This is a genomic window from Dyella subtropica, from assembly GCF_026283965.1.
In the GTDB taxonomy this organism is placed as follows: domain Bacteria; phylum Pseudomonadota; class Gammaproteobacteria; order Xanthomonadales; family Rhodanobacteraceae; genus Dyella_D; species Dyella_D subtropica.
Map to the genome: position 1 here is coordinate 1 of NZ_JAPDPD010000030.1, position 45,494 is coordinate 45,494.

Below are 45,494 nucleotides of genomic sequence, written 5' to 3' on the forward strand. Positions count from 1 at the left end.
AGCCCAGGCAACTGTTCGGGTTGTGAGGAAAAGTCCCCGCCGACCCAGGCTCACCTACGATCTCGTGATCCGAGGGGCAACGGTCTGGCGGGGGTAAAGCAAACTTACAAGGGGCGGGTGCTCGCGACACCGCCTCTACTTCGTCACCCCGGCGTAGGCCGGGGTCCAGTGTCTTTGCGCTTCGATTGTCGCGACTGCGTGTTCTGGTTCGCCTGCGGCGGGCTTTCGAACCGCTGCCGCGGTCCGAGTTACTTTTCTCTGTTTGGCCAGAGAAAAGTAACCAAAAGAGAGGCCACCCCGGTTACGCGCCCTTCGGGTTCGTGAGGGCTGGCCGGGCTTTTCGACAAGACATCCGTGTCTTGTCGAAAAGGCGCAGGCATCCGTGCCTGCGCCCCCTTCGGGGCCTGATCGTCCAGCCCTCACCGCTGCACAGGGGACCCGGAGATCAAGAGCAACGTCAAAAGCAGGAGCGGCGCGCTTCGCGCGCACTGCTCAGGCGTCGGGTGCATCCACCGGAACCAGCAATCCTCGCTTCAGCGTGCCAAGCGCAACACGTGTCTGGAAGCGCCGCACGTTGGCGTTTTCGGCGACCAGCTTTTGCATGAGTGCGTCGTAGTCTTCGACGTCGCGTGCGGTGATGATGAGTACGTAGTCGCCTTCGCCGGTGACGTACCACGCTTCCTGGATAGCAGGTTCGGTGGCGATCCATTGTTTCAGACTCGCCAGCAGTTCGGGGCGTTCGCGTTCTACTTCGACGTCGACGATCAAGGTCAGTGGGCGGCCGACGCGCTTGGGATCGACGACGGCCACCTCGGCGGTGATGACTCCTTCCTCGCGCAGGCGCGCCATGCGCCGTTGCACGGCCGAGGCGGACAGGCCGATGTCTGCGCCGATCAGTTCGGCGGAGCGGCGCGCGTCGGTTTGGACGATGGCGAGGATCTTGCGATCAAATTTGTCGAGGTCGGTGGGCATGGCCGCGCGTCAATCCCGTGTATCGGGGAGAAAACCCGCTTTCGCGGTGAGAGTCGCGGCCACGCCGCGCGGCCGAACCCTAGCATGGGTCGCCATCCCTACCTCCATTGCAGATGCCACCCATGCTCGACATCGCCAACATCCAGGCGGCTACGCGCCTGATTGATCCTGTGTTTCTCAAATCCCCGCTCGCCAGCGCCGCGGCACTCGATGCCGAGCTGGGATGCATGCTGCTGGCGAAGAATGAAACCGCCAACCCGATCGGTTCCTTCAAAGGGCGTGGTGCGGAGCTGTTCGCCGCGACGGCGCTACGGCCGGGCGAGACCATCGTCTGCGCATCCGCCGGTAATTTCGGACAAGGGCTCGCGCATGCGGCGGCAAGAAGAGGTCACGCCTGCACGGTGTTCGCCGCGACCACTGCGAACCCGGTGAAGATTGATGCGATGCGCCGGCTTGGCGCAGAGGTTCGCCTTGAAGGCATCGATTTCGACGCAGCCAAGCAGGCCGCCCGCCGCTATGCAGCCGAGCATGACCTGCGGTTCGTGGAGGACGGCGCCGAACCCGCTATCGCCGAAGGTGCGGGGACCATGGCGCTCGAACTCCTCGGCGTGGCGGACTTCGATGCGGTCGTCGTGCCGCTGGGCAACGGTGCACTGCTGGAAGGGATCGGCGCGGTGTTTCGCCAGCGTGCTCCCGCCACGGAGATCATCGCGGTGGTGGCGGAGAACGCTCCGGCGATGAAGCTTTCGCTGGAAGCCGGCGAGGCTATCGAGACAAGCACGGCGAGCACCATCGCCGACGGCATCGCGGTGCGCGTGCCTATTTCGTCAAGGCTGGCCGAGCTGCGCCGCTGCTGCGACAGCGTGGTTTCGGTTTCCGAGGCGCAGATCTTCGACGCCATGCGGCTGATCCATCGGCATCTTCATCTGGTGGTGGAACCGGCCGGTGCCGTAGGTGTGGCCGCCATCCTGGCGCATCCCCATCGTTTCGCAGGGCGGCGGATCGCGACCGTTCTGTGTGGCGGAAATATCTCCCAAGAGTTGCGCGAGCAGCTGCACGCGCTCGACTGACATCCATCTCCCTCCTGATTGGCGTTGGATCTCAGATGGCGCGATGTTCTCCTCCCCCTGCTCGCAGGGGGAGGTTGGGAGGGGGTGAGCCCTTGCGAAAGCCCCTCCCGAAACGCTTTCTCAAGTACTCACCCCTCCCCAGCCCTCCCCTGCGAGCAGGGGAGGGAGCCAAAGCTCGCGTGGCTGAGATTCAACGCCAATCAGGTCTCCCTTTGCATATACGAAGGCAAGCAACGTCCATGAAGCTCCTGTACCAGACCCACTCCCCCTACGCCCGCAAAGTGCTCGTCGCCGCTCATGAAATGGGCATCCACGAACAGCTGGAAGTGATTCATCACGAGACCAGCCCGACCCTCCGCAACGACGAGGTGTTCGCGCTGAACCCGCTGGGCAAGGTGCCCGTGCTGATCTGCGACGACGGTTTCGCGCTGTTCGATTCGAACGTGATCTGCGAGTACCTGGATGGCTTGCAACAAGGCCGCAAACTGATTCCGCTCGACAAGAAAGCCCGCTACCGCACCTTGCGCGCGCAGGCGCTGGCGCAAGGCATCGCGGATGCCGGCATCGACGTGCGTTGGGAGGCCGAGCGGCGACCCGAGTCATTGCGCTGGCCGGCACTGCGTGACGGACATTTGCAGAAGATCATCGCCGCCTGCGATGTCATCGAGCAGGAGATCGACACGGAGCGGGCCGTCGACCTCGGCGATATCGCGCTGGCCACCACGCTCAGCTGGATCGAATTTCGAAACGTGTACGCATTCAAGCCAGGGCGCCCTCGCCTGTCGTCCTGGTACGAGCGGTTCTGCGCACGCCCTTCGATGCTCGCTACGACGCTTTGCGGCGAAACCCGGGACGGAACACCATGAGCTCACTCTGGACGAATCTGCTGTTTCTTCATGGCTACATCGCCGACGCGCGCCTGGCGCGCCAACTGGCTGCGGCGCCGGTGCCGCTCATTCCGCATCCGCCCGTGGAGCGCGAGCCTGCCGGGCGCAACAACGTCCAATCATGGCGAGCGCATGGCAAAGCCCTGGCGCTGCGGCTTTGCTTGGGTATCGGCGACGGCGTTGTGCATACGCAGTGATCTAAGTGCCTGTTCAAACCACTGGCAAGCCACGGATGGCCTGCCGCCCATCAAACGCAGCAAGTGCTTGATGGGCCGCGCCGAGTCCGGACATGGCCGGACACAAGCGCGTTGAGCAAGGGCATGACAGCCCTTGCTCAACATCCTGGCAGAGCCTGCCTGCACGCTCCGTGCCGCCATAACATCAGGGCCCTCCAAAGAGAGTAGAGTCCTTATGGACCACGTTCATGTGATCGCTGCTTTCCGCCGTTACCGTTGATTCGAAGCGCAGCGGCATCAGCTTTCATTCGTTCAGTCCTTGCGCCACGGCCCGCCCCCGTGCGGCTCTTTAGGTTTGCGCTCCACATCTCCTGCCCCGTTGGACGGGCTGCTCGTCAGCGTCACGATCCTAGTTCTCTAGCCAGGTAGCAAACGGTTCCGTGCCTCGCCGCCGGGTTTCCCGGCTCAAGCAACGATGCCTGTTTGTCCTTCGATCCATGGGAGCCGTGCCATGTACGACCCATCCGCGCTCACGCCCGTTCAATGGGCGCTATTGCGGGGTATCGATCTCCGTTGTCCAGTGGCGCTGGAAGCCGTTGGTCATTTCGACGACCTCCGCCACTTGCTCGAAACCAAGCTGGTCATGCTCAGCCGAACCAAGGTGCGGCTCACGCCAAGCGGCATCGAAGCGCTCTGGTATCACCGCATGCACTGACCCCTGGATTCGACCTGCACCTTTGCGTCATCAGGCCACTACATAGGAAACGACTGTGAACCAACCGCCCAAGACCATCTCTCTCGCCGACATCCACAACATCTATGGCGGCACCATCAGCAGCAAGCCCAAGCAGGAAGCCGATGGCACGGCGCCGCCGATCTACAAAACGACGAACCGTTTCGCCAGGGACCCTGCCCACACGGGCGCCGCGCCGGAACGGCCGCTTGCGCCGGGTACGCGCTTTCGGCGCTGAGGGAGTGTTCCCGGCCGGCTCATCCTTTCACTGAAAGAACGTCGCTGGATGGCATCGCCATCGCATGGGTGCGTTTGCGGAGCCAACGGAAGGCTTCGTCTGCCAACAAAGGCATCGGCTTTGAAACCACCTGCAGCCGGTGCAACTAGGGATACGCGTCATCCTGAGCCCGGAAGCCGTCGCGCCGAATATCCATCAGCCGGCTTCCATCGAGACGGCCAGCTATGTGGAACGCACTTACGGGCGGCGGGATATCCTCGTCAACAACGCCGGCATCATGCTCGGCGCTTTCGACAAGCAACCGTCGGTGCAGTCGCCCGATCACTGGCGGGCCACCTTCGACACCCATCTGCTTGGCGTCGTCGCGATGATGCGGCTGGCACGCAGCTGCCGGTGAGGGCGTACCGAATGGCACACGCATCCGTTTGGATCACCGGATAACGTCGGCCGTTCCGGTAGGCACGATGGCCGTGCTGGTAGTTGCAGGACAAAGGCATGCCTCTGTCCGTCGTGAAGTGCGCCGCGATGGAAGGGGGCGTATTTCTCGCGCTGCCGGATCGCCAAGGTGACCTTGCGTGTCACTCACAGGTCGATGCTTGTCACAACACCTATACCCCGAGTGAGGCGTGATGCAGTTCACGCTTTGCGATCTTCATGGCACAGATATTGCTGCACACAGTCCGCCCGCAGGTAGGGGAGCCAGCCACTCGCATGGCTGAGATTCGACGCTGACCAGGAGGGGACGTGCCGTTGTCCGATGCTCATTCGCCTTCGACAGGCATGCCCGTCTCGCTCGTTCGCGTGTTGGCCCTCGGTCATTGCGCCGCATTCGCCGATCGCAATCTGCTCGCTGTCGCGGCGCCGCTGCTGAAGGCGGACCTCAGTCTTTCAGACACCCAGTTGGGCCTGCTCGATGGGCCGGCGTTTGCGTTGCTCTATGCGGTCGGCATGTTGGCGAGCTGGCCATTGGCGAGTTCGCGCCATCGCTTTCGCCTGCTGGCGGGGTGTATCGCCACATGGGCGCTCGGCATGGTGGTCTTCGCGCTGGGGCGATCCTTCGGGATGTTGATCGCTGCCAGGGCGCTGATTGGGCTGGGGCAGTCGGCCTTCGTGCCACTCGCGCTGGGTTTGATCGTCGAATGCGCGGCGTGGCAGTGGCGCGGCCGTTCGATGGCGGTGTTCACGGCGGCTTCGGCGGCTGGGCGCAGCTTGGCCCTGCTGATGGGCGGCACAGTGCTGGCGTTTCTGGCCAGGTGGATACCCGTTTCGGGTCTCGCGCACTGGCGTCTGCTGTTTCTGGTGATGGCGGTGCCGAACCTTGCGCTTATCGCCATGCTGCTGCGTCGCGTGGAGCAGCCACCCGTGTCGCTGCCTTCCGCTGCGGTTTTCAGGCAGCTGCTGGCCTCGTTTTGGCGTCGACCCGGGGCGATGTGCACCTATCTTTGCGGTGCCGGGGCGAGCGTACTGGTCGTGCAGACCGTGGGTGCCTGGGCGCCGTCGGTGTTGCACCGTGAGCAGGGATTGGCGCCTGCTGCCGCGGCGCTCGCCTTTGGCGTGGCGCTGTTGGTGGCAGCGCCGCTGGGTCACCTGATCGCCGGCACCCTGATCGATACGCGCGGGAAAAGCGTGACGCCGATGGCGGTGGTGGCGGGTGCGCTGCTGATTGCCGTCCCCTTGCTTTGGGTGGTGCCGCGGACCACATCGGCCGCGGCTGCCTGCGGCTTCCTTGCGCTCACATCCTTGGTCGGCGGCACCGCAGCGGTGGCCGCCCTGGCGGGGTTGCCGATGCTGCTGCCCGCGCCGCTGCGCGATGCCGGGTTGCGGCTTTTCCTCGTCTTTATCACCGTGCTGGGCGTGGGGCTGGGGCCGTTCGTCGCGGGGCTGGTCAGTGACGGCATGGGCGCAGGCGGTCATGGCTTGTCCACCGCGTTGTACGTGGTGTGCGCGGGCGCGGCGGTCTTTGGCGTCGCGTCGGCGCTGCTGGCGCGCGCAGGTTGGCACCGCGCCGTCGTGGAGACGGCTGGGTGAGCGAGATATTCGCGTTCGACAGCGCCGAATACGACCAGGACGACGCCTTCGCGCGGTACTGCGATCTCTACGCCGCGGGAGCGGACGTCGAACGCACAGGGGGTCTCTTCTTCGCCCGCGTCCGCAGCTGGCGATTGGATCGGACGCTATTGTTCGTTAGGGAGTACGGCGGCGTGCGTCACCACCGCCGCGAGCGGGTAGCGCGGGACGGATTCAATCACTTCGTGCTGCATCACGTGGTCAGCGGTGAATTGATCGGCGGACCGGAGGGCGCGGCGGTGCCGATCGCTCCGGGAGAGACCTTGCTGCTCGATACCCGCGAGGCCATGGAATGTGGCGCCCATGCCGTGCGCCTGATTACGCTCGGCGTGGCGCGCGATGCGGTGCGGGCCGCGGCCGGCTATGTGGACGGCCTTCATGGCCGCAAGATCGCGGCACGGGAAGGGGCGCTCATGGGCGCCATGTTGCGTGCGCTGGTTGAACAGGCGCCCCATTTGCCGCCTGGTGCCCATGCCGCTATCACGCGCACGCTGGTTGATCTGCTGTCGGTGGCGATCAACCCCGCCGGCACCGGCGCGCGGTCCGACTTTTACCGGCTGGAGTACGTGCGCCGCGAAGTGGTCCAGCGCCTGATCGAAGCGCACCTCGCGGTGCGCGACTTTTCGGTGCAGGACATCATCAGCGAAACGGGTATCTCGCGTGCGAGCCTGTATCGCATGTTCGAGTCCCAGGGTGGCGTGGCCAAGTTCATCCAAAAGCGTCGACTTCAACTGCTGCGCGACTGGCTGGACGATCGGGCGTTCGACGGCCAGTCGCTGGCGGAACTGGCGCCCTTGTCGGGCTTCGCTGGCGAGAGCCACGCCGGCCGGCTCTTCAAGCAAGCCTTCGGCGTATCGCCGGGTGCCTATCGCGCGGCAAGCATTCGGGGCGCGCAAACCCCGTCGATCAATCTCATGGTACGGCGCTGGGTCAACAGCCTGAACGAGCTCAGTTGAGGATTCTGACAGCGCGACTCCGGCACCAGCGTACCGAGAATGCGACACACAGACATGTCGTTCCTTGCAACCCTTGCTTAGTATTCAAATCTGAGATCTACATCACAAATTGATACTTTGCTGGTGTGGGCGCGGTGGTTACACGGAAGCGCGTTCGCGAACGGACGTGCGAAGCCTGAGGGGGCCAGGGAGTGAACGAGTTGCTATTCGCAGGGGGCGTGGTCTTGCGCCGGATGGGTCGTGTCCGTACCGACCCGATGTGGCATGGGCTCGCGGTAGCGCAGCCACCGAGTGACCGACTTTTTCTCCGCTTTACGCATTAGCTCTTAGGGCGCGAGCTCTTAGGGTGCCAGCTCTTAGGGTGAATTTCCTCGCGCGCTAGCTAAAGCATCCGAAGGGAGCCATTCAAAACCGCATCGACGGGTGCGGGGTGTGCGCGCGTGCGCGAAACGAAATCGCATCGATAGCGCGATGACTGCCGTGTCATCCGCGCTGCGGTAGAGGCGCGACGCGCCGGAATCACGCTCGAAAAGGCCTCAATTCAAAAAGTAAGCACAAAAAACTTTTACAGAGATTTGAAGCAAAGAACGCCTTAGATCCGCGACATCCACCACAGGGGACAACCATGAATCACACCTACCGGCTCGTCTGGAACCGCACGCTGCGCGTGATGCAAGTCGCTTCGGAGTTGGCATCGAATCACGGCAGTGGCACCGACGGCGCCGCAAGCACGACGACCGGTCGCAACCGCTTGCAGCCGTTGGCACTGAGCTGCGCGATCGCGTTGATGCTGGGCGCGTTTCCGGCGAATGCGGCCGTGACCACGGACAGCGCGGGCGGCAATGGCGGTGCCAGTAGCAGCGCACCGGGTGGTGCCGGCGGTACCGGGTACGGTGTGGCAGGAAGCAACGGCGCTAACGGTAGCGGCGGTGGTGGCGGCGCTGCTGGCGCAGCCGGCGGCAGTGGCGGCGGTACGTCGCCGGCCGCTGGCGGAGCGGCAGGTCAGGTGGCAGGCAGCAACGGCGGTAACGGTGCTGATGCGAGCGACCCCGATGGCGGCGGTGGCGGTGGCGGTGGCGGCGCGGATGGCTATGTGGGCTCGGCCGATGGGATATTGCCCGGGGGCACCGGCTGGGTGGGCGGCCAGGGTGGCAACGGTGGTCGCGCCGGTAGCAATAGCACGGGTGGTGGTGGTGGCGGTGGTGCCGGCGGCGATGGCGCGCGCCTGACTGGAGCATCCGGCAGCACGGCGACCCTTTCCGACCGATTTGCCGGCGGCAACGGTGGCTACGGCAACCCCTATGTAGGCGGCATCGGCAAAGACGGTGATGGTGGCGACGGGATCAACGTCAGCAACAGCGGCAACCAGCTGACCGTCGATAGCAGAGCGCAGCTTTACGGCGGCAACTCCAATAGCGGCAACGGTGGCAACGGCCTGCGGGTCGGTGGCGATAGCAATACGGTCGTCATCAACGGCGGCAACCTCACCGGCGGGATGGGTGGTGGCTACGGCAGCAGCGCGCCGCTCAATGGCGCCGGCATGCAGATCGGCGGCAACACCAACACGGTTACGAACGGCGGCAGTGTCACTGGTGGCAGCGGCGGCAGCAGCATCGGCGGCGTGGGCATCAGCGTCAGCGGCAGCAGCAACGCCATTACCAACACAGGTAGCGGCACCGTGACCGGCGGCGCAGGTAGCGATGGCGGCACGGGCGGTCAGGGCGGTGATGGACTGGTGTTCGCCGGTAGCAAAAACACGCTTTCCAACAGCGGTCACATCATCGGCGGCCTCAGCAACGCCAGCATTAATTCGGTAAGCACCATCGGCGGCAACGGCGTTGTGGTCGCTGGCGCTAATAACGTCATCAACAATGCCGGTGGCGGTCTGATTGCCGGTGGCGAGAGCGATGGTTCCACCTACAACTCTGGTGATACCTCAACGGGTGGCAATGGCATCACCATCAGCGCCAGCGGCAACACCGTCAATAACAGCGGCAACATCACTGGCGGCAACAGCGGCAGCTATGGCGGAGGCTACAACTCGGTCCAGGGAAGCGGCGGCATCGGCATCGCCGTGATCGGCTCCACCGCCGGCAACATCATCAATAGCAACGGCACGATTGCCGGTGGTAACGGCACGGCGCCGGGCATGGGCGGCGGTGTGGCGATCACCGCCAACGGCGGTGCCACCGTCAACAACGCAGGCACGATCAGCGGCGGCATGTCGGGTGATGCAACCCCCGTGCAGGCCAACGCCATCGCGTTCAGTGGCGGCGGCAATAAGCTGGTGCTGGAGGCGGGCTCGCTGATCAACGGCGCAGTGATCGGCACGGTCGGTGGCGGCGATACGCTGGCCTTGGGCGGCGATGCCAATGCCGCCGGCGGCAACAGTTTCGACTTGAGTCAGATTAGCCAGCAGTACAAGAACTTCACCCAGTTCGAAAAAACCGGCAGCAGTCAGTGGACGTTGACTAACACCGGCCGCCAGAACTGGCTCGTCAACCAAGGCACGCTGCAACTGGGTGATGGCGTCAACACGGCCCAGCTCATGGGCAGCGACGGCGGCCCTGGCATGCAGGCAACCAAGAACTCTCCGGCCATCGCCGCTGGCACCGGCGGCAACGCGGTCACCGTGGCGACTGGTACCTTCATCAACAGCACAGGCAGTTCGGTCTATGGCGGCCTGGGTGGAGGTTATGGTTATGGCTCCTCCGCTCCCGGTGCGAACGTCGCAGGGAGCGATGGTGCCGCGGGCGGTGCTGGTGTGCTGGTTTCTGGTGTCGCTCAGCCGGCCGCCGTGCAAAACAATGGCCTGATTCAAGGTGGCAACGGCGGCGATGGCAACCGCGGTGCGGACTCCACTCAGGCCGGTACCCGCGGAGGCAACGGCGGGCAAGGCGGCGATGGCGGCAATGCCGTCACCCTCGGCACCCTAGGCAGCCTCGTCAATGGCGGTACGTTGGTCGGCGGCACCGGTGGCCAGGGTGGTTGGGGCGGCAATGCCTTTGGCACGGGCTATGGCAGCGCCGGCCCTACAAGTGAAGCAGCGGGCAATGCGGGCCGGGGCGGCAACGGTGGTATCGGCCTGGCGATCAACGGCAGCCATGGTGCGCTCAGCGCTACGGGCACGATCCAAGGTGGTGCGGGCGGCCTCGGCAGCGTGGGCGGCAGTGCTGGTTTTGCCGCCGGAGCACAAGGCGGTAATGGCGGCAATGGCGGTACCGGTGGCGCCGGTCTGGCGATCAGCAGTAGCGGCAACGTGCTGACCAATATGGCCACCATTACGGGCGGTGCCGGCGGCAGCAACCTCGTTCCCTTCTTCGTCCCTACCCCCTACCCAGGCGGTATTAGCTTTCCAGGCGGTACCGCCGGTAACGGCGGCGATGGCGGCAACGGCATGACCGTGAGCGGTGGCAATACCGTCACCAACCAGGCGGCTGTCAGCGGCGGTAACGGTGGCATCGGCGCCTTAGCTCTCAGCGGAACACTCAGCGCTACGTCCGGTCATGGCGGCCTAGGCGGCGCAGCGATCGCCCTAGGTGATCAAGACACGCTGACCGTGGCGGCGAGGGCTCCGGTGACCGGTGGTATCGGTGGCGCGGGCGGCAACGGCGGAGGGGTGCGTTTTTTTGGTCCGACCACCGCGGTGACATTCGCCGGTACCGGCGGCGCGGGCGGTAACGGTGCTTCTATCGGCAACCACGACAACGTCATTCTTGCGTTTGGCACAACGATCACCGGCGGTGCCGGCGGTATCGGTGGCGGCGGTGGCTTCACCTTTCCTTCCAAGTATCCCGCCTACGCCAAGGTCGCATGGTTTAGGGGCGGCGCTGGCGCTACGGGCGGTGTCGGCGGTAGCGGAGTCGATGCCTTGAGCGGCAATGTGATCGACAACAGCGGCACGATCACTGGTGGACGTGGTGGCAACGGCGGCCAGGGTGACACCGGCCTCGTGGGCAACTACAGCGGAATGGCCGGCACCTCCCCGAATGGTGGCGCGGGCGGGAATGGCGGCAACGGCGCCGTCGGCGGTCGCGGCATCACGCTCACGGGTGACGGCAACACGGTCAACAACAGTGGCGTTATCACCGGCGGCATCGGCGGGAATGGCGGCAACGGCGGCACGGGTGGCACAGGCAGCAACCCGTCAGGCAATGGCGGCGTAGGCGGCAACGGCGGTAACGGTAGCGACGGCGGTGTCGGTATCGCCGCCATGGGCCGCGGCAACACCATCATCAACATCGGCGGCAGCATCACCGGTGGTCAGGGAGGCATGGTTGGCGTCGGCGGCCAAGGCGGTGTGTCTGGCTCGATCGCTATGCCGGGTCCGGGCTGCCTTCCTGGTCCAGGCTGCATTCCTGGCCCGGTCGTTGCCCCTGTGGGCAGTCCCGGTACCCCCGGCGCGGCAGGTGCAGCCGGCACCATTGTGGGCCTCGGCGGTGTAGGTATCACCAGCACGGGCGGCACCACTGTCATCAATGAGGGCGTGATCAGTGGTGGCCTGTCGGGCGACGGCAAGACCCAGGCCCACGCCATCGACTTCACCGGCGGCGGCAATACGCTGGAGCTGCATAACGGCTATGCCTTCAACGGCGCCATCACCGCCACGCGCAGCGCCGGCCAGGCGGCCGACACGCTCGCGTTGGGCGGCAGCGTCAATAGCAGCTTTGACGTGGGCTTGTTAGCCACTGGCGCGACCTTCGGTCAGTTCAACAACTACCAAAAGAACGGCAGCAGCACCTGGACACTGACCGGTGCCGGTACGGCCAGCGAAAGCTGGACCATCACCCAGGGTGTGGTGCACGGCGATGCCACCAGTCTCGTGGGTAACATCGCTTTTGCCCCAGCCAACGGTGCCAGCGCCGGCGTGATCTTCGATCAGGGCAGTCACAACGCCAACAGTAAGACGACCGCAACCTATGCCGGCGCGATCTCCGGCGCGGGATCGCTGAGCAAGATCGACGACGGCACCTTGATCCTGAGCGGGGCCAACACCTACACCGGCGGCACCATCATCAGCACCGGCACGCTGCAGGTCGGCAATGGCGGCACCACTGGCGCAATCACCGGCGCCGTCACCGACAACGGCATCCTTGCCTTCAACCACAGCGACAACGTGAGCTTCGGGGGCGCGATCACCGGCGCTGGTTCACTTACACAGAGTGGCAGCGGCACGCTCACGCTCACCGGCGCCAATACCTACACCGGCGGCACCACGATCAGTGCCGGTACCTTGCAGGGCAACAGCACCAGCCTGCAGGGCAATATCGCCAACAACGCTGCACTGGTGTTCAACCAGACCGGCACGGGCACCTTTGCCGGTGTGGTTTCCGGCACTGGCTCGTTGGTCCAGGGTGGCAGCGGCACGCTCGTACTCACCGGCGCCAACACCTACAGCGGCGGCACGACGATCAGCGCTGGCACGTTGCAGCTCGGCAATGGTGGCACCGGCGGTGCGATCACCGGCAACGTCACCGATAACAGCGTGCTCGCCTTCAACCACAGCGACAACGTGAACTTCGGTGGCACGATCACCGGCACTGGTTCGTTGACCCAAAGTGGCAGCGGTGTGCTCACGCTCACCGGTGCCAACACCTACAGCGGCGGCACCGTCATCAGCGCCGGCACGCTGCAGGTCGGCAACGGCGGCACCAGCGGTGCGATCACCGGCAATGTCACCGATAGCGGCGTGCTCGCCTTCAACCACAGCGACAACGTGAACTTCGGCGGCGCGATCACCGGCACCGGTTCGCTGACCCAGAGCGGCAGCGGTGTGCTCACGCTCACCGGCGCCAATACCTACACCGGCGGCACCGTGATCAATGCCGGCACGTTGCAGGTCGGCAATGGCGGCAGCCTGCAAGGCAACGTCACCAACAACGCCGCGCTGGTATTCAACCAGGCCGCGGATGGTGTCTTCGCGGGCAACATCGCGGGCACCGGCACGCTGACCAAGGCCGGGGCGGGCATGCTGGTCCTCAACGGCACCAGCTCGTTCGGGGGCGCCACCACGGTGCAGTCCGGCACGCTGGAGGTGGGCGACATCAACACGCCGACGGCAGTGCTGGGCGGCAACGTCCAGGTCGCGGCCGGCGGCACCTTGCGTGGCCATGGCAGCATCAAGGGCGATGTGGTCAGCGACGGTACGATCTGGCCGGGTGGCTCCGTCGGCACGCTGACCATCAATGGCAACTTCACCCAGAAGGCGGATGGCACGCTGACCATCGACGCTACCCCGAGCGGTCAGGTCGACCTGTTGGCGGTGAGCGGCAAGGCGACCATTCTCGGTGGCAGCACCGTGGTGCTGGCGCAGCCGGGCAACTGGATCCCGCGAACCGACTACACCATCCTCACCGCTGGTGGCGGCGTGAGCGGGACATTCGCGTCGGCCAGTTCCAGTCTCGCCTTCCTCACGCCGACGCTGAGCTACACCGCCAATGCGGTGAGCCTGTCGCTGCAACGCAACGATATTCTGTTCGCCAGCGTGGCGCAGACGTCCAACCAGAAGGCAGCGGCCGGGGCCGCCGAAAGTCTGGGCTGGGGCACGCCGGTGTATGCGGCCCTGGTGAAGCTCGATGCACCCGCTGCACGCGGGGCCTACGACCAGCTCTCGGGCGAGATCCACGCCAGCACGCGTACCGCGTTGGTCGACAACGACCGCTATGTGCGCGAAGCGATCCACAATCACTTGCTGGGCATGAGCAACGGCGCCAACGGACTGAGTGCCAGCACCGACAGCGGTGTCGCCGCGTGGAGCGCGGTGTGGGGGCACTGGGGCGACCATGACGGCGATGGCAACACCTCTCGCTTGACGGCCAATGGCAGCGGCCTGCTGATCGGTGCCGATCTGCCGGTCGGTGCGTCGTCACGGGTGGGCGCAGTCGTCGGGTCGGGCCAGGGTTCGGCGCGCATCGATACGCTGGGCTCCGACTCCCACGTGCTGAACAAGCATCTGGGCGTGTACGGCAGCACCCAGGTCGATGCGTTCCAGTTGCAGGCCGGAGCGGCCTTCGGCTGGCAGACAGTCAGCACCAATCGGAGCGTGGCGTTTGGCAACGTCGTTGGGCTGGCCGATAGCCGTTACCACGCCAACACCACGCAGGTGTATGCGGACGGCAGCTACGCGATGACATGGGGTCAGGCTACGTTGGCGCCGTTCGTCAACCTGGCGTATGAGCGCCTGCACACTAACGCGATCCGGGAAAACGGAGTGGCTGCGCTGGACGTGAACGCGCAGAGCGCCGCGCAGACAGTCGGCACGCTGGGCCTGCGCGGCAACTTCGCACTCGATGCGACCGGCGGCCTGCGCGGGCATGCCAGCGTGGGCTGGCAGCATGCCTGGGGCGATACCGCCTCGCGCAGCACGATGCGCTTCGCCAGCGGCGGTGGCGCGTTCGACATTGCCGGCGTACCGGTGTCGCGCAACGCGATGGCGGTGACTGGCGGCATCAGCTTCCCGCTGGCGCCGAACGTCGCCTTCGATGCAAGCTACAGCGGGCAGTTCGCCAACCATGCCGCGGATCAGGCGGCGCGAATGAGCCTGACCTGGGTGTTCTGAGCGAGCCTGCAGTGGCGGGGACCATAGGCCCCCGCCACTGCATTCAACGGACACTGCCAGCCAGTGGAAAATCATCGCGCCAGAGACCATGCCGAAAATCAGCATCATCAGCTCCGCCTACAACGCGGAAAAATATATCAAGGAGATGATTGACAGCGTGTTGAGTCAATCACTTTCCGATCTGGAATTCATCATAGCCAATGACGGATCGACCGACCGGACCGCGGACATCATCCGCAGCTATTCCGATTCAAGAATCAGATTCATCGATCACGTCGAGAATGCCGGGCAGGTGCGCAGATTGCATGAGTTGACCCTGCTTGCCACGGGCGAATATATCGGCATGGTGGATGCCGACGACATGATCTTTCATCACGCCCTGGAGTACACCAGCTACGTACTGGACAACCATCCATCATACGGATTGGTCTATACCGATCATTATGAAATGGACGGCACGTCAAGGGTGATCAAGGTTGGAGAAAGGTCGAAAATACCCTACTCAAGAGACAACCTCTTGAAAGACTTCATGTCGTTCCACTTCAAGTTATTCAGAAGAGAGCTGTACGGCCGGATCGAGCCGAACTTGAGCATCGAAGTGGCGCAGGATTACGACTTCTGCCTGAGGCTTTCGGAGGTGACGGATTTCATCCATCTGCCGCTGCCTTTGTATTACTACCGCAAGCATGCGGCATCCATCTCCATGAGTAGATACCAGAAGCAGGCCGAAACTTCGCTCGACATCATCAGGGACGCCATCGCGCGACGAAATTTGTCCCATGCACTGTCAGTGGAGTTGTTTTACAACGAATCCGGCACAGCAAGATATTTCTACAAAGGACTTGATCAGTAGCAGGGCTGGGTGCCACAGCTTTCGCGCCGGATTCACCCTGTTTGCCGTTGAATCGCTTGCCATGGCGAGAGCTTCGGGTTCACGTGCAGCCCGCGCTTCGGCGCCAGGGCATTGGGTCATGAGGGGGCGGATCGACCATGCGTGACTTCGCTGGCAAGCCCAAGACAAATCGGCCGATCGCTCCGGTCAGGCCCATGCTCTCCGACCGTGCAAGCGGTGGCGAGCATCCGACGCCGCACTGGCAGCCCGCCATAGCGAATCACGCGGCGCAGCCGGTGCAAGCTGCGAATGCCGAACATGTCGAAAGTGGCGTGCCCACCATCGGCGCTGCCGGTTTTGGACGTGATGTCACTCAGATTCCGATTGATCCCCCGATCCAGCCTGAGATGGCAGAGGCCACCTCCGAGCCATCCGGCCCGATGGTGAAGCTGCCCAAAAGCAGCTTCACTCATCCCGTTGCCGCTGAACTCAACCAGCCAGGCGTACGCTTTCGCCTGCCCGAGTTCGATCGAGTGAAGGCCGCCTACACCGACAAGGATCTGAAAATCCCCGAGGCCGTCATCAAGGCCCGAGTCACTCAATTGCTCGAGCGCATGGAGAAGGAAAGGCGACTGAAGAGCAAGGACCCGGTGCCTACCATCGTCGCCAAGATCTTCCCGGCTCCAGGCAAGATCGACGAAAAGGAATTCGACAACGCGATCGACGTTGCGGATCGCTCGAAGATCTACAAGTCCGTCACCGACGCCGACACCAAAGTGCTGGCGGTAGACAAACCCAAACTCCAGTGGGCGATGAAGGAAGCAGCGGCCGACATCAAGACCGTGGAGGGTGATGCTGCTGGCTTGACCCAGGTCTTTGGGACCAAGAGCGCCACGGCAAAAGCCAACTACGTGGGAGCCAGGGCTGCGCTCGAGGATTTGTCGAAGAGCGCGGCAAAAGTGGATGCCGAAGTCACCACCGACTACAACCTGGACGACCCTGAAGTGGGCCTTGGGGGCTGGGCCATCAACAGCACAAAGCAAATGCATTTGCTGCTGAAGATTGCCAAGGTGGACGACCTCCATGAAACCAAGTCGACACTCATTCATGAGGCCAGCCACTTCGCCAATGCCTCGGTGGACGACCATGTGTACTACGCCGATCCCGGATTCTTCGAACTGGACGAAGACAAGAAGGTCGCCAACGCCGCCCACTACGAAGAGTTGCCGCAGCGTTTGTACAAGACCAGCAAATTCGACGGGAAAACCTTTACCCCGGGCAAGGCGGCAGGAGGCGGCGCGCTTACCCGCGAGGACAAGGTCAAGGCCGCCACCGACCTCTTCTTGCGAAAAGCGTGGGACGCCGGCGTCGACGTCCACACTTTGATTCGGGGTGTTCGGCGCGCCTACCTGGCCGGAAACCACAAGCCCTTCGACGACAATAAGGCGTTGATACTCGAAATTTCCAAGCTGATGGACCTGACGGTACATACGCAGGCGGCGGGAAAAGCCATTGTCACCACACTCGACGTCACGCTGTCGGAGAGCGTTTCCCGCAGCGTGAGCCGTATCTGGGGCCTGGCTGCAAAGGTGCCTTTTCCATCCCCGGTCGGCGCATTGAGCGACACCGACTTGCGCGACAAGATCATCGCGGACGCGGTCGTGAAAGAAGGCGCTCTTCTGAAAGACCCGGTCAGGGACAAGGCGCTGCTCGACTGGCTTATGGCGCACTACAAGGCTATTCCGGGTCCCTAAAGCGTGTTCAAGGTCTCCGCGTAGCTCGTTGTAGGCCCTGCGGGCCTGATCGTCCAACCCTCACCGCTGCACAGGGGCCCAAAGAGCCGAAGAGCCGAAGAGCAAGAGCCCAAGGCAAGAGTGGCGGACTGCGTCCGCAGGACGCATGCGCACTGTGAAGGTTTTGTGCTGGCTCTCACGAACTTCACCAAACACGGTTATGAGGTTTCGCTCTCGTAGCATCGGGCGGGCGGATCATGCTAAAAGGTATTTGTCATACAATTAGAATCCCAGCCCTCGAGAGTGTCGCCTCGTGTCCAAGGTCCAGCCCGCCCGCCGTATCCATGCGCAGGTCGTCCACGAACGTGGGCGGCTGATCGGTGCCGGCCCGTTTGCTCCCGGTGACATCCGGTGCCTTGAAGGGTGGTTCGCCGACTCGGGCAGTCATAGCGGCTCCCGCCAAGCGACGTGGGCCATGGCGGCATGAGTGGGCTGATCGGGCTGGATTGGGGCACGTCGAGCTTGCGCGCGATGCTGATGGACGGGGGCGGCAATGTGCTCGAAGTCCGCAGCCGGCCTTGGGGCGTCAGGCAGCTCCCGGACGGGGGCTTCGCTGGTGCCTTGCAAACGATCACCGCAAGTTGGCCGGATGTGCCTCGCATCGCCTCGGGGATGGTCGGCAGCCGCAACGGTTGGCGCGAAGTGCCATATGTCGATCTGCCTGCAGGCCAGGGAGATCTGGCGCAGGCGCTCGATCGAGGTGCCGATGGCAATAGCCTGGCGATCGTTTCCGGCTTGCGCAATCCGCGCGGCCCGGACGTCATGCGGGGCGAGGAAACCCAGATCATCGGCCTGATCGCCGAGCATCGCGACGCACATAACGCCACGGTGGTTCTGCCGGGCACTCACAGCAAGTGGGTGACGGTTCGCGACGGTCTGATCGTTGACTTCCGCACGATGATGACGGGCGAGCTGTACGGTTTGTTGCGCCAGCATTCGATTCTGTGCGCTGGCGTGGCGAACGATGCTGGCCCATTCGACTCGCAAGCCTTCATTGATGGCGTTCGCAGTGCACGCGACAGCGGCGCGGCCGGTGCGTTCAGCCGTCTGTTCGCCGCGCGCGCACTGATGCTGGATGGCGCGCTGTCCGCGAACGCGGTGCCGGACTATCTGTCGGGACTGCTGATCGGCGAGGAGTTTCGCGCGATGCGCGCCGACGCTGGCACGGCCGGCCATGCCCCGCTGTGGCTGATCGGTGATGCGGCGCTTTGCGCCCGCTATCGCCTGGCCGCTGGCGAATTCGAGGCCAGCCTCGCGCCGCCCGTCGACGATTCTGCGGCGGCCGGCCTGTGGTGTCTGGCGAAGGCAGGCGGGTTGGTCGCGCGATCAAATTCCATGACTTCTACAAGGGCTAACCCATGATCGCGTCTTGGTTGGAACCGCTGCCGCTGGTGGCGATTCTTCGGGGGCTGACGCCCGATGAAGCGGTGCGGGTGGGCGAGGCGATCATCGATGCCGGTTTTCGCGTGCTCGAAGTGCCGATGAATTCACCGCAGGCGCTGAAGAGCATCACGCACCTGGCCAAGAGGTTTGGCGACCGTTGCCTGATCGGCGCAGGCACGGTGCTGTCGCCGTCGGTGGTCCGTGAAGTCGCTGACGCAGGTGGCCGATTGATTGTGATGCCGCATGCGGACACCGCGGTGATCGCTGAGGCCAAGCGCGCTGGCCTGCTATGTGTGCCGGGTGTGGCGACGCCGACGGAGGCTTTCGCGGCACTACATGCCGGCGCGGATGCGCTGAAGGTATTTCCGGCGGAAGCGATTCCGCCTGCCGTCGTCAAAGCGTGGCGGGCGGTGCTGCCGCCAGACCTCGCGCTGTTGCCGGTTGGCGGGATCACCCCGGACAACATGGGCGCTTATGTGGCTGCTGGCGCACGCGGTTTCGGCATCGGCTCCGCTCTCTACGCACCTCGCCGCAGTGCGGCTGAAACGGCTATGCGCGCTCGCGCCTTTGCAGCCAGTTGGCAAGAACTCGCACGTTCGAGAGCCTGTTTATGACCTCCCCGTTGCCCGCGTTGCCGTTGAGTGGCCGCCAGGTGGTAGTGCGTGGCGCAGTGCCTGGCTGGCTGCCAGGTCAAGCCGCGCGCTGCCGCATGGCGGCCACGCAAAGGCAACCCTTCGGGCCGGGTCTGTTTGCCCACAGGCCGGCGTCATCACTCGGTTGTGTACGGACGTACACGCCCTCGTTCTTCCTTGCCCTGCGCGCAAACAGATCCCGTCGCGGGCTACGGGGAGGTCATAAACAGGCTCTAGGGATGACTGTATGAAGATCACCGGTATCAAGACCTTTCTCGTACCGCCGCGATGGTTGTTCGTTCGCATCGAGACCAATGAGGGCATTGTCGGCTGGGGCGAGCCCGTTGTTGAAGGGCGTGCGCAAACGGTGGCCGCGGCGGTCGATGAACTATCCGACTATCTGATCGGCAAAGATCCGCGACATATCGAGGATCTGTGGAACGTGATGTACCGCGGCGGCTTCTATCGCGGCGGCCCGATATTGATGAGCGCGATCGCCGGCATCGACCAGGCGCTGTGGGACATCAAAGGCAAGCACCATGGTGTGCCTGCGCATGCGCTGCTCGGCGGCCCGGTGCGTGAGCGCATCCGCGTGTACTCGTGGATCGGCGGCGATCGCCCGGCGGATACCGCGAAGGCCGCGCGCGACGCAGTAGCGCGCGGGTTCACCGCGGTCAAGATGAATGGTACGGAGGAGATGCACTTCGTCGACTCCTACGACAAAGTCGAGCGCGTGATCGAAAACGTGCAGGCGGTGCGTGATGCGGTGGGCCCGCATATCGGTCTGGGCGTCGATTTCCACGGCCGCGTGCACAAGCCGATGGCCAAGGTGCTGATGCGTGAGCTGGCTCCGTACAAATTGATGTTCATCGAGGAGCCGGTGCTGTCCGAGCACCTGGAAGCGATTCCCGAATTGGCCGCGATTTCGCCAGCGCCGATCGCGCTCGGTGAGCGCATGTATTCGCGCTACGACTTCAAACGCGTGTTGCAGATGGGCGGTGTCGACATCATCCAGCCCGACCCTTCGCACTCCGGCGGCATCACCGAAACGCGCAAGATCGCGGCCATGGCGGAAGCCTTTGACGTGGCGCTGGCCTTGCATTGCCCGTTGGGGCCGATTGCACTGGCGGCGAATCTGCAGCTCGATGCCATCTGCCACAACGCCTTCATCCAGGAGCAGAGCCTGGGCATTCATTACAACGCCGCCAACGACTTGCTCGACTACGTCGTGGATCGCAGCGTATTCGCCTATGAACAGGGCTACGTGACCATTCCCGGTGGGCCGGGTCTGGGCATCGAGGTCAACGAGGCCTACGTGATGGAGCGGGCGGCCATCGGCCATCGCTGGCGCAATCCACTCTGGCGCCATGCCGACGGCAGCGTGGCGGAGTGGTGAGCCGATGACGCGCTTCGCCAGCTATCCAAGCCTCGTGGGCCGCAGTGTGCTCATTACCGGCGGCGCCAGCGGCATCGGCGCCTCGTTTGTGGAACAGTTTGCGCGACAGGGTGCCCGAGTTGCCTTTGTGGATCGGGACGACGCGGCGGCCCATGCCTTGGTCGCGCAGCTGGCCGACGCCGCGCAGCCGCCGGTTTACCGCCACTGCGACATCACCGACCTCAACGCGCTGCAGGCCGCGATCGCCGCTCTGCGCGAAGCGGTAGGGCCGTTCTCGGTCTTGATCAACAGCGCGGCGAACGACGTGCGCCACGCGCTCGGCGAGGTCGACGCCGATGTTTTCGAGCGCAATGTGGCGGTAAACCTGCGTCATCAAATTTTCGCCACCAAGGCGGTCATTCCCGATATGCAGTCGCTCGGTGGCGGCTCGATCATCTGCATGGGCTCCACCGGTTGGATGCAGAAGAACGCCGGCTACCCGCTGTACGCGATGGCCAAGGCCGGCATCCGCGGTTTCGTCAACGGGATGGCGCGTGAACTGGGTGCCCAGCGTATTCGCATCAACTGCCTGGTGCCCGGCTGGGTGATCACCGAGAAGCAGCGCACGTTGTGGCTCGACGCCGAGGGTGAGGCTTCGATCAAACGGATGCAGTGCCTGCCCGGTCATCTCGAAGCCGAGGATCTAGCGCGCGCCGCGTTGTTTCTGGCCGCCGACGACAGCCGCATGTGTACGGGGCAGGATTTCATCGTCGACGGCGGTTGGGTATGACGGCGGCCGTCCGCGTGGCTCACGCCGGCCCGCATACGCTCGGCGAGGGCGTGCTGTGGGATGAGCGCGAGCAGGCGGTGTATTGGACCGATATCGCGGGCTGCATGCTTTGGCGCCTGCGTCCCTCGGATGGCCGCATCACTCATTGGCGGATGCCCGAGCGGCTGGCCTCGTTCGCGCTTTGCGAGGCGGATGGATGGCTGCTGCTGGCGTTGGCCTCGCAGCTGGCGTTCTTCCACTTGGAACGTCAGGAGCTGATCCCGCTTCATCCTATCGAACCCGGTCTACCCACGCGTGCGAACGATGGCGCCTGCGACCGCCAGGGCCGCTTTGTGTTCGGCACGCTGCATGAGCCTGCCGATGGCGTAAGGCGGCCGATTGGCGGACTGTATCGGCTGCATGGCGATCTCTCGCTCGAACAGCTTCCACTGCCTGGGCTGGCCATCAGTAACAGCATCGCCTTCAGCCCGGCAGGCGACCGCATGTACTTCTGCGATTCGCCGACCCGCGAGATTCTCTGCTGCGACTATGGCGACTTGCTCGGTGCGCCGCGCGTCTTCGTCGATCTCAAGCACATCGAAGGCGAGCCGGATGGTTCGGCAGTCGATGCGGAAGGTGCGCTATGGAATGCGCAATGGGGCATGCATCGCGTGGTGCGCTATCTCCCCGATGGGCGTGAGGACTGCGTACTTGATCTGCCGGCACGCCAACCGACGCGGCCGGCCTTCGGCGGTCCCGATCTGAAAACGCTTTACGTCACCAGCGCACGTGACGGTTTGACCGCTGCGCAACTCGCTGCCGATCCCCATGCCGGGGCGCTGTTCGCTTTCCCTGGCGGCATGGTCGGGCTGCGCGAACCGCGGTTTGCCGGCACGCCGATCCGCGACGGGTAATCGACCACGGAAGGCCATGCGTTGCCTACCCGTCACCAGTGACCGCAGGAATTCATCCATGAATACCGTTGCTCCGACCGTCTCCGCCTCGCCCGCCGTCCCGGTGGCTGCCTCACGCACCACCGCCGTCTTCACCTGTGTTCTTGCCGCGCTCGCCGGGCTGATGTTCGGTCTGGACATCGGCGTGATCTCCGGTGCCAGCCAGTTCATCCAGAAAGAATTCCAGATTTCCGATCACATGATCGAGTGGATCGTGAGCAGCATGATGCTCGGCGCGGCCATCGGCGCCCTGGGCGCAAGCTGGATGTCGGCCGCGCTGGGCCGCAAGCGTTCGCTGATTCTGGGCGCCGTGCTGTTCGTGGCCGGCTCATTGCTCTGCGGTGGTGCCTGGTCGCCCGAGGCGTTGATTGCCGCCCGCCTGATCCTTGGTCTCGCCATCGGCATCGCGACCTTCACGGCACCGCTGTATCTGGCCGAGGTGGCGCCGGAACATATTCGCGGCGCGATGATTTCGCTTTATCAATTGATGATCACCATCGGCATCCTGGTGGCGTTCCTGTCCGACACAGCCTTCAGCTACAGCGGCAACTGGCGCTGGATGCTGGGCATCATCGCGATTCCCGGTGCGTTGTTCCTGCTTGGTGTGTTTTTCCTGCCGGATAGCCCGCGCTGGTTGATGATGCGTGGCCGTGTGCGCGAGGCGCATGGCGTGCTGATGCGCCTGCGCGGCGATGAGAGCGTGGCGCATCGCGAAATGACCGACATCTCCGAACAGTTGAAGACGCCGCAGCGCGGCTGGCATCTGTTTCTGGAGAACACCAACTTCCGCCGTTCAGTGGGCCTCGGCGTGCTGCTGCAATTGATGCAGCAGTTCACCGGCATGAACGTGGTGATGTACTACGCGCCGCGCATTTTTGAAGGCATGGGTTACGACACGCAGTCGCAGCTGTGGTTTACCGCCGCGGTGGGCCTCACCAATGTCCTGGCGACCTTCATTGCCATCGGCCTGGTGGATCGCCTCGGCCGCAAGCCGATTCTTTACATTGGCTTCGTGGTGATGGCGCTGGGTCTGGGCGTCGTTGGCGCGATGATGCACGGGGGCATCACCACGCATGTCGAACAGATCTTCACCGTCGGCATGCTGCTGGTTTTCATCGTGGGCTTTGCGATGTCCGCCGGCCCGCTGGTGTGGACGCTGTGCTCGGAAGTGCAGCCGCTGAAGGGGCGCGACTTCGGCATCGGCTGTTCGACCTTCACCAACTGGATCGCCAACATGATTGTTGGCGCCACCTTCCTCAGCCTGCTGCACGGCATCGGCAACGCCGCCACGTTCGGGCTCTACGCCGGACTCAACCTGGTCTTCATCGTACTGACGTTCTGGCTGGTGCCGGAAACCAAGGGCGTCACGTTGGAGCAGATCGAGGGCAAGCTGATGGCGGGCAAGCGGCTGCGCGAGATCGGTCGCTAAGCCTGTTCAACGCCTTCGGCGATCCGCATGGCTCCCTCTCCCCGCCGGGGAGAGGGTTGGGGTGAGGGGCGGGTGCTCGCGATAGCCTCTCATTGTCGTCACCCCAGCGACGGATAGGGCCGGCAAATCCAATTAAGCCTTACCCGTCTTTGGGTTAGCGGTTCCGGTATTTGCCATGTAGCACTCTCGTTGCACCAAATGCCACTCGCAAGGCGGGTCAGCCTTGCGTAGCCGTTGCCCGCTGGGCAAGCTCGGGAGGTCTGCTTTCGACCCATTAAGTACCCCGAGATGGAGCTGAGCTCGTGAATAAAGCCACTTGCAAGCCTGATGGATTTGCGTAGCTTCATCCGTTGCATCGACGAGGCCGCCTACGGTGGCGTGTGAAATCAATGAAGACCCTGTTGCTGACAATCGTGTTGACCTTGAGCATGGCGGCTGCAACCGCAGAGGGCTCATCCGCTGCAAAGATCGATGCAGCACTTCCGCGCGCAGGGTCTGCCGATATACCTGGTTGTGCGGTAGGCGTTCAATCTGGCGACAGCGCTCCCATACGACGCGCCTTCGGTATGGCTGATCTGGAGCATGAGGTACCGATCAGTGTCGATACCGTGTTCGAGGCAGGATCGGTAAGTAAACAGTTCACAGCTGCCGCGACACTGATTCTTGTGAACGAAAAGCGGCTTTCGCTTGACGACGATGTTCGAAAATTCGTTCCCGAAATACCGGATTACGGACATCGGATCACTATCGCCGAACTACTAGGGCACACCAGTGGACTCCGCGACTGGGGCGACATCGAGGCGATGGCCGGTTGGCCGAGAACCGAACGTGTTTACGACATGACAGATGTGCTGCATGTCGTGGGGCGTCAACGCGCGCTGAATTTCATACCTGGCACGGCGTGGTCATACACCAACACGGGCTATAACTTGCTCGCACTCATCGTCCAGCGAGTGAGTGGCTCCACGTTCGCCGATTTCACGCGGGAGCACTTGTTTGTTCCGCTAGGCATGACGCATACGCAATGGCGTGACGACTTCCGCCGCGTTGTGCGCGATCGGGCGGTCGCTTATCACCGCGTGTCCGATGGTATTTATGAACAGATGATGCCGTTTGAAAACACCTACGGGCATGGCGGCCTGCTCACCACCGTCGGCGACTTGTTGACTTGGAACAGGGCGCTGGGCGATGGGCGCCTGGCCGCATTCGTCGCCCAAGCATTGCAGACGCGCACGCTGCTGGCTGACGGGCGCCCCACCATTTACGCGCGAGGTCTATTTGCGCACAGCTATCATGGAGTGCGCGAAATGTCCCATGACGGCTCCACGGCGGGTTATCGCGCTTGGCTGGGCCGTTATCCCGATCAGCATTTGTCTATCGCCATCCTGTGCAACGCCGATAACGCGCTTACTTCCGACCTGGCGCACTCGGTGGCTGATCGTTATCTGCCTGAAACAAAGTCAGAGCACACACCGTATACAGTGACGCCGCCCACAACTCTCGCCGGAATGTATGAGAGCGAGCGCGATGGCTCCCCGCTGCGCCTGACATTGCGCGATAAGCGTTTACAGACGGACACCGGCCTAATCGTGATGGCAGCAGCGGACGGAACATTTGCGTTCAAGCGAGGAGATGGCTCGATCGCTAAAACCGGTGCGGAGCTTTCTGATGGCCGTATTAGCCTTCACTCCGAAGGGGACGCCACCGTTTACGCGCGAGCTGCGGTGTATGCACCGACACCAGCCGACCTCGTACGCATCTCAGGCCGTTATCACAACGATGAGGTGCCAGTGACGTATCAGGTAACGGCTGTAGCAGGTGGCTTGAACGTAATTGCTGAAGGTCGTCCGAGCCAGAGTCGTTTATTCGTTCCCGCTTATTCAGACGCCTTTATATCGGACGACATGATGTTGCGCCCAGTGCGTGGCCCCGACGGAAGCGTTACAGGCATTCGCATTTCGGATGACCGGGTCTGGAACCTGCTGTTCGATCGACTGACTAATTAGTGCCGAACCGTTACGCGTGAAAGAGCTTTGGCGGTCTCTAGACTCAAGTGCAACACCTCTGCGTGAAATGTGCACAAGAGACAAGCGAGCAGGGGGGGGCGGACAACTTGCATAGCTGAGATTCGACGCTGATGGCTTGCGACCGTGCACCGGCTGTAGGTGTTGTCCGGCGATTTCACATCGTACAGCCGCCGCCGTTATGACTTATCCTCGCGGCTGGCTTAAGTAGTAACTATCCACCCCCTTCAGTACCGATGCCTGCGGGCCCCTCATGCAACGAAGGAGACAAGGTATGGCTAGTTCGGTTCGAGAGAGTGAAGCGCCGTTCGAAATGCCGGTGCTTCGTACGGATGACCTGATCGTCGACGCCGGTGCGGGCCAGTTGTCCTGGTCGCATGCAGCCTTTGCGCTAACGATGATTAGCCTAGGCATTCTGGGCTTCATCTATGGCGATTTTGCGCTGGACTGGCAGCGCATTCCCATAGAGCATCTGCCGGCACGTTCGTTCTTCGCCTACGCTTTTGCGGCCATCGAACTGGTGACGGGTGTTGGCCTGCTCATCCGGTCGACGGCCAAGCTTGTCTCCGCTGCGCTGCTGATTTTCCTCCTGCTGTGGGCGGTGTTACTGAAGCTCCCGGCTGTGCTGTCCGTACCGCAGATGGAGGCTACCTGGCTGGGCCTTGGCGAGATCACGGTGATCCTGGCGGGCGGTTGGGTGTTGTTTGCCTTGCATGCGCGCGATGGGAAGTCCCAGACATTCGCCACGGGTGCGAAGGGGGTGCGCAACGCGAGACTGCTGTTCGCGCTTTCACTGCCCATGATCGGGCTTTCCCATTTCTTCTATAGCCCGCAGACCGTCGAACTTATGCCGGCGTGGCTGCCTTATCACCTTGGGTGGGCTTATCTGACGGGTGCGGGAAGCATTGCCGCATGCATCGGCGTGCTGTTCGGCTTCCTTCCGCGTCTTGCGGCCACGCTGGAGGCGGCCATGCTGGGCATCATCACGCTGGTCATCTGGGGGCCCGGGCTTTTCACCCACTCAACGGATCGCATGCAGTGGACGGCCTTCGTGATTTCGGCGGCCATTGCCTGCGGCGCTTGGGTGGTCGCCGATTCCTATCGCGGGGCGCCTTGGCTAGCCGGTAGGGCAGATGGGCATCGGTTATAACGGTGCAGCATCGATGTTGAAGCGAAGGCACCTCGCAAGAGGTGCCTTCGCTGTCCGAGGCAATGGGCGTATAGACGCCCATCTCTGATCAATGCGGAGATGGGCGTATCCCATATGGCGCCAACCAGGTTGGGACACAGGCTCGCGCACTACGCACCGAACTAGTGCGTCGTGCAGCCCGTTTGGCAATTGCAGGTCGTGGTGTTCTTGCCGTCGGTGCAAAATACGCCGCCACCAGGGTTATCGGTCGATGCCGCCGCTCGTTTGCATGTTGACTTGGGCCCGTGCGCCGAGCAGGCAAAGGCCGGGGGAGATGTCGTTGCCGGCGGCACCGTACATGTCGCGGAGCAATCGGTAATGCTTTCGCTGGGGTCGGGCGCGCCACCTCTCACAATGGCGAACCCTTTGTTGCATGCGGCCCCGGCCACGCCGGGACCATCGCAGGATTGGACATTCTGAGACCACGTATCCGCCTGAGAGTCGATCACCGTATAGGTGCCGGCAGGCAACTGCTGCCCGCCTACGGACGCGATCCAATTTTCAAAGCCCGGCGAGGCAGGCTGGGTGGTGACCTGCAAAGGTCCCAGCACCATGCTGCCGCTCGCATCCCTGAGGCCAATCGTCTTGCCGGCAGTGGCCGCGCCTGCGCGATGATAAGTCTGGATGACATCAATCGTTGCCGGAGCGCTCAGCTTGAATCGTGGCGGGCAATTGACGAAGGGTGAGGGGCAGTAGTTCACCTGCATCGTGTTCGTGTTATTGAACAAATCGGCGGCTTTACTTGCGTTAGGCATCCCAGCAAATGCGAGAAGCGCGCTGGTTAATGCCACGGCCCAACTTCTACAGTGCTGCATGACAACACCCTCCGAAGTTCCCAAGGTGGGCGGCAATGTATGGCCTATCCTGGCAAGTCGCAAATATTCACATTGTTTCTACGCTGGCTACACGATTCCGGAGTTTCGTTGTCCCAAGGCCGTGCGCGTGTATCGCTCAGGTCAACGCCGTCTTCACCTCGAAGCGTTCGTTTTGATGGAAATATTTATTCTCGGCTGAGAAATTTTCGAGTTATGGAATAAATAAACCGGCGCGCCGCTTTTAAACTTGACCGCTGAAACCTGGCGGCGTATAGATCACCGGCCCTATGCTTCCTTGAATTTAGCCGGGCTTCCTACGCTACGCGGGTTCGGTTCGCGTTCCTAATTCGTTGTACATCGTTGCTTTCCTCACCTTTCTACGAGGGGGATCACATGTACGTACGCACCGCACACCTCATACGGCTCGCCTTCATAGCCACGCTTTGCCTGGTCGCGACCAGTCTTAGCGCCTCGCCTACTTGTCCGCTCAGTTACGGCAATACGGATAATGCCAAGAGCCACAAATTTTATTTGTATTTCCCAACAGCCGACGACAACACCTATCCGAATAACTTCACGGGTGAAAGCCCGGCGAAGCATTTCGATGTAGCGCAACTGGATAACACGATCGGCACCACGGCCCAGCTACGCGACCGCATTCATGATGTGGTGGTCGATGATTTTTGCGAGTTCAACGTCCAGGTTTTGCAGACCACGACCAATCCCGACACCTTGCCAATGGCGCCCGCGCTGCGTCATACCGAGGCTGTCGGTTCCGACAACAGTGATCCCGGCGGCGCTTGGGGTAAGTCGCCCACGACGAATTTCGATGTAGAGCATGGCCGGGTCTGGGCTGGTGCCTACACCGTCTGCGAGGGAGGCAACGGCGTGGGCGGTTGCTCGATGACCGGCGCGCTGACTGGCGCCAATGCCACGCTCGATCATTGGGCGCAGGCGATTGGCGGTACCGCCGCGCACGAGGGCGGCCACACCTATGGCCTGAACCATAGCGATGAGGATCCGCCGACCGGCTGCGACGGCGTAAACCCCGGCCCCGCCCCAGGCGAAGATGGAGCCACGCGTCATTTGATGCCTGCCGGCTGCAATCTCGACGGCCTCGCTCGCACCACCTATCGACGTCACATCAGCGATCGGGGCTATGGGATTTTGGCCACCAATGTCGGTCTGTCGGTGCAGACCATGCACAACTGGGATTTGGTCAATCCCAATATGCAGGCCGGCCGCAGTCTGACGATCGATTTTTTGAGTTCCTTGCCGGCGATCAACCTCACCTGGTCCTGGACCGGCCCCAGCAGCCCATGGATCACTCCAACGGTAACGCCCACGGGCATGGGGATGTATCACGGCAGCAATTACCACAAATACCGGATTACCTGGTCCACACCCAATCCAGCCTGGGGCGGTCCTGCGGGCATCGTCAACGGCGGCGCTCAGTTCCATGTGGGGGCGACCTTTACCGGTGTGGATTTCAACGCACCCGATCCGATCATCATCCAAAACGTGACGCTCTTGGACGCAGGCAGCGCGCCACTGGCCTTGCATCCACGCCTGCCTATCTATGATGCCGGATCGCTCGACGCCGCCGATGGGAGTTTCGCACTGCATTTTCAAGCACCGGCCGGCGGTCATCCCTTACAGCTGCAGCAGGCGGTGATCTATCAACTCCCACGCGTGGCCTCGATCGAGGCTCTCAATGGCGAGCAGGAGCCTTACACCTTCAACAAGTTGCCGATCCGCCCTTGGACCACGACCAAGTGCGCGCCTCAGATGCTGGAGCGGACGATCCGTTGCGTGATCGCCCACACCAGCGACCGTCCGCATGTGCTTGCGGTCTATAAGGTGGGCGAACCCAATGTCTATGACTGCAGCAAAGGCATCCCGAGGCAGCGGTTTACGACCGACTCCAAGAGCGTGCCGGATGTGGACGGCCCCATCTGCGCAGGCACGGTTCGCGATCCCTTCCCCTCGACAATGGTGTATGTGATCGCCACCTTCGTCGATCCCGCGGCGAAGCATTGGGATGTCACCAAGAAAGCCTATGTAACCGGACCCGTTCAAACCAAGGTGTACTACCAATTCGCCGGTATTCGCCACCTGGACCGCCAACGCAAACCGGGCGACAAAGATGGTGACAAAGACGGCGACAAGGACCGTAAGCCGGAAGGCAAAGAGACTGAGAGTGTCACGACGGCCGCATTGACGAACGGACCTTGATGATCCAATCCGTATCGCCGATCTTCCTATCCCTCCGGTCGTGATTAGCGTCGAATCTCAGCCGACGTTATTTTCTCCTCCCCCTGCTTGCGACGCGAAGCTAGTCCCGTGGGACAGGGGGAGGTCGGGAGGGGGTGAACACTTGCGACAACCTATCCCAAGCTCAGCCGGTACTCCGTCACCTGGCGATAGGGTGTTCCCGGTCTCAGGATGACGCTTGGAAAGTTGGGTTGATTGGGGGCGTTGGGAAAGCCCTGCGGCTCCAGGCACAGTCCGGCGCGTGATTTGAAGCGTCGCGTACTCAGGCTTTGCGCATCGTAGAACTGCAGCGCGGGCTCCGTCGTCCAGATCTCGAGGCCAAGGCCGTTTGTGGAACTCATCAGACTGGCGGCGTGCGCAAGGGATGCGCGATCTCGGGTCTGTGGATCGAGTACATAGTTGATGTCGAAGGTTTCCGCGCCTACGACGCGCGGGCTTCGAAAGTCGTAAGGTGTTCCATCGACAGATCGGATATCCCCTGTCGGAATGCAGTTCGCGTCGACCGGTGTGTAGGACTCGGCATTGATGGCCAACAGATGCTGGTCAATCGTCGGGCTGCCGTCGAGATTGAAGTAACTATGCGTCGCCAGGTTCAGCGGCGTGGGCGCGTCGGTTTCCGCGTGGATCTCGATGCGAAGCGTGGACGGCGGCAGCAGGCGATAGGTGCAGACGACGGATACGGTTCCGGGGAAACCAAGGTCGCCGTCCGGGGAAACCAAGGCGAGCGTGACCTGGTGTTCGTCATATTCCAGCAATTGCCAGGGCCGTTGGCCGAAGCCGCCCCCACCGCCGTGCAGGGTGCATCGGCCTCGATCGTTTCTAGGCAGGGTGTAGACCTTGCCGTCCAGTTCGAATGACCCGTCACCGATGCGGTTGGCGACCCTTCCGGCGATCGCGCCCATGTGCGCGCCGTGGGCGAGATACTCGTCGAAATCTTCACATCCCAGGATCACGTCCTGACGCCGACCCTCTTGCAAGGGCACGCTCAGGCGGCTGAGCGTCGCGCCCCAGGTGATGACGGTGGCGCTTAGTCCCCCGGGCTTGCCGAGAACGATCTCCCGAACGGCACGCCCTTCACAGTTTCCGATGATTCGCACGTGTTCGACCTCCCCAGCACTTCCCGGCCTCGCGGCTACTTGCTATCTATAATGTTATTGTCATACAAATACTATCGGATGCAGGGTGACCATGACGGCATCTGACTAGCATCGAATCTCAGCGACGCGAGCTTTGGGCTCCCTCCCTTGCTTGCAGGGGAGGGCTGGGGAGGGGTGAACACTTGAGAAAGCCTCTCCCGAAGCGCTTTCTCAAGTGTTCACCCCTCCCGGCCTCCCCCTGCGAGCAAGGGGAGGGGGACATCGCGCTAGCTGACATTCGACGCTAATCAGGCGGCGACATGGGGCCATCCTGGCCGGGCAAGCACTCACCAGACGATCTCGATAAAGGAATGCAATGAAACGGTTCGCCTTGGCTTTGTTGGCGTTCGGCCTGTGCTTCGTGGCCTCGTTTGCAAGCGCGGAAGCAGCACCCCCGCAACCACCTCGACAGGCCAACGGGCTGGCCCTGACGCCACCCATGGGCTGGAACTCGTGGAACAAGTTCGGCTGCGACATCAACGAGGGCGTGATCCGTGCGGCGGCTGATGCGATGGTCAGCTCGGGGATGAAAGATGCCGGCTATCGGTATGTGGTCATCGACGACTGCTGGCACGGCGAGCGCGACGCCAACGGCGACATCCAGGCGGATGCCAAGCGCTTTCCCTCGGGCATCAAGGCGCTGGCGGACTACATCCACGCCAAGGGCCTGAAGTTCGGCATCTATTCCGACGCAGGAAAGAAGACCTGCGCGGGCCGCCCAGGCAGCCGCGGCTTTGAATACCAGGACGCCCGCCAATACGCCGCCTGGGGCGTGGACTATCTGAAATACGACTGGTGTTCGACCTACACCCAGGACGGCAAATCGTCCTACGAGACCATGAGCGATGCCTTGCGCGCTTCCGGCCGGGACATCGTGTTCAGTCTCTGCGACTGGGGCCGCAACAAGCCTTGGCTGTGGGGCGAGACCATCGGCAACCTGTGGCGCACCACGGGCGACATCTACGACGGCTGGGAGAGTCGCGATGGCCACTACAACGGCATGACCAACATCCTGGACATGCAGGTGGGCCTGGAGGGCTACGCCGGCCCCGGCCATTGGAACGACCCGGACATGCTCGAAGTCGGCAACGGCGACATGACCTTCGAGGAATACAAATCGCACTTCAGCCTGTGGGCCGTGCTGGCCGCGCCGCTGATCGCCGGCAACGACTTGGCGAACATGAGTGCAGAGACCAAGTCGATCCTCACCAACAAGGACATTATCGCGGTCGACCAGGATGCCCTGGGCGTTCAGGGCCGACGCGTTGCGAGGGACGGCGACTATGAAGTTTGGGCCAAGCCTCTGAAAGGTGGCGGTCGCGCGATCGTGCTGTTCAATCGCAGCAAAGAAGCTCACCGGATCAGCGTGAGCTGGGAGGCGCTGGGTTACCCGGCAACGCTGGAGCGTAGCGTGCGCGACCTGTGGACTCACAAGAACCTGCCCAAGGCAAAGGGAAGCTTCGCCGCCGACGTGCCCTCGCACGGCGTGGTGATGATCCGCGTTGATGCCTGATCTCTCTTGAAGGCCGTCTTCGCCTACCGCGAGGCGGCCTCTTCGTATTTCACTTATTGGAAGGACTTCCCGTGAAGCGGATCTTTAGTTTTCTGATCAGCCTTCTGGTCCTCGGCGCCATGCATGCCGTTCCGGCTCAGGCCGAAACCTCTCCGCCGCAGCCGCCCCGACAATCCAATGGCCTCGCCTTGACGCCGCCGATGGGCTGGAACACCTGGAACAAGTTCGGCTGCGAGATCAACGAGACGGTGATTCGCCAAGCCGCCGACGCCATGGTCAGTTCCGGCATGAAAGACGCCGGCTACGAGTACATCGTCATCGACGATTGCTGGCAGAGCGGGCGTGACGCCAAAGGGCAAATCGTCGCCGATGCCAAACGCTTTCCTTCCGGCATGGCCGCGCTTGGCGAGTACATCCACTCCCGGGGCCTGAAGTTCGGCATCTACTCCGATGCGGGCAAGCTGACCTGCGGCAAGCACCCGGGCAGTTTGGGGCACGAGTTTCAGGACGCGCGTACTTACGCCTCCTGGGGTGTCGACTATCTGAAATACGACTGGTGCTCCACCTACACCCAGGACGCCAAATCGACCTACGAGACCATGAGCGACGCCTTGCGCGCATCAGGCCGGCCCATCGTCTTCAGCATTTGCGAATGGGGTTTGAACAAGCCGTGGCTGTGGGGCAAGACGATCGGCAACCTGTGGCGTACCACCGACGACATCTACGACCACTGGCAAGGCAAGCACGGCTACGAGCACGGCGTGATGGATATTCTTGATCTGCAGGTCGGCCTGGAAAGCTATTCCGGCCCCGGTCACTGGAATGATCCGGACATGCTGGAAGTCGGCAACGGCAAGATGACGCTGGAGGAATACAAATCGCACTTCAGCCTGTGGGCCGCGTTGGCAGCACCCTTGATGGCCGGCAACGACCTCGCCGCCATGACGCCGGAGATCAAAGCCATCTTGACCAACAAGGAAGTGATCGCCGTCGATCAAGACCCGCTAGGCATCCAGGCTCGTCGCGTCGCCAAACATGGCGACTTCGAAGTCTGGGCTCGGCCGCTGCAAGGTGGAGGCCGCGCCGTCGTTCTTTTGAATCGCAGCAGCGCCAGCCACACGGTTACCGTGACATGGGACGACTTGCACCTTCCTTCATCATTGAGCCTGAAGGTACGCGACCTGTGGGCTCACAAAGACTTGCCCAACGCCAAGGGCAGCTTCTCGGCGGAGGTGCCGTCGCATGGTGTAGCGATGGTGCGGCTGGAGTGATTCGTCGCGCTGGCTGAGCCATAGCCGGAGGTTGCGCGTACCGATGCCCCTGTCCGTCGACACCATTCGGCGATGATTGGGAGGCCGATGGGTATCAGGGGCATCGCTGCAGTGCTAACGGAATCTCTGCCTTGGGTTGGAAGCGAGCATGGCCACGTCCTCTGGCGAGGCCGATAGGTAATGAAGGCGGCCAGAGCCAACGCCACAGCGAAGGTCACACAGACGCCAACAGGTATGGACTGAAAGAAAGACGCAACGACAACTACGGCTGCCGGGGCCAAGACGTCCCGTACCCTCAGATTTCTTTCGTGAACAATCGCCGGCGCGTCCAATAATTCCTTCCTTAAGCTGTCACCGAAAGCATATCCGCAGTTGAAAGTGGACGTTAGGACAGCATTAGCCATCCCTGGTCGGCCTTCGACGTGCTCCGAAGGCTGCGTAGCCTGCGATGAAAGGAACTGCCGACGCAATCAAGGTATAGAAGGTGAGGTGATGCCATAGCGCTGCCCCTGAAATCACATACAGAACGGCCAGGACTGTCGAAAGCAGGAAGCCGAGCAGCGGACGGCGACCGAGGAAAATGATTGCGGCAATTCCTATGAAACCGCATGCCACCCAAGCAACATGCACACTGGCTTCCCCTCCTCGCATTTGCTCGATGACCGGAGTCGCCGGAAATATGTGAAATGCCAAATCGAGGCCGATGGCAAATGGCCCCGCGGACATAAAGGCCACGAGCCACTGAGCCGCGCGTCTAGCCGTAGTTATCGACTCACTCATTTCTCCCTCCAGAATCACATCCCTTCTAAGCGTAATGTCTGCTCCGGGTCGGACGCGGACACGTTCCGGCCACAAAGCATCCCCTTTGTGTTGAAGAAGCGCGTCAATTCACGGCCTTCTCATGGTCTCTCGTCACGTCCAGATCGACGACACAAACCGAAGTGATCCCTAGGCCAGTCCCGCATCATCTCGCGCACCCCAACTCTTCTCACGAGAGTCGCAGCGTGTTCACCAGCGCAGACAGTGCAGAAGGCTGATGCTGACGACTGGGATAGTACATAAAGAAGCCGGGAATCGGCGGCGTCCAATCCTCCAGGACACGGATAAGCAGCCCCTCAGCGATGTCCCCTGCAACCTGCTCTTCATAGACGAAACCGAGGCCCGCTCCAGCGAGTGCCGCCTGAATCACCAAGTGCGTGTCGTCGATGATGAGCGGGCCGTTCACGCTGATCGTGACTGACTTTCGTCCGCGCTCGAACTCCCATCGATAGGGACCACTCGGAAGGCGCAGTGTTATGCATCGATGTTCACTGAGATCCGTCGGCTTCTGTGGAATGCTTCGTGACGAAAAATAGCCAGGCGATCCCACTACTGCCAGTCGCAACTCCGGCGTGACGCGCACTGCGATCATGTCCTTCTGAATGTACTCGCCGAGCTGAATGCCGGCATCGAACTCGCCCGCAACGAGATCCACGGGGCCAGTAACGGTGACAACGTCGAGAACGATGTCAGGATAGGCCTCAGCGAATGCCTTGAGCCGTGGCAATAACACCATTACCGCGGCCGAGCGTGACATCACAATGCGAAGGCGGCCCGCAGGGCGGCGGCGGACGCTTCGCGCTCTGTCCAGGGCCTGAGCTATCTGCTCAAGCGCCGGAGACAAATCTTTCAAGAGATCGGCCCCTGCAGCGGTTGGCGCGACGCTCTTCGTTGTCCGAGCGAGAAGATGCAGCTCGAGCCGCTCTTCGAGCCCGCGGATCGTGTGGCTCAGCGCCGACTGCGAGACGCCTAGCTTTGCCGCTGCTCGAGTAAAGCTTCGTTCTCGGGCAACCATCGCAAAAGTAGCAAGTTCGTTCAGTTCGTTCCTCATAATTTATGAATATCGCTCATGACACCTTCCGTCGCAACAGGACTAGCCTCATAAGCGGCCCCGCCCTACGCTTGCTCGGCAACGTAACGCCAAGACTTTCGGCCGAGGCACACGCTTGGCACGGAAAACTGCCGGGTCGCATGAAGCGGCTCAGCGCAACCAACTTTCGAGGGCCGCTATGGATTCCGATGTTTCCGCTTTGCGATCGATCGCTCAGACCTATTTCGACGCCGCCTATGAAATGGATGCCGAGAAATTTGCATCCGTATTTCATCCATCGAGTTTCGTGACAAAGATCGGCGAAGACGGCGACGTGAGTGTGACGCCGATTGCGGCGTGGCTAGCCGCCGTACGCAACATGAGAGCTCCGAAACAGCAGGGCTTCGAGCGCGATGACCAGATCCTTTCCATAGATGTTGAGAAGGAACTCGCGGTCGTGAAGGTGAAATTCCAAGTCCCGCCGCGGGTCTTCACGGACATGCTGTCATGCTTGAAGGTTCATGGAACGTGGAAGATCGTCCAGAAGGTGATGACTTCGAACACGTAACAATGGCCCAAGTGAGTGATATATCTACGACCGATCCGCTCTAGAAGACAGCCGTTGCCGTGATTTCGCACCATCGTAAAGATCCCGGCTCCGCTTCTGGCGAATCGTCAGGCCTTCACTGGCACTACGGCAGCTTGAACTTGCGAGTGGCGCGTAGCGGCCAGATTGATGTGAAGCGGGTGCCGCCCACCACGCGGAAGGCGGCTGACATGCTGTTCAGAACGCCCAATTCTTCCAGAACGTCTTTTGCGCGCCGAAAGGAATGTCGCGGGTCGGACGTGAGCATGAACAGATTGATCTCTTTTGGACTGACATCGTAGCCCTCCAGTTCGACTGCATCGCCCAATGCCTCCTTCAACTTACCCTCCATCGCCGCAAGAAAGGCTTCGTCGGCCAGAGACTTGCGCCAGAACTTGATGATGAGCTGATAGTCCATCGGGCGATTGTAGGCCCAACTGCCCCTTTAAGCGGCCCCAGCGGGTGCAGCCCGTATCAGTACTTCACAGGCTCAGCCGGCGCACCTAAGCACGTGGCGGCGCGGCAAGCGGCGGAGTGCCTTGGTGAAACAGAGTCTTCAGCTGTGAACGTAGTTCTGACGTGTCGACGTGCTTGTGCACGGTGACCGCATGCTGGACGGCCGCCTCAAGAAGCTCGCTTTCGGAATCTGCAGAAAGCGCGACTGAACAGTTCATTTCGCTCGGAAATTCGCGACAATCGATATACATGCGCGTCATGACGTTCTCCCGGTCGGGAAGTGGTCTCGTGGGCTACCGAAATAGTCGTGGACGAAAAGTTACCCCGCCCGCACCATGCTGCCGCGAGGGGGAAACCCCGGTTACATGTTCGTTATGAGTGCGTGACGGATTAAGTGCGCCGCCAGGAACCGCCCCAACCCATCTACCAGCAAATCGCCCGACCACCTTGCCGGCATGCGCGGGTAGCATGGGCGCTCCTTCGGAACCCATCGCAATGAGACTGACCCTTCAAACCGACTACTCCTTGCGCTTGCTGATGTACCTGGCCGTGCAAGGCGACCGCCGTTCGTCCATCCACGAAATCGCTACTCAATTTGAGATTTCAAAAAATCATCTGATGAAAGTAACGCAGCGATTGGCGGCGCTCGGCTATGTCGATGCGCTGCGTGGACGCAGTGGTGGGCTGAAGCTGGCTGGTGATCCGGCGCAAGTTTGCATAGGTGATGTCGTCCGCGCGATGGAGCCGGATTTTGCGATCGTGGAATGCTTCGGTTCCGAAAACACGTGCACCATCACGCCAGTCTGCGCGCTACGCCATGTGCTGGACGAAGCGCGCGAAAGCTTTCTCGGCGTATTGGATAGCTACACACTGAAGCAGTTGGTGGCGCGACCGGGGAAATTGCGGATCGCGCTCAACATCGTGACCTGATCGCCGCGCGTCAGCCGAGCGATGCGCCAAAGAACTCGGCGTGGATGCGCGAATCTGGTATGCCCGCCTGCTTCAGCGAGGCCATCTGCGCGCTCATGAAGCCGCGTGGACCGCAGATGTAATAGTCCGCATCAGCCAGGTGATCCTGTACGGCAATCTGCCCGGCATCGATACGACCTTGTTTGTCGTAGTGCCGGCCCGCGACGTCGGCCGCGCCGATCTCCTCGTAGTAGATCTCCACCTTCAACTTCTCATGCCGTTCGGCCATCGTCCTGATCCAATCGTTCATGGCGTGTACGTCGCGATTGCGCGTGGCATGAGCAAAATGGATCAGGCGCTTCGGCTGTTCCCTGGCGATATGTCCCAACATGCCTAGCATCGGCGTGATGCCCACACCACCACTCAGCAATACCAGTGGCGTGTCTTTCTCCTGATCCACCATGAAGTGGCCCTGCGGGAAAGAAAGCTCGATGACATCGCCTTCGCCGACACCGACATGGAGCGCGGTGGATACCTTTCCTGCCGGCGCATGCCCACTGGCATCTTGGCGTTTTACGGTGAGGCGCAGATGATCGTGATGCGGCGCATCCGATAGGCTGTATTGGCGCACCTGCGTCATGCCGGTCGCGTCCATCGTGCGCACCGACACGAACTGCCCCGGCTGAAAGGGCGGCAGCAATCCGTCATCCGTTGGCTTTAGATAGAACGAGGCAATTTCGCTGCTTTCGCGCACCGTGCGAATCACCCGGAACGGACGCCAGCCGGACCAGCCGCCTTTCGTCGTAGCGGCGTTTGTATACAGGGCCTGTTCGGCTTCAATGAGCGCGTCGGCCAGTTGCCCGTACGCTGCGGCCCACGCTTCCAGCACCTGCGTTGTCGCGGCGCTCCCCATCACTTCGCCGATGGCCGCAAGCAGATGGCGACCGACGATGGGATAGTGCTCCGCGCGAATGCCCATGCTTACGTGCTTGGCCGTTATCACCTTGATCACCGGCGCCAGCACTGACGTATCGTCGATGTTTTCCGCGTAGCCAAGCACGGCCAGCGCAAGCGCCTGCTGCTGTTCGCCGGTAGCCTGATGGCTCATGTTGAACAAGTGCTTGAGTTCGGGATTCGCCTGGAACATGCGCGAATAGAAGTTCTTCGTCAGTGTCAGTCCGTGCGCCTTCAGAGCTGGCACGCAGCTTTTGACGATGTCGCGTTGGGCTTGGGTAAGCATGGGGATATGCGCCTGTCGCTTTAAAGATGTATCAAGAATACATCTTATAAAATGCGTCCTGTCGCACTGCGACGCCCTGCCGCATACGAGCCGGCTTGCGTGTCTAGGCGCTGAGTGCGGCGCTACCGCCAGCCGTCCAGCGCGAGAAAGATATCGATCTCATCACGATTGAGGGTGGCATCTGAAGTTGATACCGAAAGGGTTAAGGATCACCGACCTCGGTGTCTCGGTGATTTCCCGACGCCGCTCGCAGCAGGTTTACATCGCGGCCATTACTCGGTTTGGAGAGCGGCTTGTGTCTCCCCTGTCCTCTTCTGCAACAGCAGCAGATAGCTGGCCGCCGACCAGCTGAAGTTGCGCGACTGATAGCCCTGGCCGGTCAACGGGTCGTAGTTTTCATAGAAGGGGGCCTGCTGCGTCAGGCCCTTGGCGTTGAGCACCAGGCGGCGGGCCATGGTGTCAGCCTGCTGTGCGTAGCCGTAACGCCTCAGCGCCTCCACGCCGAAATAGGCCTGGTCGAGCCAGACGGGGCCGCGCCAATAGCCCTTGATCGGCGAGAACCGCGGATCGTCCGCGGCAAGCGTCGGGAATGGCATGACCGTGGCGAACTTGTGGGGGTCCAACATCACTCGAACCACGGCGCGGGCCTGATCGGCGCTTGCCACGCCGGCCCAAAGGGGTGTCCAGCCCTCCGAACCATAAATGCGCACGTGATCATCGCGGCCCAGTTTGGCGTCGAAGAAGTAACCCAGCGTCTCGTCGAACATCCGCGCTTGAATAGGAGCCTTCATTGCCGCGGCTTCTTTCAGCCACTGCTGGTGATCCTGGGTTTTGCCGAGGACGGCTGCGACTTGCGCCAGGTCGAGCTTTTCCTTGTAGAGATAGGTGTTGAGATCGACAGACTCCTGGTCGATGGACCAGGCAGCTTCGCCATTGGCGAGCATCGCGGCGTCGTCGAAGCGAACAGCGTTGTCCATGCCGCTTTCCCACGCGGCGGCGATCTTGGTTCCGTCCGTCGAACCAAATTCGGCCAGGCCGTTGTGATCGTGGTCGCGTGCCTTGAACCACCAGCGGTGATAGCGCACCAGCTTGTCGTACATCTCGACCAGGAAGGCCTTGTCGCCGGAGGCACGGTACAGCTCCAGCGCCGCCCATACGGCGAGCGGCGGTTTGCTGTCCCGCTCGTTGTTGTTCGCCTTATCCAGGTAGATACAGTCGGGAACCATGCCGTCGGCGGCCTGGTAGTCGAACATGGCGCGCATCTGGTCGCGTGCCAGTGCTGGTGCAAAGTGAGCCAGCGCTGCCGTGTGCTTCCAGGAATCCCAGGCCCAGAAGCCGTTGAAATCGGGGTTTGAATACGAGGGGATGACACCGTCGTGATGGATGTCGCCACGCGCCGCGCGCCAATTGCCAAGCAGCGTCATCACGGCCTTCACTGAAACTCGCTGCGCCGTGTCATTGGGCAAACCCGGAAGCTGGCTCGATGCGACGGACTTCACGTAACCAGCCCACCGTTCCTGATGCTTGGACCACGCGGTAGCGTAGTCGACAGGTGCCGGTGTTTCGGTACGGGCGTCATAGAGCAGCGTTTGTTCGACGAAGACGGTCGCGGTCTGCTCTGGTTTCAGATGCAGTGGCTGGTCCAGGTCGATGCGATAGTCGACTCCCGACAGGGTGGCTCGGTAGCCGGGTGCGCCGTCGGCGTGAAGTCGTGTGGTCAGCTTCGAATTCGAGTGAGCGAAGGTTTGCGTCACCGCATCCCCGTCCTTGCCGAGCCCGCTCTCCTGCGCCGGCATCACGCGGCCTTCGACAGAAAGATTGACATCCTTCGCCTCCGCCGCCGTCAGCTCGATCCGCACGAGCGCGTGCCAGGAGTCGGCAAAGAACAGGGTCTGGCGCACCGTCAGGCCCTGTCCGGCAAAACGGCGAACCAGGTAACCGGGGGCTGCGTGGTCTTCGGAGGGGATCAGGGCGATAGGCTGGCGATTCGTGGTGTCTTTGAGCGCCAATTGTGCGAAGCGCGCGCCAACCCATTGGCCGTCGCCCAGGCTGTGTACGAACGGGCCGGAGAAGCCCGTGGATGTGTCGTTGGCACGCGGCAGGCTGTAGCCGTGCCACGAGCCGGCATCGAAAAAGATATTGAAGCTTCGATCCGTTGGCGTCTGTGGCGTGCCATGCAGGTCGAGCAAGTCGAGGTAACGCGCATCATCGCCGGCCACACGAGCCGCTGACTCAGCGCAGACGTTCCCGCCAGCACAGGCAAGTGCGAGGGCTGCGGCAGCGGCGATCAGGGGTCTGATGGATGGGCGCATAACTGATATTCCCTTAACTCGTTGTCAAGCTCGTCATCCCGGGTTCCGCCGGGATGACGAGCAAAGAGGCCTTTTCGAGGTGCCCAGAATAGTCCTCAGAACTTGTACTTAGCCTGGAAGTTCACCTCACGCCCTTCGATCGAGCGAGCAAGGATCACGCCGCCACCGCTGGCAAAGCCGAACAAGCGGGCGTTGCCTTCCGTGATACCGATCTGGTTGGTCATATTGGTGCCGCGAAGCGTCAGCTGCCAGTTCTGGCCGATGTTGGCGATGGCACCGAAGCTCAGGGCGTAATAGCTGCCCAGCGGCTGCTGTTGAAGCTGGTCGCCGTAGCGATCGCCCATATGCTCATAGGTGACCCAGAACTTCATGCTGCCCCAGCTGGTTGGCATGGTATAGGAGGGCGTCAGGCGGTACTGGAGTTTCGGCTGACGATCCAGACGCTTGCCGTTGATGCTGCTGCATAGATTGCTGCCGTCCTGTCCGACGTAGGGCACGCAACTGTCGTAACCCGAGTAGTGGCCGTCCATGTAGTTGCCGCTCAGCGCGACCGAAAAATGCTCGAACGGTGTGACCGTCACCTGCGCGTTGAGGCCCTTGGTCACGGAGCCGTAGACGAGGTTGACCTGTCCGCTGCTGAGCATGATCGAGTACGGCACGCCGTGGAACAATCGGCGATAGGCACTGATGTCGGCGAAGATCCAGGGCGCCTGGTATTTGAAGCCGACTTCCATGTTGTGGATCTTCTCCGTCGGTGGCTTCTGCAGGTTCACCATATCGTCGAAGCTCGGCAGGAAAACGCCATCGTTGACGCGCCCATAGACGCTCATGTTCTTGCTCAGTGCGTAGTTCGCGCCCACGGTCCACGATGGCGCGCTGCGCGAACCCGAAATGTGCTGGTAGCTGTTGGTCAGGTATTCGGCGTTGTTGTTGTAGACGGTGTACGGGTTGTTATCGAGATCGCCGGAGGTGGTGTTCTGGAACGAACCACCGATGTCGTCATGCTGGATGCGCATGCCGCCGTCGAGCCGCCACTTGCCGATGTTCCACTCGTCGGCAAGGAAGAACGCCGTGGTGGTGGCGTGCCAGCGTTCGTTGAATGCCATCCACGACTGCGGCTGGGAATTCCAGAACGTGCCGCGCGAGTCGGTCAGGGCGTAGGTGTTGGTGCCATCGCTCAGGTTGACCACGATCGGATTCGGGTTGTTCTTCGCCTGCAGCAACTGATTGGAGCCGTTGGCTTCCGAATGATGTTCGGAGAACACGGCCGTGTAGTTGCCGAAGGTCAGCGTGTTGCCCTCGAACAGTTCCTTGCTCAGATGAAATTCGTTGCTGACCGACTGGATGCGCTTGTGGATGTACTCGGGGTTCTGAACGGTGACGTTCTCGTTCATGTTCGCCGGCTTGCCGTTGGTGTACGTAGCCGTCGCGGTCAGGTTGGAAGGAAGGCCGAACGACGCGCTGGTGTCCGAGATGAAGCCGGAGAGCGAGGTCGGATTCGCACCGGTGCTGAAGAACGCACTGGTATCCATGTTGCCGGCGACAAAAATGAATTTGTCCGAAAGCGCCCAGCCGTTGTCGAACGCCAGATCCAGATTGCCGCCCAGCATGTGCACATCGCCGCCCTGGCCATTGGCCATGTCGACGTTTATACCGCCCGGCGAGCAGCCCGCGGTGAAGCACGGCGTGGTCTCGAAGAACTGGTGCCGGTCGGCATTGCTGCCGAAGGTGCCGGTCAACGGGCTAAAGCCGGGGTAGGCCGAGAACTTGCCGGGAGCAGGGTTGAGGATGGGCGTGTCGGTGACGAACTGGTTCTTGTCCTTCAGGTCGCGCGCGTAGAACATGATCGAGCCGTGCTGGAGATCATGGCTCAACGTAGCGGTGAGCTGGCCGCCCTTGTCGGCGGCAAACTGCGGGTCGCGCACACCGTCGGACCTGCGCCAGAAGCCGCCGATGCTGCCGTACCAGCCACTGTCCTTGCCGATGGGGAAGCCGTAGAAGCCATCGAGGCGCACCATGCCTTCCGAGCCATAAGTGAGGCCGACGTCGCCCGAGGGTGTGCCGGTGCCCTCGCGGAGAATGAAGTTCGCAATGAGTCCCGGCTGGCCGTTGCCATACAGCACCGAGGGGCCGCCCTGCAGGGCTTCGACGCGATCGATGGTGTCATCGAGGCGGAACATGGCGTCGGTGAAGTAATCCCACTTCGGGAACAGCGGCGAGCCGTTCATCTGCAAGGTGACGAACGGTGCACCGCTGTCCGACGGAAAGCCGGCGACCTCGATGTTTGCGCCGGTCTGGCCGCCGGACGATTCCGGATAGACGCCAGGCGATACCTTGAGAAGATCCGACACGCTGATGGGGTTGAGCTCTTTGATCTGGTCGCGCGTCGCGGTGGTAATCGAGTAACTCGCGTCGATTCGCTTGATGCCGCCGGAGGTCGAATTGCCGGAGACCACGACCTGGTCGAGCGTCTGAGCGGATTTCGTCTCCGCTGCCTTGGGTTTGCTCTGGTCAGCGGACGGTGTGGCTTGGGTCGATGCATCCTGGGCATGGACGGCACCGGCCGCCAACATGGCGCCGATCGCCAGCGCCAGGACCTGGCGGTTGAACTGCTTGCAAGTGCTCATTTTGAAATCCCCTCCCCGAGATAGTGGGTGATGTTTTTTTATGTGGGCCCGATGTCGCGGCGCCTGCACGTTGGCGAATCCCGTCTGATGTCTGACGTTGCTTCGCCACGTGCCCCACCGTCCAGATCACAGCTACGCATCGGCGGGACTTCATCCTAGCCTAAAAAATCTATTTGTCCTACAATAGGAACATAAGAATACAAGGCATAAGGCCGAGCACCCGGTCAGGAGGCGCTTGAAGCTCCCCGCAAAACGGCGAGCGCCACCGACGGCGCGAGGACGAGCCTCTGCAATGCCATCGCTAGCGCGGTATGCATGGCTGGACGTTCGGTGGTTGCCTCAAGACGGCATGTGAACGTGATCCGCGGATCAAAGGCGTTGGTGCAAAGCCAGCGACTCGCTGCACTTGTTTTTCATCGGCTGCCTGCGCTCAGGGCGAGCGTCGCGAGCGGGTGCTTCACGGATGTGAGGGCGTCGCGCAAACTTCACATCGTACGTTTGTATGATAAATTCTTAAGATCGCTGCACCGCAGCATGCGGCGACATCCGAGACCTGCGGCGAGCCGAATACACACGATGTGTGTCGTCATGCAGCGAGCACTCACACTGCGGAGAGAACCCTTGGTCAAGAAAGCGACGGATGCACGCAGTTTGCACGGCCACGTGGTCCGTGAGTTGGGCCGGCGGATTGTGGTTGGCGATCTGCGTCCCGGCGATGTGCTGCCGCGCGAGGAGACTCTGGCCGAAAGCATGGACGTTAGCCGCACCGCACTGCGCGAAGCGTTGAAGGTGCTGTCCGCCAAAGGCCTGATTGAAGCCCGCCCGAAAACCGGCACGCGGGTCCGCCCCAAGGACTCCTGGAATCAGCTGGATGCTGATGTCCTTTCATGGCGCTGCGCTTCGATGCCGACGGACGACTTCGTCGAAAAGCTCGTGGAGATGCGCGAAATCATCGAGCCGGCCGCCGCCGCTGCAGCCGCGCGCCGACGTACCGCGGCCGAGCTAGCCAAGATCGATCTCGCTTACCGCCAGATGGAGGCGGCCAAAAATTCCGATGAGTGGGCGGTGGCGGATCTCAGCTTTCACGATGCCGTGCTGCAGGCGACCGGCAACGAATTGGTGATCTCGCTTTTTTCCGTGATCGAAAGCGCGCTCGGCATGTATTTCGTGCTGTCGGCGCAAACAGCCGGCGACTTCAGTTATTCACTGCCGCACCATTTGAAGGTGCTCGAAGCGATCCGCCGCAATCAACCGGAGGTCGCTCGCAAGGCGATGCAAGGCATGATTGCCGATTCGAGGGCCAACCTTCGCAAGAGGGGAAAGGCGGCCGCTAAAAAGGCCCCCAAGCCGCGCCATAAGTAAGCCGGCGCTCTGCGTAGGAGCCCACCCTGTGGGCGAAAGGCGCCGATAGGCGCCCTCTTGTCGGCCGAAACCAGGGGCGCCTATCGGCGCCTTTCGCCCACAGGGTGG

General features: G+C 62.1%; 35 protein-coding genes. 25 read left to right on the forward strand and 10 right to left on the reverse strand.

Annotated features, from left to right (window positions below):
- Positions 1-492: 492 nt before the first annotated feature.
- Positions 493-972 carry an Lrp/AsnC family transcriptional regulator gene (locus OUZ45_RS19730; protein ID WP_266172039.1) on the reverse strand — a complete coding sequence of 160 codons (480 nt, stop codon included), beginning with the start codon at positions 970-972 and terminating at the stop codon, positions 493-495.
- A gap of 122 nt (positions 973-1,094) precedes the next feature.
- Here OUZ45_RS19730 and OUZ45_RS19735 point away from each other — a divergent pair, with 122 nt between their 5' ends.
- From OUZ45_RS19735 to OUZ45_RS19825, 19 genes are all read left to right on the forward strand, one after another.
- A complete protein-coding gene (locus OUZ45_RS19735) occupies positions 1,095-2,042 on the forward strand; it encodes a threonine ammonia-lyase (RefSeq protein WP_266172040.1) in 948 nt (315 codons plus the stop codon).
- 239 nt (positions 2,043-2,281) lie between these two features.
- Positions 2,282-2,908 carry a glutathione S-transferase family protein gene (locus tag OUZ45_RS19740; RefSeq protein WP_266172041.1) on the forward strand — a complete coding sequence of 209 codons (627 nt, stop codon included), beginning with the start codon at positions 2,282-2,284 and terminating at the stop codon, positions 2,906-2,908.
- Positions 2,905-3,126 carry a hypothetical protein gene (locus tag OUZ45_RS19745; RefSeq protein ID WP_266172042.1) on the forward strand — a complete coding sequence of 74 codons (222 nt, stop codon included), beginning with the start codon at positions 2,905-2,907 and terminating at the stop codon, positions 3,124-3,126. Before OUZ45_RS19740 ends, OUZ45_RS19745 begins: the two co-directional genes overlap by 4 nt.
- 490 nt (positions 3,127-3,616) lie before the next feature.
- The gene (locus OUZ45_RS19750; RefSeq protein ID WP_266172043.1) at positions 3,617-3,820 is read left to right on the forward strand and encodes a hypothetical protein; all 204 of its coding nucleotides are present in this window, start codon (positions 3,617-3,619) and stop codon (positions 3,818-3,820) included.
- A gap of 55 nt (positions 3,821-3,875) precedes the next feature.
- Positions 3,876-4,076, forward strand: coding sequence for a hypothetical protein (locus tag OUZ45_RS19755; RefSeq protein ID WP_266172044.1), 201 nt, complete (start codon positions 3,876-3,878; stop codon positions 4,074-4,076).
- Between the two features lie 139 nt (positions 4,077-4,215).
- Positions 4,216-4,473 carry an SDR family NAD(P)-dependent oxidoreductase gene (locus OUZ45_RS19760; RefSeq protein ID WP_266172045.1) on the forward strand — a complete coding sequence of 86 codons (258 nt, stop codon included), beginning with the start codon at positions 4,216-4,218 and terminating at the stop codon, positions 4,471-4,473.
- 347 nt (positions 4,474-4,820) lie between these two features.
- A complete protein-coding gene (locus tag OUZ45_RS19765) occupies positions 4,821-6,104 on the forward strand; it encodes an MFS transporter (protein ID WP_266172046.1) in 1,284 nt (427 codons plus the stop codon).
- Complete coding sequence (locus OUZ45_RS19770) at positions 6,101-7,099, forward strand: helix-turn-helix domain-containing protein (RefSeq protein WP_266172047.1); 999 nt, start codon at positions 6,101-6,103, stop codon at positions 7,097-7,099. The genes OUZ45_RS19765 and OUZ45_RS19770 overlap by 4 nt, the downstream gene beginning before the upstream one ends.
- A 625-nt stretch (positions 7,100-7,724) precedes the next feature.
- Complete coding sequence (locus OUZ45_RS19775; protein WP_266172048.1) at positions 7,725-14,657, forward strand: autotransporter-associated beta strand repeat-containing protein; 6,933 nt, start codon at positions 7,725-7,727, stop codon at positions 14,655-14,657.
- An 88-nt stretch (positions 14,658-14,745) separates the two neighbouring features.
- Positions 14,746-15,510, forward strand: a complete 765-nt coding sequence (locus tag OUZ45_RS19780; protein ID WP_266172049.1) for a glycosyltransferase family 2 protein — start codon at positions 14,746-14,748, stop codon at positions 15,508-15,510.
- A 137-nt stretch (positions 15,511-15,647) separates the two neighbouring features.
- A complete protein-coding gene (locus OUZ45_RS19785; protein WP_266172050.1) occupies positions 15,648-17,243 on the forward strand; it encodes a hypothetical protein in 1,596 nt (531 codons plus the stop codon).
- A 462-nt stretch (positions 17,244-17,705) separates the two neighbouring features.
- Positions 17,706-18,644 carry a 2-dehydro-3-deoxygalactonokinase gene (locus OUZ45_RS19790; protein ID WP_266172051.1) on the forward strand — a complete coding sequence of 313 codons (939 nt, stop codon included), beginning with the start codon at positions 17,706-17,708 and terminating at the stop codon, positions 18,642-18,644.
- Complete coding sequence (locus OUZ45_RS19795; protein WP_266172052.1) at positions 18,641-19,279, forward strand: 2-dehydro-3-deoxy-6-phosphogalactonate aldolase; 639 nt, start codon at positions 18,641-18,643, stop codon at positions 19,277-19,279. The genes OUZ45_RS19790 and OUZ45_RS19795 overlap by 4 nt, the downstream gene beginning before the upstream one ends.
- A 265-nt stretch (positions 19,280-19,544) precedes the next feature.
- Complete coding sequence (dgoD, locus tag OUZ45_RS19800; protein ID WP_266172053.1) at positions 19,545-20,693, forward strand: galactonate dehydratase; 1,149 nt, start codon at positions 19,545-19,547, stop codon at positions 20,691-20,693.
- A gap of 4 nt (positions 20,694-20,697) precedes the next feature.
- The gene (locus OUZ45_RS19805) at positions 20,698-21,462 is read left to right on the forward strand and encodes an SDR family NAD(P)-dependent oxidoreductase (protein ID WP_266172054.1); all 765 of its coding nucleotides are present in this window, start codon (positions 20,698-20,700) and stop codon (positions 21,460-21,462) included.
- Positions 21,459-22,355 (forward strand): SMP-30/gluconolactonase/LRE family protein, encoded by an 897-nt coding sequence (locus OUZ45_RS19810; RefSeq protein WP_266172055.1) that lies wholly within the window; start codon positions 21,459-21,461, stop codon positions 22,353-22,355. Before OUZ45_RS19805 ends, OUZ45_RS19810 begins: the two co-directional genes overlap by 4 nt.
- Before the next feature lie 58 nt (positions 22,356-22,413).
- On the forward strand, positions 22,414-23,823 hold the full coding sequence (locus OUZ45_RS19815) for a sugar porter family MFS transporter (RefSeq protein WP_266172056.1): 1,410 nt from the start codon (positions 22,414-22,416) through the stop codon (positions 23,821-23,823).
- Positions 23,824-24,212: 389 nt separating this feature from the next.
- Positions 24,213-25,829: a serine hydrolase domain-containing protein gene (locus tag OUZ45_RS19820; RefSeq protein WP_266172073.1), complete on the forward strand. Its 1,617-nt coding sequence runs from the start codon at positions 24,213-24,215 to the stop codon at positions 25,827-25,829.
- Between the two features lie 292 nt (positions 25,830-26,121).
- Positions 26,122-26,997, forward strand: coding sequence for a DoxX family protein (locus OUZ45_RS19825; RefSeq protein ID WP_266172057.1), 876 nt, complete (start codon positions 26,122-26,124; stop codon positions 26,995-26,997).
- Positions 26,998-27,158: 161 nt separating this feature from the next.
- Here OUZ45_RS19825 and OUZ45_RS19830 read toward each other — a convergent pair whose 3' ends face one another.
- On the reverse strand, positions 27,159-27,827 hold the full coding sequence (locus OUZ45_RS19830; RefSeq protein WP_266172058.1) for a hypothetical protein: 669 nt from the start codon (positions 27,825-27,827) through the stop codon (positions 27,159-27,161).
- Positions 27,828-28,244: 417 nt separating this feature from the next.
- Here OUZ45_RS19830 and OUZ45_RS19835 point away from each other — a divergent pair, with 417 nt between their 5' ends.
- The gene (locus OUZ45_RS19835; protein WP_266172059.1) at positions 28,245-30,086 is read left to right on the forward strand and encodes a hypothetical protein; all 1,842 of its coding nucleotides are present in this window, start codon (positions 28,245-28,247) and stop codon (positions 30,084-30,086) included.
- Positions 30,087-30,238: 152 nt separating this feature from the next.
- Here OUZ45_RS19835 and OUZ45_RS19840 read toward each other — a convergent pair whose 3' ends face one another.
- A complete protein-coding gene (locus OUZ45_RS19840; protein WP_266172060.1) occupies positions 30,239-31,222 on the reverse strand; it encodes an aldose epimerase family protein in 984 nt (327 codons plus the stop codon).
- Positions 31,223-31,577: 355 nt separating this feature from the next.
- On the opposite strand from OUZ45_RS19840, the gene OUZ45_RS19845 reads away from it, so the two are divergent.
- On the forward strand, positions 31,578-32,774 hold the full coding sequence (locus OUZ45_RS19845; RefSeq protein WP_266172061.1) for a glycoside hydrolase family 27 protein: 1,197 nt from the start codon (positions 31,578-31,580) through the stop codon (positions 32,772-32,774).
- A 71-nt stretch (positions 32,775-32,845) separates the two neighbouring features.
- Complete coding sequence (locus OUZ45_RS19850) at positions 32,846-34,045, forward strand: glycoside hydrolase family 27 protein (RefSeq protein ID WP_266172062.1); 1,200 nt, start codon at positions 32,846-32,848, stop codon at positions 34,043-34,045.
- A gap of 396 nt (positions 34,046-34,441) precedes the next feature.
- Here the strand turns inward: OUZ45_RS19850 and OUZ45_RS19855 are convergent, their stop codons facing one another.
- A complete protein-coding gene (locus tag OUZ45_RS19855) occupies positions 34,442-34,825 on the reverse strand; it encodes a hypothetical protein (protein ID WP_266172063.1) in 384 nt (127 codons plus the stop codon).
- A gap of 208 nt (positions 34,826-35,033) precedes the next feature.
- Entirely contained in the window at positions 35,034-35,915 is an 882-nt protein-coding gene (locus OUZ45_RS19860) for a LysR substrate-binding domain-containing protein (protein WP_266172064.1), read from the reverse strand.
- A 178-nt stretch (positions 35,916-36,093) separates the two neighbouring features.
- Between OUZ45_RS19860 and OUZ45_RS19865 the strand changes: the two genes are divergently transcribed.
- On the forward strand, positions 36,094-36,462 hold the full coding sequence (locus tag OUZ45_RS19865; protein WP_266172065.1) for a nuclear transport factor 2 family protein: 369 nt from the start codon (positions 36,094-36,096) through the stop codon (positions 36,460-36,462).
- Positions 36,463-36,586: 124 nt separating this feature from the next.
- Here the strand turns inward: OUZ45_RS19865 and OUZ45_RS19870 are convergent, their stop codons facing one another.
- Positions 36,587-36,898: a hypothetical protein gene (locus OUZ45_RS19870; protein WP_266172066.1), complete on the reverse strand. Its 312-nt coding sequence runs from the start codon at positions 36,896-36,898 to the stop codon at positions 36,587-36,589.
- Between the two features lie 85 nt (positions 36,899-36,983).
- Complete coding sequence (locus tag OUZ45_RS19875) at positions 36,984-37,196, reverse strand: DUF1059 domain-containing protein (RefSeq protein WP_266172067.1); 213 nt, start codon at positions 37,194-37,196, stop codon at positions 36,984-36,986.
- 235 nt (positions 37,197-37,431) lie between these two features.
- Between OUZ45_RS19875 and OUZ45_RS19880 the strand changes: the two genes are divergently transcribed.
- Positions 37,432-37,866: an RrF2 family transcriptional regulator gene (locus tag OUZ45_RS19880; RefSeq protein ID WP_266172068.1), complete on the forward strand. Its 435-nt coding sequence runs from the start codon at positions 37,432-37,434 to the stop codon at positions 37,864-37,866.
- 10 nt (positions 37,867-37,876) lie between these two features.
- On the opposite strand, the gene hmpA is transcribed toward OUZ45_RS19880, so the two are convergent.
- From hmpA to OUZ45_RS19895, 3 genes are all read right to left on the reverse strand, one after another.
- Positions 37,877-39,085 carry an NO-inducible flavohemoprotein gene (gene hmpA, locus OUZ45_RS19885; RefSeq protein WP_266172069.1) on the reverse strand — a complete coding sequence of 403 codons (1,209 nt, stop codon included), beginning with the start codon at positions 39,083-39,085 and terminating at the stop codon, positions 37,877-37,879.
- Between the two features lie 272 nt (positions 39,086-39,357).
- Entirely contained in the window at positions 39,358-41,397 is a 2,040-nt protein-coding gene (locus OUZ45_RS19890) for an MGH1-like glycoside hydrolase domain-containing protein (RefSeq protein ID WP_266172070.1), read from the reverse strand.
- Positions 41,398-41,492: 95 nt separating this feature from the next.
- The gene (locus OUZ45_RS19895) at positions 41,493-44,024 is read right to left on the reverse strand and encodes a TonB-dependent receptor (RefSeq protein WP_266172071.1); all 2,532 of its coding nucleotides are present in this window, start codon (positions 44,022-44,024) and stop codon (positions 41,493-41,495) included.
- A gap of 621 nt (positions 44,025-44,645) precedes the next feature.
- On the opposite strand from OUZ45_RS19895, the gene OUZ45_RS19900 reads away from it, so the two are divergent.
- Complete coding sequence (locus OUZ45_RS19900) at positions 44,646-45,386, forward strand: FadR/GntR family transcriptional regulator (protein ID WP_266172072.1); 741 nt, start codon at positions 44,646-44,648, stop codon at positions 45,384-45,386.
- The last annotated feature ends 108 nt before the right edge of the window (positions 45,387-45,494 follow it).

Bases quoted from the DNA above. Each gene is read 5' to 3' on its own strand.
- OUZ45_RS19855 (WP_266172063.1), bottom strand. From the start codon at position 34,825: ATGAGTGAGTCGATAACTACGGCTAGACGCGCGGCTCAGTGGCTCGTG.
- OUZ45_RS19805 (WP_266172054.1), top strand. From the start codon at position 20,698: ATGACGCGCTTCGCCAGCTATCCAAGCCTCGTGGGCCGCAGTGTGCTC.
- OUZ45_RS19845 (WP_266172061.1), top strand. From the start codon at position 31,578: ATGAAACGGTTCGCCTTGGCTTTGTTGGCGTTCGGCCTGTGCTTCGTG.
- OUZ45_RS19730 (WP_266172039.1), bottom strand. From the start codon at position 972: ATGCCCACCGACCTCGACAAATTTGATCGCAAGATCCTCGCCATCGTC.
- OUZ45_RS19860 (WP_266172064.1), bottom strand. From the start codon at position 35,915: ATGAGGAACGAACTGAACGAACTTGCTACTTTTGCGATGGTTGCCCGA.
- OUZ45_RS19835 (WP_266172059.1), top strand. From the start codon at position 28,245: ATGTACGTACGCACCGCACACCTCATACGGCTCGCCTTCATAGCCACG.
- OUZ45_RS19810 (WP_266172055.1), top strand. From the start codon at position 21,459: ATGACGGCGGCCGTCCGCGTGGCTCACGCCGGCCCGCATACGCTCGGC.
- OUZ45_RS19870 (WP_266172066.1), bottom strand. From the start codon at position 36,898: ATGGACTATCAGCTCATCATCAAGTTCTGGCGCAAGTCTCTGGCCGAC.
- hmpA (WP_266172069.1), bottom strand. From the start codon at position 39,085: ATGCTTACCCAAGCCCAACGCGACATCGTCAAAAGCTGCGTGCCAGCT.
- OUZ45_RS19780 (WP_266172049.1), top strand. From the start codon at position 14,746: ATGCCGAAAATCAGCATCATCAGCTCCGCCTACAACGCGGAAAAATAT.
- OUZ45_RS19865 (WP_266172065.1), top strand. From the start codon at position 36,094: ATGGATTCCGATGTTTCCGCTTTGCGATCGATCGCTCAGACCTATTTC.
- OUZ45_RS19775 (WP_266172048.1), top strand. From the start codon at position 7,725: ATGAATCACACCTACCGGCTCGTCTGGAACCGCACGCTGCGCGTGATG.
- OUZ45_RS19875 (WP_266172067.1), bottom strand. From the start codon at position 37,196: ATGACGCGCATGTATATCGATTGTCGCGAATTTCCGAGCGAAATGAAC.
- OUZ45_RS19795 (WP_266172052.1), top strand. From the start codon at position 18,641: ATGATCGCGTCTTGGTTGGAACCGCTGCCGCTGGTGGCGATTCTTCGG.
- OUZ45_RS19745 (WP_266172042.1), top strand. From the start codon at position 2,905: ATGAGCTCACTCTGGACGAATCTGCTGTTTCTTCATGGCTACATCGCC.
- OUZ45_RS19820 (WP_266172073.1), top strand. From the start codon at position 24,213: ATGAAGACCCTGTTGCTGACAATCGTGTTGACCTTGAGCATGGCGGCT.
- OUZ45_RS19895 (WP_266172071.1), bottom strand. From the start codon at position 44,024: ATGAGCACTTGCAAGCAGTTCAACCGCCAGGTCCTGGCGCTGGCGATC.
- OUZ45_RS19880 (WP_266172068.1), top strand. From the start codon at position 37,432: ATGAGACTGACCCTTCAAACCGACTACTCCTTGCGCTTGCTGATGTAC.
- OUZ45_RS19790 (WP_266172051.1), top strand. From the start codon at position 17,706: ATGAGTGGGCTGATCGGGCTGGATTGGGGCACGTCGAGCTTGCGCGCG.
- OUZ45_RS19735 (WP_266172040.1), top strand. From the start codon at position 1,095: ATGCTCGACATCGCCAACATCCAGGCGGCTACGCGCCTGATTGATCCT.
- OUZ45_RS19785 (WP_266172050.1), top strand. From the start codon at position 15,648: ATGCGTGACTTCGCTGGCAAGCCCAAGACAAATCGGCCGATCGCTCCG.
- OUZ45_RS19815 (WP_266172056.1), top strand. From the start codon at position 22,414: ATGAATACCGTTGCTCCGACCGTCTCCGCCTCGCCCGCCGTCCCGGTG.
- dgoD (WP_266172053.1), top strand. From the start codon at position 19,545: ATGAAGATCACCGGTATCAAGACCTTTCTCGTACCGCCGCGATGGTTG.
- OUZ45_RS19890 (WP_266172070.1), bottom strand. From the start codon at position 41,397: ATGCGCCCATCCATCAGACCCCTGATCGCCGCTGCCGCAGCCCTCGCA.
- OUZ45_RS19740 (WP_266172041.1), top strand. From the start codon at position 2,282: ATGAAGCTCCTGTACCAGACCCACTCCCCCTACGCCCGCAAAGTGCTC.
- OUZ45_RS19825 (WP_266172057.1), top strand. From the start codon at position 26,122: ATGGCTAGTTCGGTTCGAGAGAGTGAAGCGCCGTTCGAAATGCCGGTG.
- OUZ45_RS19750 (WP_266172043.1), top strand. From the start codon at position 3,617: ATGTACGACCCATCCGCGCTCACGCCCGTTCAATGGGCGCTATTGCGG.